54 protein-coding genes (2 of these 54 running past the window's edge) are annotated in these 55731 nt (G+C 70.3%); 30 read left to right on the top strand and 24 right to left on the bottom strand.

Going from position 1 to position 55731, the window contains the following annotated elements; all coding sequences use genetic code 11:
• On the bottom strand, positions 1-391 hold the beginning of the coding sequence (locus ACLQ23_RS17770) for an extracellular solute-binding protein (protein ID WP_355632652.1). The gene continues 905 nt to the left of window position 1, outside the view; only the first 391 of its 1296 coding nucleotides appear in the window; it begins with the start codon at positions 389-391; its stop codon lies off the left edge, out of view.
• Between the two features lie 251 nt (positions 392-642).
• Here ACLQ23_RS17770 and ACLQ23_RS17765 point away from each other — a divergent pair, with 251 nt between their 5' ends.
• The 4 genes from ACLQ23_RS17765 (at position 643) to trxA (ending at position 4522) form a co-directional block, all read left to right on the top strand.
• Complete coding sequence (locus ACLQ23_RS17765) at positions 643-2268, top strand: glycoside hydrolase family 43 protein (RefSeq protein WP_425734802.1); 1626 nt, start codon at positions 643-645, stop codon at positions 2266-2268.
• Between the two features lie 194 nt (positions 2269-2462).
• Positions 2463-3671, top strand: a complete 1209-nt coding sequence (locus tag ACLQ23_RS17760; protein WP_425880828.1) for a chitosanase — start codon at positions 2463-2465, stop codon at positions 3669-3671.
• Positions 3672-3812: 141 nt separating this feature from the next.
• Entirely contained in the window at positions 3813-4205 is a 393-nt protein-coding gene (locus tag ACLQ23_RS17755; RefSeq protein WP_355588641.1) for a MerR family transcriptional regulator, read from the top strand.
• The gene (gene trxA / locus ACLQ23_RS17750; RefSeq protein ID WP_425734804.1) at positions 4175-4522 is read left to right on the top strand and encodes a thioredoxin; all 348 of its coding nucleotides are present in this window, start codon (positions 4175-4177) and stop codon (positions 4520-4522) included. The genes ACLQ23_RS17755 and trxA overlap by 31 nt, the downstream gene beginning before the upstream one ends.
• 4 nt (positions 4523-4526) lie before the next feature.
• On the opposite strand, the gene ACLQ23_RS17745 is transcribed toward trxA, so the two are convergent.
• Complete coding sequence (locus tag ACLQ23_RS17745; RefSeq protein ID WP_355588637.1) at positions 4527-5141, bottom strand: DUF5872 domain-containing protein; 615 nt, start codon at positions 5139-5141, stop codon at positions 4527-4529.
• Between the two features lie 97 nt (positions 5142-5238).
• On the opposite strand from ACLQ23_RS17745, the gene ACLQ23_RS17740 reads away from it, so the two are divergent.
• Positions 5239-7134: an ABC transporter ATP-binding protein gene (locus ACLQ23_RS17740; RefSeq protein ID WP_425734806.1), complete on the top strand. Its 1896-nt coding sequence runs from the start codon at positions 5239-5241 to the stop codon at positions 7132-7134.
• A gap of 177 nt (positions 7135-7311) precedes the next feature.
• Here ACLQ23_RS17740 and ACLQ23_RS17735 read toward each other — a convergent pair whose 3' ends face one another.
• The 3 genes from ACLQ23_RS17735 to ACLQ23_RS17725 all read right to left on the bottom strand — a co-directional run bounded on the left by ACLQ23_RS17735 (position 7312) and on the right by ACLQ23_RS17725 (position 10073).
• Positions 7312-7830: a PepSY domain-containing protein gene (locus tag ACLQ23_RS17735; protein WP_425880827.1), complete on the bottom strand. Its 519-nt coding sequence runs from the start codon at positions 7828-7830 to the stop codon at positions 7312-7314.
• Between the two features lie 273 nt (positions 7831-8103).
• A complete protein-coding gene (locus tag ACLQ23_RS17730; RefSeq protein ID WP_425880826.1) occupies positions 8104-9381 on the bottom strand; it encodes a HAMP domain-containing sensor histidine kinase in 1278 nt (425 codons plus the stop codon).
• A complete protein-coding gene (locus ACLQ23_RS17725; RefSeq protein WP_355588629.1) occupies positions 9378-10073 on the bottom strand; it encodes a response regulator transcription factor in 696 nt (231 codons plus the stop codon). Before ACLQ23_RS17725 ends, ACLQ23_RS17730 begins: the two co-directional genes overlap by 4 nt.
• Before the next feature lie 102 nt (positions 10074-10175).
• On the opposite strand from ACLQ23_RS17725, the gene ACLQ23_RS17720 reads away from it, so the two are divergent.
• The 3 genes from ACLQ23_RS17720 (at position 10176) to ACLQ23_RS17710 (ending at position 12498) form a co-directional block, all read left to right on the top strand.
• Positions 10176-10625: a septum formation initiator gene (locus ACLQ23_RS17720; protein ID WP_425880825.1), complete on the top strand. Its 450-nt coding sequence runs from the start codon at positions 10176-10178 to the stop codon at positions 10623-10625.
• Positions 10626-10768: 143 nt separating this feature from the next.
• Complete coding sequence (locus tag ACLQ23_RS17715) at positions 10769-11908, top strand: zinc-dependent alcohol dehydrogenase (RefSeq protein ID WP_425880824.1); 1140 nt, start codon at positions 10769-10771, stop codon at positions 11906-11908.
• A gap of 17 nt (positions 11909-11925) precedes the next feature.
• Entirely contained in the window at positions 11926-12498 is a 573-nt protein-coding gene (locus ACLQ23_RS17710) for a hypothetical protein (RefSeq protein ID WP_425880823.1), read from the top strand.
• Positions 12499-12531: 33 nt separating this feature from the next.
• On the opposite strand, the gene ACLQ23_RS17705 is transcribed toward ACLQ23_RS17710, so the two are convergent.
• A complete protein-coding gene (locus tag ACLQ23_RS17705; RefSeq protein ID WP_425880822.1) occupies positions 12532-13119 on the bottom strand; it encodes a TetR/AcrR family transcriptional regulator in 588 nt (195 codons plus the stop codon).
• A 142-nt stretch (positions 13120-13261) separates the two neighbouring features.
• Here ACLQ23_RS17705 and ACLQ23_RS17700 point away from each other — a divergent pair, with 142 nt between their 5' ends.
• The 6 genes from ACLQ23_RS17700 (at position 13262) to ACLQ23_RS17675 (ending at position 21846) form a co-directional block, all read left to right on the top strand.
• The gene (locus ACLQ23_RS17700) at positions 13262-14281 is read left to right on the top strand and encodes an aldo/keto reductase (protein ID WP_425880821.1); all 1020 of its coding nucleotides are present in this window, start codon (positions 13262-13264) and stop codon (positions 14279-14281) included.
• A gap of 19 nt (positions 14282-14300) precedes the next feature.
• Positions 14301-15176, top strand: a complete 876-nt coding sequence (locus ACLQ23_RS17695; RefSeq protein WP_425880820.1) for an LLM class flavin-dependent oxidoreductase — start codon at positions 14301-14303, stop codon at positions 15174-15176.
• A gap of 150 nt (positions 15177-15326) precedes the next feature.
• Positions 15327-16400 carry an endonuclease domain-containing protein gene (locus ACLQ23_RS17690; protein WP_355588618.1) on the top strand — a complete coding sequence of 358 codons (1074 nt, stop codon included), beginning with the start codon at positions 15327-15329 and terminating at the stop codon, positions 16398-16400.
• On the top strand, positions 16397-17101 hold the full coding sequence (locus ACLQ23_RS17685) for a hypothetical protein (RefSeq protein ID WP_425880819.1): 705 nt from the start codon (positions 16397-16399) through the stop codon (positions 17099-17101). The genes ACLQ23_RS17690 and ACLQ23_RS17685 overlap by 4 nt, the downstream gene beginning before the upstream one ends.
• A complete protein-coding gene (locus ACLQ23_RS17680; protein ID WP_425880818.1) occupies positions 17098-20316 on the top strand; it encodes an ATP-binding protein in 3219 nt (1072 codons plus the stop codon). The genes ACLQ23_RS17685 and ACLQ23_RS17680 overlap by 4 nt, the downstream gene beginning before the upstream one ends.
• A gap of 471 nt (positions 20317-20787) precedes the next feature.
• A complete protein-coding gene (locus ACLQ23_RS17675; protein WP_053652912.1) occupies positions 20788-21846 on the top strand; it encodes a polysaccharide deacetylase family protein in 1059 nt (352 codons plus the stop codon).
• Positions 21847-21928: 82 nt separating this feature from the next.
• On the opposite strand, the gene ACLQ23_RS17670 is transcribed toward ACLQ23_RS17675, so the two are convergent.
• Both ACLQ23_RS17670 and ACLQ23_RS17665 read right to left on the bottom strand, forming a co-directional pair.
• On the bottom strand, positions 21929-23017 hold the full coding sequence (locus tag ACLQ23_RS17670; protein ID WP_053652913.1) for a winged helix DNA-binding domain-containing protein: 1089 nt from the start codon (positions 23015-23017) through the stop codon (positions 21929-21931).
• Positions 23018-23084: 67 nt separating this feature from the next.
• On the bottom strand, positions 23085-23702 hold the full coding sequence (locus ACLQ23_RS17665; RefSeq protein WP_231639923.1) for a DinB family protein: 618 nt from the start codon (positions 23700-23702) through the stop codon (positions 23085-23087).
• A gap of 63 nt (positions 23703-23765) precedes the next feature.
• On the opposite strand from ACLQ23_RS17665, the gene ACLQ23_RS17660 reads away from it, so the two are divergent.
• From ACLQ23_RS17660 to ACLQ23_RS17650, 3 genes are all read left to right on the top strand, one after another.
• Positions 23766-24767 carry a helix-turn-helix transcriptional regulator gene (locus ACLQ23_RS17660; RefSeq protein WP_053652914.1) on the top strand — a complete coding sequence of 334 codons (1002 nt, stop codon included), beginning with the start codon at positions 23766-23768 and terminating at the stop codon, positions 24765-24767.
• 101 nt (positions 24768-24868) lie between these two features.
• Positions 24869-25348, top strand: a complete 480-nt coding sequence (locus tag ACLQ23_RS17655; RefSeq protein WP_231639924.1) for a hypothetical protein — start codon at positions 24869-24871, stop codon at positions 25346-25348.
• A 102-nt stretch (positions 25349-25450) separates the two neighbouring features.
• A complete protein-coding gene (locus ACLQ23_RS17650) occupies positions 25451-25822 on the top strand; it encodes an ArsR/SmtB family transcription factor (protein WP_355588607.1) in 372 nt (123 codons plus the stop codon).
• A 105-nt stretch (positions 25823-25927) separates the two neighbouring features.
• On the opposite strand, the gene ACLQ23_RS17645 is transcribed toward ACLQ23_RS17650, so the two are convergent.
• On the bottom strand, positions 25928-26944 hold the full coding sequence (locus ACLQ23_RS17645) for a PaaX family transcriptional regulator (protein WP_053652916.1): 1017 nt from the start codon (positions 26942-26944) through the stop codon (positions 25928-25930).
• A gap of 288 nt (positions 26945-27232) precedes the next feature.
• Between ACLQ23_RS17645 and ACLQ23_RS17640 the strand changes: the two genes are divergently transcribed.
• Positions 27233-28612, top strand: coding sequence for an extracellular catalytic domain type 1 short-chain-length polyhydroxyalkanoate depolymerase (locus ACLQ23_RS17640; RefSeq protein WP_053652917.1), 1380 nt, complete (start codon positions 27233-27235; stop codon positions 28610-28612).
• A gap of 120 nt (positions 28613-28732) precedes the next feature.
• On the opposite strand, the gene ACLQ23_RS17635 is transcribed toward ACLQ23_RS17640, so the two are convergent.
• The 4 genes from ACLQ23_RS17635 to ACLQ23_RS17620 all read right to left on the bottom strand — a co-directional run bounded on the left by ACLQ23_RS17635 (position 28733) and on the right by ACLQ23_RS17620 (position 33123).
• Positions 28733-29347, bottom strand: coding sequence for a dihydrofolate reductase family protein (locus ACLQ23_RS17635; RefSeq protein WP_053652918.1), 615 nt, complete (start codon positions 29345-29347; stop codon positions 28733-28735).
• Between the two features lie 161 nt (positions 29348-29508).
• Positions 29509-31785, bottom strand: a complete 2277-nt coding sequence (gene katG / locus ACLQ23_RS17630) for a catalase/peroxidase HPI (RefSeq protein WP_053652965.1) — start codon at positions 31783-31785, stop codon at positions 29509-29511.
• Between the two features lie 41 nt (positions 31786-31826).
• Positions 31827-32252, bottom strand: coding sequence for a Fur family transcriptional regulator (locus tag ACLQ23_RS17625; protein ID WP_053652919.1), 426 nt, complete (start codon positions 32250-32252; stop codon positions 31827-31829).
• Between the two features lie 145 nt (positions 32253-32397).
• Positions 32398-33123: a DUF1275 family protein gene (locus tag ACLQ23_RS17620; protein WP_425880817.1), complete on the bottom strand. Its 726-nt coding sequence runs from the start codon at positions 33121-33123 to the stop codon at positions 32398-32400.
• A 276-nt stretch (positions 33124-33399) separates the two neighbouring features.
• Between ACLQ23_RS17620 and ACLQ23_RS17615 the strand changes: the two genes are divergently transcribed.
• Positions 33400-35397 (top strand): LuxR C-terminal-related transcriptional regulator, encoded by a 1998-nt coding sequence (locus ACLQ23_RS17615; RefSeq protein ID WP_425880816.1) that lies wholly within the window; start codon positions 33400-33402, stop codon positions 35395-35397.
• A 73-nt stretch (positions 35398-35470) separates the two neighbouring features.
• Here ACLQ23_RS17615 and ACLQ23_RS17610 read toward each other — a convergent pair whose 3' ends face one another.
• Entirely contained in the window at positions 35471-36619 is a 1149-nt protein-coding gene (locus tag ACLQ23_RS17610) for a cupin domain-containing protein (protein WP_425880815.1), read from the bottom strand.
• A complete protein-coding gene (locus tag ACLQ23_RS17605; RefSeq protein WP_425880814.1) occupies positions 36603-36848 on the bottom strand; it encodes a hypothetical protein in 246 nt (81 codons plus the stop codon). The genes ACLQ23_RS17610 and ACLQ23_RS17605 overlap by 17 nt, the downstream gene beginning before the upstream one ends.
• A gap of 195 nt (positions 36849-37043) precedes the next feature.
• Between ACLQ23_RS17605 and ACLQ23_RS17600 the strand changes: the two genes are divergently transcribed.
• A complete protein-coding gene (locus tag ACLQ23_RS17600) occupies positions 37044-37778 on the top strand; it encodes a YoaK family protein (protein ID WP_425880812.1) in 735 nt (244 codons plus the stop codon).
• Positions 37779-37799: 21 nt separating this feature from the next.
• Here ACLQ23_RS17600 and ACLQ23_RS17595 read toward each other — a convergent pair whose 3' ends face one another.
• Positions 37800-38528: a MerR family transcriptional regulator gene (locus ACLQ23_RS17595; protein ID WP_425880811.1), complete on the bottom strand. Its 729-nt coding sequence runs from the start codon at positions 38526-38528 to the stop codon at positions 37800-37802.
• A 55-nt stretch (positions 38529-38583) separates the two neighbouring features.
• Here ACLQ23_RS17595 and ACLQ23_RS17590 point away from each other — a divergent pair, with 55 nt between their 5' ends.
• Positions 38584-40161, top strand: coding sequence for a DUF6194 family protein (locus ACLQ23_RS17590; RefSeq protein ID WP_425880810.1), 1578 nt, complete (start codon positions 38584-38586; stop codon positions 40159-40161).
• A 9-nt stretch (positions 40162-40170) separates the two neighbouring features.
• Here the strand turns inward: ACLQ23_RS17590 and ACLQ23_RS17585 are convergent, their stop codons facing one another.
• Together ACLQ23_RS17585 and ACLQ23_RS17580 are read right to left on the bottom strand one after the other, a co-directional pair.
• On the bottom strand, positions 40171-40851 hold the full coding sequence (locus ACLQ23_RS17585) for a VOC family protein (protein WP_425880809.1): 681 nt from the start codon (positions 40849-40851) through the stop codon (positions 40171-40173).
• Positions 40852-40932: 81 nt separating this feature from the next.
• Positions 40933-41421, bottom strand: coding sequence for a MarR family winged helix-turn-helix transcriptional regulator (locus ACLQ23_RS17580; protein WP_355588589.1), 489 nt, complete (start codon positions 41419-41421; stop codon positions 40933-40935).
• A gap of 98 nt (positions 41422-41519) precedes the next feature.
• Between ACLQ23_RS17580 and ACLQ23_RS17575 the strand changes: the two genes are divergently transcribed.
• The gene (locus ACLQ23_RS17575; protein ID WP_425734811.1) at positions 41520-42551 is read left to right on the top strand and encodes an LLM class flavin-dependent oxidoreductase; all 1032 of its coding nucleotides are present in this window, start codon (positions 41520-41522) and stop codon (positions 42549-42551) included.
• 32 nt (positions 42552-42583) lie between these two features.
• The gene (locus ACLQ23_RS17570; RefSeq protein WP_355631424.1) at positions 42584-43270 is read left to right on the top strand and encodes an NADPH-dependent F420 reductase; all 687 of its coding nucleotides are present in this window, start codon (positions 42584-42586) and stop codon (positions 43268-43270) included.
• A 121-nt stretch (positions 43271-43391) separates the two neighbouring features.
• Here the strand turns inward: ACLQ23_RS17570 and ACLQ23_RS17565 are convergent, their stop codons facing one another.
• Positions 43392-44093: a TetR/AcrR family transcriptional regulator gene (locus tag ACLQ23_RS17565; protein ID WP_355631421.1), complete on the bottom strand. Its 702-nt coding sequence runs from the start codon at positions 44091-44093 to the stop codon at positions 43392-43394.
• A gap of 116 nt (positions 44094-44209) precedes the next feature.
• Between ACLQ23_RS17565 and ACLQ23_RS17560 the strand changes: the two genes are divergently transcribed.
• Positions 44210-45193, top strand: a complete 984-nt coding sequence (locus ACLQ23_RS17560; RefSeq protein ID WP_355588581.1) for an NAD(P)-dependent alcohol dehydrogenase — start codon at positions 44210-44212, stop codon at positions 45191-45193.
• A gap of 59 nt (positions 45194-45252) precedes the next feature.
• On the opposite strand, the gene ACLQ23_RS17555 is transcribed toward ACLQ23_RS17560, so the two are convergent.
• Entirely contained in the window at positions 45253-46269 is a 1017-nt protein-coding gene (locus ACLQ23_RS17555; RefSeq protein WP_355588579.1) for a LacI family DNA-binding transcriptional regulator, read from the bottom strand.
• Positions 46270-46530: 261 nt separating this feature from the next.
• On the opposite strand from ACLQ23_RS17555, the gene ACLQ23_RS17550 reads away from it, so the two are divergent.
• Together ACLQ23_RS17550 and ACLQ23_RS17545 are read left to right on the top strand one after the other, a co-directional pair.
• Positions 46531-48897, top strand: coding sequence for an AbfB domain-containing protein (locus ACLQ23_RS17550; protein ID WP_425880808.1), 2367 nt, complete (start codon positions 46531-46533; stop codon positions 48895-48897).
• Between the two features lie 86 nt (positions 48898-48983).
• On the top strand, positions 48984-50033 hold the full coding sequence (locus tag ACLQ23_RS17545) for a zinc-dependent alcohol dehydrogenase family protein (protein ID WP_425880807.1): 1050 nt from the start codon (positions 48984-48986) through the stop codon (positions 50031-50033).
• Between the two features lie 14 nt (positions 50034-50047).
• Here the strand turns inward: ACLQ23_RS17545 and ACLQ23_RS17540 are convergent, their stop codons facing one another.
• Both ACLQ23_RS17540 and ACLQ23_RS17535 read right to left on the bottom strand, forming a co-directional pair.
• Positions 50048-50581, bottom strand: coding sequence for a copper resistance CopC family protein (locus tag ACLQ23_RS17540; protein ID WP_425880806.1), 534 nt, complete (start codon positions 50579-50581; stop codon positions 50048-50050).
• Between the two features lie 58 nt (positions 50582-50639).
• Positions 50640-51230, bottom strand: coding sequence for a hypothetical protein (locus ACLQ23_RS17535; protein ID WP_355588571.1), 591 nt, complete (start codon positions 51228-51230; stop codon positions 50640-50642).
• Between the two features lie 263 nt (positions 51231-51493).
• On the opposite strand from ACLQ23_RS17535, the gene ACLQ23_RS17530 reads away from it, so the two are divergent.
• The gene (locus ACLQ23_RS17530; RefSeq protein ID WP_425880857.1) at positions 51494-52072 is read left to right on the top strand and encodes a carboxymuconolactone decarboxylase family protein; all 579 of its coding nucleotides are present in this window, start codon (positions 51494-51496) and stop codon (positions 52070-52072) included.
• Between the two features lie 27 nt (positions 52073-52099).
• Here ACLQ23_RS17530 and map read toward each other — a convergent pair whose 3' ends face one another.
• Positions 52100-52918, bottom strand: coding sequence for a type I methionyl aminopeptidase (map, locus tag ACLQ23_RS17525; RefSeq protein WP_425880805.1), 819 nt, complete (start codon positions 52916-52918; stop codon positions 52100-52102).
• A 78-nt stretch (positions 52919-52996) separates the two neighbouring features.
• Here map and ACLQ23_RS17520 point away from each other — a divergent pair, with 78 nt between their 5' ends.
• The 3 genes from ACLQ23_RS17520 (at position 52997) to ACLQ23_RS17510 (ending at position 55394) form a co-directional block, all read left to right on the top strand.
• Complete coding sequence (locus ACLQ23_RS17520) at positions 52997-53290, top strand: helix-turn-helix domain-containing protein (protein WP_355588566.1); 294 nt, start codon at positions 52997-52999, stop codon at positions 53288-53290.
• 39 nt (positions 53291-53329) lie between these two features.
• The gene (locus ACLQ23_RS17515; RefSeq protein ID WP_355588564.1) at positions 53330-53938 is read left to right on the top strand and encodes a class I SAM-dependent DNA methyltransferase; all 609 of its coding nucleotides are present in this window, start codon (positions 53330-53332) and stop codon (positions 53936-53938) included.
• 208 nt (positions 53939-54146) lie between these two features.
• Positions 54147-55394 carry a cellulose binding domain-containing protein gene (locus ACLQ23_RS17510; RefSeq protein ID WP_355588562.1) on the top strand — a complete coding sequence of 416 codons (1248 nt, stop codon included), beginning with the start codon at positions 54147-54149 and terminating at the stop codon, positions 55392-55394.
• A 102-nt stretch (positions 55395-55496) separates the two neighbouring features.
• Here ACLQ23_RS17510 and ACLQ23_RS17505 read toward each other — a convergent pair whose 3' ends face one another.
• Positions 55497-55731, bottom strand: partial view of an IlvD/Edd family dehydratase gene (locus ACLQ23_RS17505; protein WP_355588560.1) — the 3' end only. Its footprint extends 1493 nt past the window's final position; 235 of the gene's 1728 nt are visible here — the last part of the coding sequence; the start codon falls outside the window, past its right edge; its stop codon occupies positions 55497-55499.

Here is a 55731-nt window from a genome sequence, read left to right as displayed (position 1 = left end):
GGATGCCGCTGACCAGGTCCTTCACGTCGTCGGTGAGGTCCTTGACCAGACCTGCGTCCACCTGCTGCTTGAGCACGCCGCCACCCCAGGACTGGAACAGGTCCGGCGGGTCGCCGGCCTGGGTGGCGGTGGTGAGCTTGGCCTTGAACGCCTCGTTCTCCAGGGGCTGGATGGTGAACGTGACGTTGCTGTGTGCAGCCTTGTACTCCTCCGACAGCGCGGCCCACACGGGCAGCATCGGTTCGGTGTTCTGGATGTGCCACCAGTTGATGGTCTGCGGCGCGTTCGGGTCGCTCGACGCTTCGTCGCTGCTGCACGCGCTGAGCAGGTAGGCACCGGCGCCGGCACCGGCGAGGCCGAGCAGCGTTCGGCGGGTGAGGTGGGTGGTCATGATCCATCCCTTCGGGGACTCACTGAGGGTGCGGAAACGCCGGCCAAGCCGGCACGGTTCAGACCTGGATCTCCGGAACTTTCAATGCTTCGTCGGCGTTACCGATCGATGGCCGGCACGCTACGAGCTGTTTCGGCGGCGGTCAAGACCCCTGTCCAGCCGGGAAAAGACCGACTAACGTAGTGAAGACTTCCTATGGTTTGGTACCGCATAATTTCCGGAAGTTCATAAACCCGCACAGAGGAGCCCTCGTGTCGATCGACACCGCTGACGTGGCGACCGCTGCCTGGTCGATCCGCAACCCCGTCCTCGCCGGATTCCACCCGGATCCGTCGATCCTGCGCGTCGGCGACGACTTCTACCTGGCCACCTCGACCTTCGAGTGGTATCCGGGAGTCCGCGTGCACCACTCGCGCGACCTCGTCAACTGGCGCACCCTGGGCGGGATCATCACCGACCGCCGCCTGCTCGACCTGCGTGGCTGCGGCGACTCCAACGGTGTGTGGGCGCCCGACCTGACGTACCACGACGGCGAGTTTCACCTCGTTTACAGCGACGTGGCCAGCTTCGCCAGCGGCTACTGGGACCCCCAGAACTTCCTGGTGACCGCGCCCGACATCGCCGGGCCCTGGTCGGATCCGGTGAAACTGCACGGCCGTGGGTTCGACGCCGCGCTGTTCCACGACGACGACGGCACCACGTGGCTGCTGAGCATGAGCGCCGACTGGCGACCCGGTCGGGACCGCTTCGGCGGCATCGAGATCCAGCAGTACGACCGGGCCACGCGCCGTCTCGTCGGGCGGCCCCGGATGCTGTTCATGGGCACGTCGGTGGGGGTCACCGAGGGCCCGCACCTCTACCGTCATGACGGCTGGTACTGGCTGATCACTGCCGAGGGCGGCACCAGCTGGGAGCACCAGGTCACCGTCGCGCGGTCGCGGGAGCTGTTCGGGCCGTACGAGGTGGACCCGGACGGACCGTTGCTCACCTCGGTGAACCGCCCCGATCTGCCGTTGCAGAAGGCCGGTCACGGCAGCCTGGTCCGCACCCCGGACGGCGGGTGGTACCTGGCGCACCTGGTGGGTCGTCCCTACTCACCGCTGGGCAACTGCGTGCTGGGCCGCGAGACCGCGATCCAGCGGGTCGAGTGGCCGGAAGGTGGCTGGCCCCGGGTGGCCGGAGGCGTTCCGGCCGAGGAGGTCGTCGCCCCCGACCTGCCCCCGCACCCGTGGCCTGCGGAACCCGCCACCGACCACTTCGACGAGCCCGAGCTGGGTCACTGCTGGTCGACGCTGCGGCGTCCGGCCACCGCGGACTGGGTCGACCTGAGCTCGCGACCGTCGCACCTGCGGGTTCACGGCGGGCAGTCTCCGGTGGGGCGGCAGGCTCCGAGCCTTGTGGCACGCCGCGTCGGCGCGACGCACTGCTCGCTGGAGACGACTGTCGAGTTCGACCCGATCGACCACCGTCAGCTCGCCGGGATCACCGCGTACTACAACACACTGAACTGGCATCACCTCTACCTGACCCGTGCCGACGACGGGCGCGCGGTGCTGGAGTTGCTCAGCTCCGACAACGGTCGGCGCACCGCGTACCCGGAGCTGACAGTCGACGCCGACGGCGTCACCCGGGTCGGCCTGCGGGCGGTCTTCGACGGGCCGGTGGTCCGCTTCGACTACGACCTCGGCGACGGTTGGCAGCGGCTGCCCGTCGACCTGGACGCGACGATCCTGTCCGACGAGCACGCGGCTCTGATCATCGACGGGGAGCCTGCGGCGTGGGGCTTCACCGGCGCGTTCCTCGGCCTGTGGGTGCAGGATCTCGGCGGCGACGGCGTGTACGCCGACTTCGACCTGGCCACCTATCAGGAGCACTGACGACGGGGGGTGCCGACCGGGAAAGCGCTCCTTCTCCCGGTCGGCACCGCATCGTGGCCGCCGATTGAACCTTTGACGTCGCATCGACGTACTGGTAACTGTTAATACAGTTACCTGATTCTTGCGACGTCCACCGCGCCCACACGCCATCGGCCGGCCCGCGCGGTGCGCCGCTGCATCCCCCGAGGAGCACAATGGTGCGCACGAGGACAACCGCCTACGCCGTGGGCGCGCTGCTGATCGCCGTCGCGGCGGTCGGCTACGGCCTGCCGTCAGCCAGCGCCGCGACCGCCGGGCCGATCACCGGCCTCGGCGGCAAGTGCGTCGACGTCGCCGCCGCCAACCCGGCAAACGGCACGCCGATCCAGCTCTACGACTGCAACGGCACAGCGGCCCAGACGTGGACGGTAGGCAACGCCGACAACTCCATCCGCGCGCTCGGCAAGTGCCTGGACGTCACCGCCGCGTCGAGCGCCGACGGCGCGAAGGTGCAGTTGTACGACTGCAACAACACCGGCGCACAGAGGTGGACGGCGAGCAACGGCGCGCTCGTCAACACCGGCTCCGGCAAGTGCCTCGACGTCACCGACCGCAACACGGCAAACGGCACCCGGTTGCAGATCTGGACCTGCTCGGGCACCACGAACCAGCGCTGGACGCTACCCGGTGGCGGCACCCCCACCCCCACCCCCACCACACCGACAGGCGTCAACCTCGACGACCCGGCGAAGAAGGACGTCGCCATGCAACTCGTCTCGGCGGCGGAAAACTCATCCCTCGACTGGCGCGCGCAGTTCTCCTACATCGAGGACATCGGCGACGGGCGCGGCTACACGGCCGGCATCATCGGGTTCTGCTCCGGCACCGGCGACATGCTCGAACTGGTCGAGGCGTACACCCGCGCCAAGCCGGGCAACGTGCTTGCCGCGTACCTGCCGGCTCTGCGTGCCGTCAACGGCACGGACTCGCACGCGGGCCTGGACCCGAACTTCCCCCGCGACTGGCGGACCGCGGCCACCGACTCGGCGTTCCGGGCCGCCCAGGAGGCCGAGCGGGACCGGGTGTACTTCAACCCGTCGGTACGCGACGGCAAGAACGACCAGGTCCGGGCGCTCGGCCAGTTCGCCTACTACGACGCTGCGGTGATGCACGGGTACGAGGGCATGCGTCAGATCCGCAGCCGCGCCCTCACCCGCGCGAAGCCCCCGGCCCAGGGCGGCGACGAGCGGACCTGGCTCAACGCGTTCCTCGACGAACGGGTCATCGAGATGCGTAAGGAGGCCGCCCACTCGGACACGTCCCGCGTCGACACGGCCCAGCGGGTGTTCCTCAACAACGGCAACCTCGACCTGAACACCCCGCTGGTGTTCGCGGTCTACGGCGACCAGTTCCGGATCGGCTAGACCCCCACCGGCACGCGCACGACGCTCAGGGCGCCGCCTCGCGGCGCCCTGAGCTGTTCGCCGGTGACCGGGCACACGTCTTGCCTTGACGCTGACGACAAGGTTTAGCGTTGACCCCACGAGCTGGTCGAGGAGGTCGCGATGCTGATCGGCGAGCTGGCGGAACGGGCCGGCACGAGCACCCGCACGCTGCGCTACTACGAGGCGCACGGGTTGGTACGGCCGCAGCGCTCGGCAAACGGCTACCGCGTCTACGACGAGGCGGAGCTGCGGGTCGTCAGGGAGATCCGGGCGCTGCTGGACGTGGGCTTCGGCCTCGACGACGTCCGCCCGTTCGTTGCCTGCCTGCGGGCGGGCAACGCGTCCGGCGACGTCTGCCCGGACTCGGTGCTGGTGCTGCGACGCAAGCTCGCGGAGGTCGACGACTACCTCGGACGGCTCGGCGACGTACGCCGGCAGTTGCACGACCAACTCACCCACGCTATCGCCCACCGGGAGGACACATGCCCCAGGAAACGACAGTCGGCTCGCTGATCACCGTCACCGACGACACGTTCGCCGAACTGGTGCTGGCCAGCGAACGACCCGTGGTGGTCGACTTCTGGGCGGACTGGTGCCCGCCCTGCAAGATGATCGAGAAGAGCCTCGCCGAGCTGGCGGGAGAGTTCGGCGACCGGATGGCGGTGGCCAAGCTCAACAGCGACGACAACCCGCGGACCACGCGTGCCTACGCCGTCATGTCCCTGCCGACGCTTCTGGTGTTCCGTCGCGGCGAGGTCGTCGGCTCGATCGTCGGGTCCAGGCCGAAGACCTATCTGCGACAGACCCTGACCACGCACGCCGGCATCTGACGGGTCAGCGCCTGCCGAGTTCCGCCTCCAGCCGCTGGATGAGCGTCTTGCGGCCCTTGCCGCCGCGTTCGGTGCGCAGGGCCGCCCGGAGCTGACGCGTGTCCAGGCCACGAACGAGTTTGGCCGCCTCGGCGACAGGCATCTCCGACATCCGGCCGCCCGTCCCGGCGCCCTTTCGCGGCTGCTTGGCCGGGCCGGTGGCGTTTCGCTGCTGCTTGGCAGGGCTGGTGGCGTCCCTGCGCGCCCGCTTCGCCGGGCCGGTGTTGGCGACGTACTGCCGGCCGTTGCGGGACGCTTCACGTTTCTTCGTGTCGGTCGCGCGCTTCTGACTGTCCGACAGCTCGTCCCAGGCCCGCTTGGGCAGGTACCGACTTGTCGTACCGCCCCGGCGGGCGCGGGTGTCGCCCTCCTTCGTCTGCCACTTCTCGTTGCCCCAGCGCTGGAGGGACTTCTGCCGCTCGTCCTTTTCGCCGAGAAAACCGCCGCCGCGCCGCTTGTACTCCTGCGTGAGCAACTGCGACTTGCGAGCCGACCACTGGCCCTTCCTGCCGCCCTTGTCGGATGCCTTGATCTCTTCCTTGATCTGCTCCCGGAGTTCGGGTTTCGTGTACCGCGCCATGGTTCGCAGCTACCCGGGACCGCGCCGGCTATGCGTCCGGCACGTCGTGTTGACCTCAACCGGACGCGAGGTTCTAGCCTCCTTGCGGAGGTACGGAATGAGTATGGAAGTTACCGCGTGGACGTCCCTGCACCGCGCGATGAATGCCCAGGAAGAACGACCGTTGTCCCTTGCCACCCTGAAGCGCATCGGGCGGTTCGCACGACCACACCGCCGACTGATCGTCAGGTTCCTGCTGTTGAGCGTGGTGACAGCGGTGCTCACGGTGGCCGCTCCCGTGCTCGCCGGGCGGGTGGTGGACGCGATCGTCGTCGGTGCCGACAGCGGCGTCGTGATCCGGTTGGCCGCGCTGATCGCCGTGATCGCCCTGGCCGAGGCCGGCCTCGGTCTGGTGACGCGGTTCCTGTCCGCGAGCATCGGTGAAGGGCTGATCGTCGACCTGCGGACAGCCGTCTTCGACCACGTCCAGCGCATGCCCGTGGCGTTCTTCACCCGGACACGTACCGGCGCGCTTGTCAGCCGCCTGAACAACGACGTGATCGGCGCGCAACGGGCGTTCAGCGACACACTGTCGGGAGTCGTCGGCAACGCCGTCACCCTGGCCCTGACGCTTGCGGTGATGCTCACCTTCTCGTGGCAGATCACGCTGCTGGCGCTCGTACTCCTGCCGATCTTCGTGCTCCCGGCCCGGCGGATGGGTTCGCGGCTCGCCCGGTTGCAGCGCGAGGCGGCCGAGCACAACGCGGCAATGAGCACCCGGATGACCGAACGTTTCTCCGCACCCGGCGCGACGCTCGTCAAGCTGTACGGGCGGCCGGCCGAGGAGTCGGCCGAGTTCGCGGCGCGGGCGCGGCGGGTGCGCGACATCGGCATCCGCGCCGCAATGCTCCAGTGGGTCTTCATCACCGCGCTCACCGTCGTCGGCTCGCTGGCGCTGGCCCTCGTCTACGGGCTCGGCGGCGTGTACGCGCTGCGGGGCAGCCTGGACGCCGGCACGGTGGTCGCGCTCGCGCTGCTGCTGTCGCGCCTCTACGCGCCGCTGACCTCGCTGGCGAGCGCCCGGGTCGAGGTGATGAGCGCGCTGGTGAGCTTCGAGCGGGTGTTCGAGGTCCTCGACCTCAAGCCGCTGATCCTCGACAAGCCCGACGCCCGGCCGCTGCCGGACGGGCCGGTCGCCGTGGAGTTCGAGGGGGTACGGTTCGGCTACCCGTCGGCCGAGAAGGTGTCGCTGGCGTCCCTGGAGGATGTGGCGAAGCTCGATACGCGCGGCGGCGAGGAGGTGCTGCACGGCGTGTCGTTCCGCGCCGAGGCGGGCCAGATGGTCGCCCTCGTCGGCTCCTCCGGAGCTGGCAAGTCGACGATCGCGCAACTCGTTCCCCGCCTGTACGACGTCGAGGACGGCGCGGTACGCCTCGCCGACGTCGACGTACGCGATCTTTCGTCGGATTCGATCCGGGCGGCTCTCGGCGTGGTGACCCAGGACGGGCACCTGTTCCACGAGAGCATCCGCGCCAACCTGGCGTTCGCCGCGCCGGACGCGACGGAGGAGGAGATGTGGGATGCGCTGCGCCGGGCTCGGCTGGAGGCCCTGATCCGTTCGCTGCCTGACGGGCTCGACACTGTCGTCGGTGAACGGGGGTACCGCCTGTCGGGCGGGGAACGGCAACGGCTCACGATCGCGCGGCTGCTGCTGGCCCGCCCACGTGTGGTCATTCTCGACGAGGCGACGGCACATCTGGACTCCACGTCGGAGGCAGCCGTCCAGGAGGCCCTCGCCGAGGCGTTGGACGGCCGGACGAGTGTGGTCATCGCACACCGGCTGTCCACGATCCGCGCGGCGGACCAGATTCTCGTCGTCGAGGACGGCCACATCGTGGAACGTGGGCGGCACAGCGAACTGCTCGCCGCCGGGGGCCGCTACCAGGATCTGTACCGCACCCAGTTCGACCAGGACGAGCCGGAGGCGCCGCAGCAGCGCGTCGCGACCGTCTGAGGAGTGCTGTCATGCCGCCGCCCGCCACGGCGATCCCGTGACGGGCGGCGGTTGGTCGTGTCAGTCGCGGTTAGTGGTGTCAGTCGCGGCTGGTGGTGTCAGTCGCGGTTAGTGGCGTCAGTCGCGCGGCTGGTGCTGTCAGTCGCGCCGCTGGTGGTGTCAGTCGCGGTTAGTGTGTCAGTCGTCGTCGCCGGACTTGTCGTCGTCGTCATCATCGGCGTCGTCATCGTCATCGTCATCGGCGTCATCGTCGTCGTCGTCGACCGGCTCCTGCTCGGCCTTGACCACCGTGCCGTTGTCGCGGTCGACGTCCACCTCGTGCTCGACGTCGCCCGCGACGATCTCGACGCTCCAGACCGGTCGGCCGTTCTCCTCCTCGGCCTCGACCTCGACGATCTGGCCGCCACCGGCCTTGGCGAGGGCGATCTCACCAGCGCGCTGCTCGTCCACCACGCTGCCCGCTGGCGCGGTGCTGGCCGAGGGGGAGCCCGCCGACGGCGTACCTGATGGGGTGCCGCTGGTGCCCGGAACGGGCGTGGCGGTGTCGTCAGTGGCCGTCGGGGCGACGGTTGCCGCGGCGAGTGTCGTGCCTCCAGGCCGCGAGTTGTTCGCGGCGGTGACGCCGAGCGCGACCCCGACCACCGCCAGCACCGCCGACCCGCCGACTGTCGCCAGAAGCAGATTGGTGCGCTTCATCGTGGTGTCCACCTTTCCTCGGTTGTCGACTCTGAGGATCGGTCGGATCGGGATAGCAGCGCGCTGTCCAGACGATAAGGCCGGGTTAAGCCGCCGCGTCCCCGTAGATCTTGGACAGTTTCCGTTAGCGGCTAACGGAAACTGTCCAAGATCTACGAGAGCCGAGCTGCCCAAGGCCGCGGCGACAGCCGGGCGGCGCAAGGCCACGGGCAGCGCAAGGCCACGGCGACAGCCGAGCCTGCGAGAGCCGAGCCAGCGTGCCGCGGTGGCCGCTCAGGCCACTCGCGGTGGCCCGAGCCGGAGCAGCACCTGCGTTCCGCCTCCCTCACCGGTACGCAGCTCCAGCCGGCCGCCTCCGGCCTGCGCGGCGCGGCGGGCGATGTCCAGGCCCAGACCTGTCGACCCGGCCGAGCTGGCGCCCCGCTCGACCGCGCCGGCCGGCATCCCCGGCCCCTCGTCGGCGATGGTGAGCAGCACCTCCCCCGTCTCGACGGCCAGCCGGACGGCGAACGGTGTCCCGTCGGGCGTGTGCGCGAAGACGTTGCCGAGCAGGGCGTCCACGGCGGCCGTCAGGTCGTCGGCAGGCACACCGACGAGGATCGGGCCGGGGGCCAGGTCGAGGCTGACGGCCCGGCCGGTGTCCTCGGCCAGCACCGACCAGAACGCGACCCGGTCGGCGACGATCGCCGCGGCGTCCGAGGCTGCGGCGCCTGGCGTCGGTGTACGCCAGCGGGCCTGCCGGATCAGCCCGGTGACCGCCCGTTCGAGCCCGTCGGCGGCGGCCGTGATCCGGGCCCCGTCGTCCGGGTCGCGCAACGACTCGGCCTCCAACCGCAGCGCCGTCAACGGTGTGCGCAGCCGGTGCGACAGGTCGGCGACCTGCTCACGCTCCTGTACCAGGAGGACCTGGATCCGGGCGGCCAGATGGTTGAGCGCGCCGGCGACCTCGCGCAGCTCCGCCGGGCCTGCCGGCGTGACCCGGGCGTCCAGTTCGGCGTTCGCGAGGCGGTGCGACACGGCGGACAGTTCGCTGATCGGCCTGACCAGCGTGCGGGCGAGCCGGTCGGCGACCGCCAGCCCGATCAGCACCAGAAGCACTCCGAGCAGGGCCAGCACCAGCCAGGCCCGGGTCACCCCGGCGGTCAGCTCCTGTTTCGGCACGACGATGCGGATCACCCCGGTGCCGTCGGCCCGGCCCTGCACGGCGATGACCACCTCCCGCCCCGCCGCGGACTCACCGGTGAGGCTCTGCCCGCGTGCCGCCAGGGCCACCGCAGGGGTACGGGGTGCCGGGGCGCCGAGCACGGTGCCGTCGGGCAGGAAGACGCTCACCTCCCGACCGGACTCGGCGGCGAGCTGCTCGACGGTTACCCGGATGGTGGCCGCGTCGGCGGTGCCGACCACGGGCACAAGGCTCTGCGCGTCGGCGGTGGCCCGCACTGTCGCCCGGTCCTCGGCGACGGTGCGCACGAGCAGCGCCAGCGGCACCAGGAACGCGATGAGGGTGAGCACGCTGACCGCAGCGACAAGCAGCGCGAGGCGTGCCCTCACCGCTGTGCCACCGGCGCGTCCAGTCGTACCCCGACGCCCCGCACGGTGTGCAGGTAGCGCGGCTGCTGGGCGCTCTCGCCAAGCTTGCGGCGCAGCCACGACAGGTGCACGTCGACGGTCTTGTCGGCGCCGCCGTACGGAATCTGCCACACCTCGGTGAGCAGCTCACGTTTGGTGACCACCTGGCCGGGCCGTCCCGCGAGGTGATGCAGCAGGTCGAACTCGCGGGGCGTCAACTCCACTGCCGCACCGTCGAGGGTGACCTGCCGGGCCCGGGGGTCGATGCGCAGTCCGCCGACAACGAGCGCCGGGTCCTGCGTGTCGACGCCGGCAGGCCCGCGCCGCAGCACCGCCCGGACGCGGGCGTCGAGCTGCGCGGCGGTGAACGGCTTGACCACGTAGTCGTCCGCGCCCGCGTCGAGCACCCGCACGATCTCGGTCTCGTCGTCGCGGGCGGTGGCCACGATGACCGGCACCGAACTCACCGCGCGCAGCATCCGCAGCAGCTCCCGCCCGTCCAGGTCGGGCAGCCCCAGGTCGAGCACGACGAGGTCGGGGCGGTCCTCCAGGGCGTCGCGCAGCCCGGCCATCGCGGTCGAGGCCGCGGCCACCGCGTGCCCGCGTTCCCGCAGAGCCCGGATCAATGGGGTACGGATCGTCAGGTCGTCCTCGATGAGCAGCAGGCGGGCCACAGCAGGCAGGCTAGCCGCTACGGCCGGGCTCAGGGCGCGCGTTAGCACTGCCTTAGCGTTCAGATGTGCCTGCCACAACCGAGGATCGGGGATAGTCAGAGGATGGGCCGTCGTTCGATTCTCGTCGCCACCGGGTGGGTGGCGACCGCCGCCGTGGCCACCCTCATCGGGTTGGGCGCGATCCGGCTGGTGGGCGAGAGCATCACCGGCACGCCGGGCGGGGTGCGCAGCGAGGCCGAGATCGAACGGGCGCTCGCCTCCCCGGAGCCGACGCCCACCGGCACGACGGCCGCTGGCACGGCGAGTGCCGCGCCGACCGCCAGCCCCGGGTTCCGCAGGGGCTTCGCCATCGAGGGCGGCACGGCGGTGGCCGAGTGCGCCGCCGACGGGGTGCGCCTCGTCTCCTGGGCGCCCGCACAGGGCTTCCGGGTCCGCGACGTGGACCGGGGCCCGGACGACGACGTCGAGGTCACGTTCGAGGGGCCGGGCGGGGAGCACGAGCTGAAGGTGCGCTGCATCGGCTCGGAGCCGGTGGCCGTCGCCGACGACTGAGCCGCCGCTGCGCGACGGCGGGTCACCGGCGTGGCCGCCCGGACGCTCCGGTTTACCCCAGGAGACCCAGGGTAGGGAGCGCAGTGCGGCGGACGGCAGGTCGTCCTTGAGCACGCTGGTCCGGGAGGCAACGAATGCGAGCGATGGTGTACCGCGGACCGTACCGCGTGCGCGTCGAGGAGAAGGACCGGCCGGCCATCGAGCATCCCAACGACGCGATCGTCCGGGTGACCCGGGCCGCGATCTGTGGCTCGGATCTGCACCTCTACCACGGGATGATGCCGGACACCCGGGTCGGGATGACCTTCGGTCACGAGTTCGTCGGCGTGGTCGACGAGGTGGGGCCGTCGGTGCGCAACGTCAAGCGCGGTGACCGGGTGATGGTCCCGTTCAACGTGTACTGCGGGTCGTGCTTCTTCTGCGCCCGAGGGCTGTTCAGCAACTGCCACAACGTCAACCCGAACGCCACAGCCGTGGGCGGCATCTACGGCTACTCGCACACGTGCGGCGGCTATGACGGTGGCCAGTCCGAGTACGTCCGGGTGCCGTTCGCCGACGTCGGGCCCAGCCTGATTCCCGAGTGGATGGACGACGACGATGCCGTCCTGCTCACCGACGCGCTCGCCACCGGATATTTCGGCGCGCAGCTCGGCGACATCGTCGAGGGCGATGTGGTCGTGGTGTTCGGCGCCGGACCGGTGGGCCTGTACGCCGCCAAGTCGGCGTGGTTGATGGGAGCCGGCCGGGTCATCGTCATCGACCACCTCGACTACCGGCTGGAGAAGGCGGCGTCGTTCGCCCACGCCGAGACGTACAACTTCGCCGAGTACGACGACATCGTCGTACACATGAAGAAGATCACCGATCATCTGGGTGCCGACGTGGCCATCGACGCGGTCGGGGCGGAGGCGGACGGCAACCTCCTGCAGCACGTCACCGCAACGAAGCTGAAGTTGCAGGGCGGCTCCCCCATCGCGTTGAACTGGGCCATCGACTCGGTCCGCAAGGGCGGCACCATCTCGGTGATGGGCGCGTACGGGCCGATGTTCAGCGCCGTCAAGTTCGGCGACGCGATGAACAAGGGATTGACCCTGCGGATGAACCAGTGCCCGGTGAAGCGGCAGTGGCCGCGCCTGTTCGAGCACGTCCGCAACGGCTACCTCAAGCCCAGCGACATCGTCACCCACCGGATTCCGCTGGAGCACGTCGCCGAGGCGTACCACATCTTCTCCGCGAAGCTCGACGGCTGCATCAAGCCGCTTATCGTTCCGAGCGCCGCCTGACCCACCGGGAGCCCTTCATGCCGTACACAGCGGACAAGCCGAAACTGGCCGAATCCAGCGACGAGCTGCGTGCCCGTATCCCCGGGTGGGGCGTGGACCTCGACCCGAAGGACCGGCCCTCGGTGCCGAAGGAGCAGTTCGATCCGACCCTCAACGGCGCGCACTGGGAGTTCCCCGAGCGGCAGCCCGAGAAGTGGCCCCGGGAGAGGTCGATCGAGCACAAGTTCCTCACCCCGGTCTTCGGCACCTCGTGCCCTCCCAAGGGGCTCTCCGGGGTGATCCGCCGGCACTCCTACCGTCGGTACAGCGAAGGGCGGGCGGCGCACTGGCTGCTCCTGCTCGCAGCCGACCGGGTGGACGCGGTCGAGAGCACCGTCGCGTCGTTCCTGACCCGTCATCCCGACAACCCGCTCACCGAGACCGGCGTCCTGAGCGAGTTCACCCGGCACGGGCTCTCCTCACGTCTGCGCGGCAAGCGCGTGGACCGGGTGCACCACCCGCTCGACCCGATCATCGTCGCCACGCCGTGGGTGCTGGCCGGAGGGGCCGCCTACCTGGTCCTCAGGGGAATCGTCCGGCGCGGGCGTTGAGGAGGGCCGGCTGTCTTCCCCCGCCTTCTTTCCTCAGCTGCGGACGGTCAGGCCGGCGATGAGGACGCCGACCATGCGGCGGGCGTCGTAGCGGGGGTCGTCCGCGCCGATGCAGAGGTTTCCGACACCTCGCAGCAGTACGAGGGCACCCACGTCGGGGTCGATCTCGCCGGCCGCTGCGGCGGCGGCGAGCAGTTCGGCGCACACGGGCACCAGCCGGTCGAGGAAATAGGCGTGCAGCGTCTGGAAGGCGGCGTTGTCCGATTGCAACGCCGCGGCGAGGCCGTGCTTGGTGACGAGGAAATCGACGAAGAGGTCGATCCATTGCGCCAGCGCCGCGTACGGCGTGCTGCTGCTGGCCAGCAGGGTGGGCCCGGCCTCGGCGCACGCCTCGACCTGGTGTCGGTACACGGCCACGATGAGGTCGGCGCGCGTCGGGAAGTGCCGGTAGATCGTGCCCACGCCGACGCCGGCCCTGCTGGCGATCTCACGGACCGGCACGTCGACGCCGGAGGCGATGAAGGCCGAGGCGGCGGCGTCCAGCAGGGTCGCCTCGTTGCGCCGCGCGTCGGCCCGTTTCCGGGGTGCCGGACGCGCTGATCCGCTCTCGATGTCGGCCACTGCGCCACTCCTTCAGCCACTACGACTTGGCAAACGGAACCAGGTTCCGTATATTCGTTACCGGAACCTGGTTCCGCTTGCTCAGTCTGCCAGAGCAGGTGGGCCGCGGCCAAATACACCCCTGCCACACGGAGGAACAGTCATGCAGTACCGCACCTTGGGTCGCACCGGCGTCCAGGTCAGCACGCTCGCGCTCGGCGCGATGAACTTTGGCGCGTTGGGGCGTACCACCCTCCAGGACGCAACGGCGATCATCGACGCCGCCCTGGAGGCGGGCATCAACCTCATCGACACCGCCGACAGGTACAGCCAGGGCGAATCGGAGGAAATCGTCGGCAGGGCCATCGCCGGCCGCCGCGACGACATCGTGCTCGCCACGAAGGCGGGCATGCCCATGGGCGAGGAGCGCAACCATCAGGGTAGCTCACGCCGGTGGCTGGTCACCGAGCTGGACAACAGCCTGCGGCGCCTCGGCGTCGACCACGTCGACCTCTACCAGATCCACAGGTGGGACCCGACCACCAGCGACGAGGAGAACCTGTCGGCTCTGACCGACCTCCAGCGGGCCGGCAAGATCCGCTACTTCGGCTCCTCGACCTTCCCCGCGTACCGCATCGTGCAGGCCGAGTGGGCCGCCCGGGAGCACCACCTCAGCCGGTACGTCACCGAGCAGCCCAGCTACTCGATCCTGCAGCGGGGAATCGAGACCCACGTACTGCCGGTCACCGAGCAGTACGGCCTCGGCGTGCTGGCCTGGAGCCCACTGGCGTCGGGCTGGCTGTCCGGCGCGATCCGAGCCGGGCAGGAGATCACCACCAGCCGCTCGGCGATCCTGCCGGAACGCTTCGACCTCGGCGTAGCCGCCAACCAGGCCAGGATGAACGCCGTCGAGCAGCTGGCAAGCGTCGCCGACGACGCGGGCCTCACCATGATCCAGCTGGCGCTCGGCTTCGTCACCGCGCACCGGGCCGTGACCAGCGCGATCATCGGCCCCCGCACGATGGACCACCTGCGTTCCCAACTCGCCGCGGCGGACACCGTGCTTCCCGGCGACGTGCTCGACGCCATCGATGCGATCGTCGCTCCCGGCGTCGACCTTGCCGCCCACGAGAAGTTCGACACCCCGCCCGCCCTGCTCGACCCGGCACTGCGGCGTCGCTGACACCGAGAGGAGGCCACACATGCACCATGGACACCGGGCCCAGTTCGGGATCATGACCGCTCCGTCGCAGGTCGACTACGAGGACGTCCTGCGGGTCTGGCGCGAGGCGGACACGATCCCGAACATCGAGCACGCCTGGCTCTTCGATCACCTGATGCCGATCGCCGGCGACCCCAGCGGACCGACGTACGAGGGCTGGACACTGCTCTCGGCCCTCGCCGCGCAGACCCGACGCCTGCGCCTCGGTCTGCTGGTGACAAGCAACCGCTTCCGACCGCCCGCGATGCTCGCCAAAATCGCCACGACCGTCGACGTGGTCTCCGGCGGGCGGCTGGACTTCGGTATCGGCGGAGGTTCGCGGCCCGGTCATCCGCTGGCCCGGCGCGAGTACGCGGCGCACGGGCTGCCCTTCCACGACTTCGCCCACTCGGTGGGAAGCCTCGCGGAAGCCTGCACCGTCATCCGACGCCTGTGGACCGAGCCGGAACCTTTCGACTTCCACGGCACGTACGTCGATCTCACAGGCGCCTTCGGCAACCCCAAGCCGGTCCAGCGTCCCCACCCGCCGATCCTCATCGGCGGACGGTCCGCGCCGGTCCTGCGCGTGGTCGCCGAGCACGCAGACCTGTGGAACATCCCGGGCGGCGACATCGACGACGCCGTCCAGCGGAGTGCGCTGTTGGACCGCTACTGCGCCGAGATCGGTCGCGACCCCGCGTCGATCAGGCGATCCATGGTCCTCCAGGTCTCCTACGACGAGCCACACACGACCCTGGAGGCGATCCGTACGGCGATGGGCGCCGGGTTCTCGCACATCGTTCTGGGGCTGTCGACGCCATACCCCGCGCACGTTGCGCAGTGGGTCAGCGAGCGGCTCATCACCCCGGCCGGCTAGCACCCGGAGTTCACCGGAAGGTGTTGTCCCGGGACGGTGGCCGGGCCGATCACTGTCGTAAGGTGCCAGCATGGCGCACCCCGCTCGGCCCGATGTCGGGCCCTGCGGGGCGTACGGGGGCCACCGCCGGCAGTGCGGTACCGCAGCCCGATGACGTCGACCTGGTGGGCCGCTGCGCCGCCCCGACGCGTCAGCCATCTGCCGGCCGTCGACCCCGAACTGTTGCGGGTAGCGCTCGACCCGCTGCCCCTGGGCGCACCGGCTGTCGTGCACTACCGGCCCGTGGCAGTGGGTCAGCTCGGTGACCTGGCGAGCACCCTGCTCGACGAGTTGGACAGCGCGGCGCTCGCGATGTTTCCCAACTGGTTACCGGGTGCGGCCGGCTTCGACGGTCAGGGCGAGCTGAGCGTCGCGGCGGCCCGCTCGCTGGCGGCCCGCACCGCCGCCCGGTCGCGGCACTTCGGTCCGTTCCTGATCGACCTGGCCGAACGCGCGACACGCGGTGCCCGGCAGCCCGGCGATCGGCTCCGCTTTCCGGCGGAGGTACGCGCCGCCGGGCTCGCCCGGGTGATCGCCGAGGCGTACGACCGCAAGGAGTGCGTCCTTGTCGTCACCGTGCCCGAGTTGGGCCCGGACGCCGAACGGACGCTCGTGGCCGCCGCCGAGTGGCTGGTGCGCCACGGCGGCTTCACGGTGTGGCTGACCGGCGCCACGATGCGGCACGCGGACCGGGTCCGTTCCGTGCCGGTGACGGTGCCGGCGCGCTTCGCCGAGCTGGCCAACCCGAGCAGTCGGATTCCCGACGTGGTCGGCCCACCGGAGCCCACCTTGCTGGCCTGGCCGCCGATCGCTGGTGTGCCACGCGGCGACAGCCCAGCCGAGCAGGCACTCGAACGCGCCCTCGCGTCACACCGGTGGGCGCGTGGGCGGCGGTGGAATCAGATCTACGATCCGCATCCGCTCGGCGAGGCGTACCGTCTGGATCTCTTTTGGCCCGCCGAAGGTCTTGCGGTCGAGGTGGACGGCCCGGAGCATCGAGGGCGAATCGCTTTCGCCAACGACCGGCGGAGGGACGTTCGGCTGCACCTGCTCGGGCTGAGCGTGCTCCGCTTCACCAATGAACAGGTGCTGTCCGACGTAGCGGCGGTGGTCGACGGGATCCGCCGGCTGCTGGCCCACCGACGCGCGGACGGCACGCATCCCCTTGGAGATGAGACATCATGACGAGCCCGGCGGACGTACCGAGCCTGACGTCGAACCAGATCAACGCCCTCGTGGTGCTGATGGTCGAGGCGCGCCGACTCACCAACGTCGAGCTACGTGAGTTGGCCGGCTTCACCCTTACCGGCAAGGACAACAAACGGCTCATCGACCTGGGCCTGGTCGAAACCGACCGGGGGCACCGGCCGTTCGCCCACGAGCTGACCGACGAGGGCTGGAGGATCGCCCGACAGCTGCACACCGCCGTGCCGCCCAAGGGAGCGGGCTCGGCGACGCGGTCCCTGCTCACCGTCCTTACCAATCTGCACCGCTCGTTGGACCGGCTCCGGGTCAGCCACGGCGACTTCTTCAAGCAGACCGACGGCGCGGTTCCGGCCGCCAACACGCCGGAATCCTCCGCCAGCACGCGAGAACCCGCCGCCACGCCGGATCCGGCCGCCGCTGACGTACAGGCACTGGTGCGCGAGGCGTACCGGGAGTTGGCCACGGCACCGGGGGCCTGGGTCGGCCTCGCCGACATTCGGGACCGGCTCGCCGACACCGACCGGGCCGCCCTGGACGCGACGTTGCGGGCGATGGTCGGCCAGGAGAACGTCCGCATCATTCCGGTGGCCAACACCAAGTCGCTGACCCCGCGCGACCGCGCGGCGGCCGTTCGGATCGGCAACGAGGACAACCACGCCCTGGCGATCGGCCCGGCGTGATCTCCGACGAGCAGCGCGCCGCCCTGGAGGCGGTGAGTCTCAACCCGGCCGTCACCCCGGACGACGTCTGGCGGGCCAGCCCGCACAACGTCCCGGAGTTGCACGAGAAGGTGGTCGCGGAGATCCTGCGCGGGGTGGGACGGGCCCGCACGGACGACACGACGGTGCCGCTCGGGGTGGCCATGCAGGGCCGCGCAGGCGCCGGCAAGACGCACCTGCTCGGCGCGGTTCGTGAACGCGTCCAGCGCGACGGCGGCTACTTCTTCCTGGTGGACATGGTCAGTGGCAAGACGTTCTGGGAGAGCGTCGCCCTGGCCCTGGTGGAGGGCATGGGTCGCGACGCGATCGGCTGGGGCACCCAGCTGCGTACCTTCCTACGCCGGCTCACCGCCCAACTCGGCTTGCCGGTCGAGGTCCGGGACGCGATCGCCGGCACCCGGCCGGTGACCCGGGAACACCTTGACACCTTCATCCGAGGGCTGCGCACCCGTGATCGGGAGGTCGGACGGGACTGCCAGGACACCGCGCGTGCGCTGGTCCTGCACGGCGCGATCGACTTCGAGGCGCAGGACGTGGGTTACGCCCACCTGATTTCCGAGCCGGGCGACCCGCAGGCGCGGGCGGCGTGGGGGCTGAGCACCGCGCTGCGGACCCCACAGCAGATCGTGCAGGACATCTCCCGGCTGATGGCCCTGACGCTGGACCCGACGGTCATCGCCGTGGACCAGCTCGACACGCTCTTCGCCCAGAGCAGCACCTCCCTGTGGGAGCAGCACGCCGGGCTGGAGGACGCCCAGGCGAGGGTGGTCGGGCCGATCGCCGACGGCCTGCTCAAGCTCCGTGACGTCACCCGTCGGACGCTTGTCGTCGTCTCCTGCCTGCCCGACACCTGGGAGTTGCTGACGCGCAGCGCGCCCACACCGGTCAGTGACCGGTTCCGGCAGGCGACTCTGCCGGACCGGATACCCACTGCCGAGATCGGCCTGGCCATCGTGGCCAAGCGGCTCACCGCCGCGTTCGCGGGACCGCGCTTCGTCCCGCCGCACCCGACCTGGCCGATCGACCCCGCCGCCTTCGCCGACGCGCCCACCCTGACACCACGCGCTCTGCTGCGGCGAGTGGACCGCCATGTCGCCTGGTGCCGCGACCGCGACGAGGTCACCGAACTCGACCGGCTCATCGACGGTGCCGACACAGCGGCGACTCCGACCGTCGTGCCCGGCCGGGTCAGTGACCAGGCCGCCGACGAGCAGAAGCTGCGCGAACTGGACGCCCGCTTCGCCGAACTGGTAGACGCGGCGGACGTTTCGGCCGCGCTCGCCGCAGCCACCGAGGACGAGCGGATGCCACCGCTGCTCGCGGCCGGGCTGGCTGCCTGGATCGCCGAGCAGGCACCGACGGGAGCCGCCTACAAGTACGACCCGCCGCCCAGTCGCAAGCCCGCCCTGCACGGGCGGTTGATCGAGGTGCTCGACGAGGCAACCGAGAACGAGGCGCACTGGTGCTTCCGGGCCATCGCACACTCCAACGCGATCGCGGTCACCGCGCGGGTCAAGGCCGCGTGCACAATGGCCGGACTGGACCGGGACCTACCGCAACGGCGACTGGTGCTGCTGCGTAACGGCCCCTGGCCGACGGGCAAGCGTACGACGGAGGTGTTGACCGCCTTCGACGCGGCCGGCGGCGTTCGGTGCGCGGTGACGGAGGCGGACCTGCGGGTCTTCGCGGCGCTGCGGGTGTTGGCGGGCGAGCCGTCCGCGGTCCTGCAGGAGTGGCTGCTCACCCGCCGCCCGGCCAGCGGCACGGGTCTGTTCCGGAGGTTCTTGCCGGGGGCTGACCACGCGGCCTCCAGCACGGAAGGTTCGCCGCAGGGGCACCTCGACGACGGCACCGACGAGACGACGGCCGACGCGACCGCGCCGGTCACCACCGATTCGCCCGACCCGGCGGTCGTCGCCGACGGGCGGTCGATCGGCTTGGGGCGGACCGTCCAGGGTGGCAAGCCGTTCGCGGTGGATCTGGAGTCGCTGCGCCGGCACGCCGTCGTGTTCGCCGGCTCGGGTTCCGGTAAGACCGTGCTGATCCGCCGGCTCGTCGAGGAGTGCGCCCGGCAGGGTGTCTCCTCGATCGTGCTCGACCCCAACAACGACCTCGCCCGGCTCGGCGACGCGTGGCCCGAGGCACCGAGCGGCTGGAGCCCCGGTGACGCCGAGCGAGCCGACGACTATCTCGCCCACACCGAGGTGGTGGTGTGGACGCCCCGGGTCACCGCCGGCCGGCCGCTGAGTTTCCAACCGCTGCCCGACTTCACATCGCTGCGTGAGTGGCCCGACGAGTTCGACCAGGCGATCCGGTCCGCCGTGGAGGCCCTCGCGCCGCGGGCCGGCGTCGACCGGCCCACCAAGCTGGCGCAGCAGGGCAAGGCCGTGCTCACCGAGGCCCTCCAGGCGTACGCGCGCAGCGGCATGGTCGGCCTGCACGGCTTCACCGAGTTCCTCGCGGAGCTGCCCGAGGGGGTCAGCCGTCTGACGCGGGCCGACAAGCTCGCCCAGGAGTTGGCCGAGACGCTCAAGGCGGCGATGGTCACCGACCCGCTCTTCGGCGGGATCGGCGCGCCGGCCGACCCGGGGTTGCTGTTGACGCCGTCGCCGGGCCGGCGGGCACGGGTCTCGGTCATCAGCTTCGTCGGCCTCACCTCCGACCAGGAACGTCAGAGCTTCGTCAACCAGTTGCAGATGGCGCTCTTCGCCTGGGTCAAGCGGCACCCGGCGGGTGACCGTCCGTTGGGCGGCCTCTTCGTGATGGACGAGGCACAGACGCTCGCCCCGTCGACCGGCAACACGGCCTGCACGGCCAGCTCCATCGCGCTCGCCTCGCAGGCCCGCAAGTACGGGCTCGGGTTGGTCTTCGCCACCCAGGCGCCCAAGGGTCTGCACAACCAGATCTCCGGCAACGCGACGACGCAGTTCTTCGGGCTGCTCAACGCGCCCGCGCAGATCGACGCCGCTCGCCAGTTGGCCGAGGCCAAGGGCGGACGGCTGCCCGACATCGGCCTGTTGAGCAGCGGCGAGTTCTACGTGGCCGGGGAGGGGTTCTCGTTCCTCAAGGTCCGCACCCCGCTGTGCCTCACGCATCATCCGAAGGCGCCGATGACTCCCGAGGAGGTCGTCGCCCGCGCCCGCCCGGCGGGTGATCCGCACTCTGGCAGGCCGTGACGGCAGCGTGGCGCGGCGGCCGGAAGCCGCCGCGCCACAGAGCCGATCCGAGGGTACGAGGGTCAGCTCGCTGCAGGAGACCGACTGCCAGGTCCAGTTGCCGCCGCCCCCGTCGGTGCCACCCACTGATGCCTCGCAGCGCACATGGTCAGGCGATCGAATCGACGCCGATAGTTCCGATGAATTTCCGGATCTCGGCATCCGGAGGTCGCGTCCGGCCTCATGATCGACCTTTGCCTGCGGAGACCATGTGCACGTATGACGTCGAGCCCTGCGTGGACGGACGACTGCCAGCGTTCCGGAGAGCTTCCGGAAGTTGTTGACGCGTTGGAATTCCCGCTGTAATACTCCGATCCATTACGGTCGATGCGATCCCGCTTCGTCGGGTTTCGATCGGTCTCCCCACCACCACCCGGACGGCCGGAGTACGCGCCCCCACCGCACAACCCGGCCCGGTAGAAGGGGCACCAGATGAGCACTGTCCCTGTCCAGACGCCCGTACGGTCGAAACGACTCCGAGCCCTGCTGTCCGTCGTCGCCACCGCCGTCGCGGCGTGCGGCGTCGTCATCGCGGCCACCGCCACCCCGTCCAGCGCCGCCACCTGCAACGGCTACGTCGGGCTCACCTTCGACGACGGGCCGACCGGCAGCACCAGCGCGCTGCTGAACGTACTGCGCGCCAACGGCGCACGGGCCACGATGTTCAACGTCGGCCAGAACGTCCAGAACAACAGGTCCGCGGCGCAGGCCCAGGTGGCCGCCGGCATGTGGATCGGCAACCACAGCTGGAACCACGCCCACATGACCTCGATGAGCCAGTCGCAGATGCAGTCCGACCTGTCCCAGACCAACTCTGCGATCCAGTCCGCCACCGGCGTCCAGCCGAATCTGTTCCGGCCCCCGTACGGCGAGACCAACTCGACCCTCCAGTCCGTCGCCTCGTCGCTCGGCATGCGACAGGTGATCTGGGACGTGGATTCGCAGGACTGGAACGGCGCAAGCGTCAGCCAGATCGTGGCCAACGCCAGTCGCCTCCAGGCCGGCCAGGTCATCCTCATGCACGACGGAATCCAGAACACCCGGGACGCCATCGGTCAGATCATTGCCAACCTCACGAGCCGCAACCTCTGCCCCGGCATGATCTCGCCGTCCACCGGACGCGCGGTAGCGCCCGACGGCACCACTCCCCCACCCGGCACCACCCCGCCGCCGGGCACGACACCACCGCCCAGCACGACACCACCGCCGGCCGGCGGCACCTGCACGGCGGCGGCGACCACCACGAACGTCTGGGGTGACAGGTACAACACGTCGGTGACCGTCAGCGGTGCCAGCACCTGGACCGTCGTCGTCGCTCTCACCGCGCCGCAGAAGGTTTCCAGCGTCTGGAACGGCAGCGCCAGCTGGGACAGCAGCGGCAACGTCATGACGGTGCGCTCCAACGGCAGCGGCGCCACCTTCGGCTTCACCACGATGTTCAACGGCAACAGCAGCGCCCGACCGCAGATCCGCTCCTGCACCGCGGGCTGACCGTCTTTGCCCTGGTCCTGCGGGGCGGGCGGCGGACGCCCCGCAGGACCCCCCATCGAGCGACCGTTGCCGGCCGCGATCCTCAGTTGTCGATCCGGACCCGGTCGCTGTCGCCGTCGGAGAGGAACGACGCCAACGCCCCTGCCTGCTCAGTCACTGCCGTGGCCTCGGCGCGGGAGAGGCGGCCCAGCGGTGTGACGCGCACGGTTGCCGCGTCGACGGTCCACGTCGCTGCCACCCGTCCGTCCACCAGCACCACCCGCTCACCGGCGACCGAGAGGCCACGGTGGGCGTGGTCGATGATCCGGCTGCGGTCGTGGTAGCCGAGGATCGCGTTGTCGAACGCGGGCAGGAAACGTACCGGTGCTGGTGTGCCGGGGTCGGGACGCGGCGCGTCGGGGAGGTCGAGCAGTTCGCGGCCACGCTCGTCGCGGAACGACACAAGCGTCTCCCGCAGCGCGGCCACGGCTGCCGGCAGGCCGGCGAGCCCACACCAGGCCCGCAGGTCGGCCGTGGCCGCCGGGCCGAACGCCGCCAGATACCGCCGGACGAACGCCTGGCCGACCGGGTCGGAAGCGTCCGACGCCGGCGGGTCGACCTCCCGACCCAACCAGGACGAGATCGGTACGTTGCGCACCCCCGCCCTGGTGCGCCACACCCCGCGCGGCGGCAGCTGGGCCATCGGTACGAGCGCTGTCACCATTTCACCGAGCGCCCGTGGCCCCGGCGCCGGCCACCGCTCGGCGAGCGCCCGCCCGATCTCGGCCATCGTGCGGGGCTCGCCGTCGGCAAACAACGCCCGGCCCACCGCTGCCAACTCGTCGAGGTCCATCCCGTCGAGGTCGCCTCGGTAAACCCCGAGCACCCGTTGACGCAGCATCGCGTCGTGCCGGGCGCGCCAGGTCAGGACGTCGGCGGCGGTTACGAGGTGGACGGTCCGACGCATCAGGTGCGTGCGTACCACCTGCCGCCGCAGCAGCAGGTCCGACAGCACCTCCGGGTCGAAGGCGCGCAGCCGTGACCAGAGCCCGACGTACGGCTCCTGCGGCTCCTGCGCCTGGAGACCGCCGAGCCATGCGACGGCGTCGAGGACCGGCAGGTCGGCGCGATCGAGCAGCAGTTGCCGGGCGAGCGTCGCACGGTTGAGCGCCCGGTTGTCGAGAACCGTCATCCGGCGCGCCGGATCGCGCGGCTGGCCGGCCGCGTGGTGACAACGCTCGTGTGCTCTGCCGCTGGCGTCACGAGGACGTACGGCCGTCGAGCGCCTCGCGCAGGATGTCCGCGTGTCCGGCGTGCTGGGCGGTCTCGGCGATGAGGTGCGCCAGCACCCGCCGCACGCTGTACGCCGTACCCGGCTCGTGCCAGGGCGCCGCCGGCAGCGGCTGCCGGGCCGACAGGTCGGGCACGGCAGCGATGATTTCCACACTCCGCTCGGCCACCTGCCGGTAACGGTCGATGACCTCAGCGAGCGTGTCGCCGGGCAGCATCCGCAGGTCGTTCTGGTGGTCGATCGCCCACTGCGGAAACTCCCGGGCGGTGCCGGCCGCCATGTCGGCCCAGGTGACGCCCTCGGGCAGGTCGTAGCTCATCGCCGAAGGGCCCTCGACGACGAAACGCATCCAGGTGTCCTCCATGGACGCGACGTGTTTGATCAGACCGCCCAGGCACAGGGCACTGACCGTGGGACGTTCGCCGGCCTGCTCGTCGCTGAGGTCACGCGTCGTGTTGATCAGGGCGAGACGGGCGCTCGCGAGCTGGTCGAGCAGCTCGACGCGTTCCTGGTCGAGGGCTGTGGTCGGGCTGGTCGTGGCGGTCATGGTGATGAGTTCCTTCCGGTCGTTCGCGGTGTCGGGCACGAGACGACGATCGCAGGCGAAGCGGTCAGGTTGTGTCCTCTTCTCCTGGCATCATCGGAAGCCGTGCCGAAGACCTCAGCTCGACTGCTGTCGCTGCTCTCACTCCTTCAGGCGCGTCGGGACTGGCCCGGCGCGCTGCTGGCAGAGCGGTTGGCCGTCAGCCCGCGCACCATCCGCCGGGACGTCGACCGCCTGCGCGAACTCGGCTATCCCATCGTGGCCAGCAAGGGCCCTGAGGGCGGGTACCGGCTCGGCGCCGGCACCCGACTGCCGCCTCTGCTGTTCGACGACGAGCAGGCCATCGCCGTCACCGTCGCACTCCAGATCGCCACGACGGCCGGTGCGGGCATCGAGGAGTCGGCAGCGCGTGCGCTTACCACCGTCCGGCAGGTAATGCCCGCGCGGCTGCGCCACCGCATCGAGGCCCTACGGGTCACCGCCGTCGAGCGGTCGGGCCGACCGAAGCCGCAGGCCGACAGCGGCGTACTCCTGGCTCTCAGCACTGCCGTGCACGCTCGCGAGGTGCTGCGCTTCGACTACGCCCCGGCCCACCCGCAGGCGCCCGGCGCCGACATCAGGCCGCGTCGGGTGCAGCCCCACCACGTCGTCACCTGGGGTGGGCGCTGGTACCTCGTGGCCTGGGACCTCGACCGCGACGACTGGCGGACGTTCCGGGTCGACCGGATCACCCCTCGGACGCCCACCGGGCCTCGCTTCACGCCCCGCGAGCTGCCCGGCGGGGACGTGAGCACCTTCGTCGTCAGCCGGTTCCAGGGCTACGACGGTTGGCCGTGCCGGGGGGAGGTGATCCTCGACCTTCCCGCCGAGGCCGTCACCCCCTACCTCAGCGACGGCGTGGTCGAGCACCTCGGCCCCGGCCGCTGCCGCCTCGTGGCCAGCTCCTGGTCGTGGACGGGGTTGGCCGCAACCATCGGCAGGTTCGACGCCGACGTCGAGGTGGTCGGCCCGCCCGAGCTCAGCGACGCCTTCGCCCGGCTCGCCCTCCGCTACGCCGATGCGGGCCGGCGGCGGTGGCCTTGTGTAGGACCGTCGGCGACGGGGTAGGGTCAGTTTCGGGTCAAGACATGCGCCCTCCACAGGTCAACTCTGCCGCGACACGGCCGCGGCGGGCGGGCCATCCCCTGATTCGAGGGTGGAGGTGTCATGTGACAGACCAGGTCCCCCTGCCGCGCCCGGAGGCGAACGGCCGGCACTCCGCTCACCTGATCGACCCGATCATGATCCTGACGCTGAGTCGTGACGGGTCGACAAGCCTGATCCACGTCGTCGGCGAGATCGACATGAGCAACGCCCACCTGATCACCGAACTGGTGGAGCTGCTCTGTGTCGCGCCGACATCACTGGTCACGCTGGAGAGCGCGGAGAAGCGCGGCGTTTCGACCGGCCGGGCGACGGAGATCGCCGCCCGTACGGTGAACAAGGAGCGGGCACGCTCGGGCGAAGCCCGCACGGCGAGCCGGTCGTCGGTGGCCGACGTGTCGTCCGGGCATCGCGGTGGGAAGCGCTCACACACCGGCGCCAAGGGTCGCACCAAGGAGCAGTTGTACAACGAGGCCAGGCAGCGCGGCATCAAGGGCCGCTGGTCGATGTCGAAGGCGGAGCTGGAGCGAGCGCTGTCGAAATAGCGGCGTACGGTCGTGACATCGGTTCACGATGGCCGAATACCGACAACACTGGATCGGGGAAGTGTCCGGTTCCGCCCGTCTAGCGACACTCTTGGTGGAACGATGCATGACGTGGGAACTGCAGAGACTTCTATGCCTGTCATCTCGCCGCTCGCCGGCGAACCGATCAAGCGCGCCGATGCCGAGCGACTCGCGGGCGTGCTGAAAGCGTTCGCCGACCCGGCTCGCCTGCGGCTGCTCAGCCTGATCCAGTCCGCGCCAGAGGGCGAAGCGTCGGTCACCGACCTGACCGCGCCGCTCAATCTCTCCCAGCCGACCGTGAGCCATCACCTGCGGATCCTCACCGAGGCCGGCCTGATCGAGCGGGAAAAGCGCGGCGTCTGGGCGTACTACCGCATCGTGCCGTCCGCGATCGCGACGATCGCCGACCTGCTGACGCCGCCTCGCAAGCGGCCGACGAAGAAGGCCCGCTGACGCCGACGCGCGTCGACAGCGGCCGGCGGGACACGCCGACGCCGCTGGCGGGCCCGGGTGCCGGACCTCGGCCGGCCTCCTGATCGTCGCGTCGCTTCGCGCGAGCTACACAGCCGTCCGCCGGTGCGTGGGCGGTTCCCGTCGGGCCGGGGGCACCCAGCCCGCGTCGCCGTGCACCCCGGCGAGCAGGTCGGCTGTGGTGTGCGCCGAGATGCCGGGATCCACGCTGTCGGTGAACCGCCCGACGACCGCCCGTACGTGCCGCTGGGCCGGGTCGGCGAGACCGTCGTAGACGGCAGCGAACAACTCCCGGGCCGGCTGCCGGAGCCAACCGGCCGGCAGGAGGTCCCGGGGCAGCTGCGGGTCGAGGATGGGAAAGCGCCGGTAGGTGTCCATGATTTCGGTACGCGCCCGCACCGCCGCCGCGCCGTCGACCTCCCCGGATCGCACCTGCGGCACCAGTGGCGCCCACCGCTGAAGGAACTCCTCGTAGTGCCCGCTGATCGCGTCAATGTCCCACGCGTCGATGAGAGCGCGTCGGCTGTCCGCGTCGAGCGCGATCTGCCGCCCACGGAACACCGTGACGGCGCCCCTGGTGAGCTGTACGAGTCTCGCCTGGGCGCGCGGCGTCAACTCGTACGGGGAGATCCACAGCCCGTCGTACAGCGGCGCGTACCCCAGCCACCGGAGCTGGCCCCGCAGGGCCCTCCGTTGCGTGCCGCGGTCCTGGGGCAGCGAGAAGGCAACTGTCGTCCAGCATCCGTCCCAGGGTTCGGCGGCGGTGGTGGAGGTGAGGATCCAGTGGCCGCCGACGGAGAGGTTGACGGCGGCGGCCTGGGTGAGCCGGTAGGAGCTGTGTCGTCCCTGCCGGCTGCCCTCCAAGACCCCCCGTCGGGCCAGCCGGCTGATCGCGGCACGGGCGCCGGCCGTCGTCACGCCCGATTCGGCGAGCAGCGCGACGATGGCGGCGGACGGGAGCGCGGCGCGGGCCCGCAGCGTGTAGTCCGCCAACAGGGTCACCGCTACGCCCTGCGGTGAGCTGCCTGCCTGACGCCGGGGCATCCGGAGCGAGTGCTCCCCATCGTCCGGATAGATCTCCTCGATGTTGAACGGACTCGTCACAGGCACTCCGGGCTCTGCTCAGGATCGGTCCACCGACTGTAGACGGACCGGCGGCGGGCCGGGGATTCCGAGGCCCGCGAAACCTGCCGCCCATGATCGAGGTGCGTCGATTGACACTTCTCGGTCCGGAGACGACACTATCTGCATTGCGACGCCGCACAGAGCCGGGCACAGGGCGAGCACACGTTGTAGGCGATGCGCGATCACCGCGGGCAGCCGGGCACACCCGCCATCCGAGCGCGCATGGCCGATCTTCAGCCGCACAGCTGAGCGAAGGAGTCGTCCCCCGTGAGAATCAGAAGGAAACTGTTGCTCGCCCTCACCGCGTCAGTGGCCGCGATCGGTCTGGTGATCCCCGCGTTCCAGCCCGCGTACGCCGCGTCGCTGACCGAGGTGACAAGCTTCGGCGACAACCCCGGCCGGATGCGCATGCACGTCTACGTGCCGGACAACCGCCCCGCCAACCCGGCGATCGTGGTGGCCATGCACGGCTGCGGCGGGTCCGGCCCCGGCTTCTACTCCGGCAGCGAGTTCGCGAGCCTGGCCGACCGGTACGGATACGTCGTGATCTACCCGAGCGCCACCCAGCAGGCCGGGTTCGGCAACTGCTTCGACACCTGGTCCGACGCCGCCAAGCGCCGTGGCGGCGGCAGCGACCCGGTGTCGATCATCTCCATGATCCGTTACGTGCAGCAGCAGTACGGCGGAGACCCCAACCGGGTGTACGCCACTGGCAGTTCGTCCGGCGGCATGATGACCAACCACATGCTCGCGCTCTACCCCGACGTGTTCAAGGCCGGCGCCGCCTTCATGGGCGTGCCCTTCAACTGCTTCGCCAACGCGGCGGACTACCCGCCCGGGGCCAGCCAGTGCACCGGCGGCAACATGAACCGCACTCCGCAGCAGTGGGGCGACGCGGTCCGCCAGGCGTACCCCGGCTACTCCGGCCCTCGCCCCCGGGTGCAGTTGTGGCACGGCACCGCCGACACGCTCGTTCCGTACTCGCTGCTCCAGGAGACGATCGAGCAGTGGACGAACGTGTTCGGGCTCAGCCAGACACCCACCTCCACCGACACGCCGCAAGCCAACTGGAACCGCCGCCGGTACGCCGACAGCGGCGGCACCGTCCAGGTCGAGGCGTACAGCATCCAGGGCGCGGGGCACAGCCTGCCCAGCGCCGGCATGGCCGCAGCCGCCCTCGCGTTCTTCGGCCTGACCAACCCGCCGACCACGCCGCCGCCGACCACGCCGCCTCCGACCACGCCGCCGCCGACGACCCCGCCGCCGACGACTCCGCCTCCGACCACCCCGCCCCCGACGACTCCGCCTCCGACGACCCCGCCGCCGGCCAGCGGCTGCGGTGTGGCAGTGGCAGTCAACGCCTGGAACAACGGGCTGACGGAGAACATCACCATCACCAACAGCGGCAGCAGCGCCATCAACGGCTGGTCCCTGGCCTTCGCTCTGCCGAGCGGGCAGGCCATCACCTCAGGCTGGAACGCCTCCTACTCCCCCACCTCGGGGCAGGTGACGGCCAGGAACCTCAACTACAACGCCACAATCCCCGCCAACGGATCGATCACCATCGGCTTCCAGGCCACGCACACAGGTAACACCGCACGGCCCAGCTCGTTCACCCTCAACGGCGCGTCCTGCACACTCGCCTGAGGGCGGCGGTACTCCGGGGGTGGCGTCGGCCGGCGTACATCCCCGGAGTACCGGCCGTCGCGGTCCGACCGGCACGACGCGCCGGTCCCGCGCGGAGCGAAACCATTCGCCCCGGCCGGGCTATTCGCCGCTGGGGACCTGGTCGGTGACCTCGTCGTAGCCGACAGGGGCGGGAGCCCCGGTCGGCGCGTAGATCACGCGGAGCACGCCGGTCGGGAAGACCTCGGTCGCCGTGACCTTCAAGTGGTACGGCGTCTCGCCCTCGTCGAACAGCCGGCGACCCTTGCGCGCCGCCACCGGGTGCACAAGCAGGCGCAGCTCGTCGACGAGGCCGGCGGCGAGCAGCTGCTGCACCACGGAGATCGAACCGGGGATGAGGATGCCCCTGATGCCGGCATCGGCCTTCAGCTCGGTGACCGCGTCGACCAGGTCGCCCTGGACGAGTTCCGAGTTGCGCCAGGTGAACTCCAGCGGCTGACGCGAGACGACCACCTTGCGGACGTCGCCGAGCTGCTTGGCGAAACCGGCGTCCTCCCCGCCCGCGGCCTCACGGTCGGGCCAGGCACCGGCGAAACTGTCGTACGTCTCGCGGCCGATGAGCAACACGTCGGAGGTGTCGTAGTCCTCGCCGACGGCACGGCCCATGTTCTCGTCGAAGTAGGGGAAATGCCAGTCGGGGTCGATCTCGGCCACCCCGTCGGCCGAGATGAACAATGTGGAGATGACCTTCGCCATCGCGGTGCTCCTTCGAGTCGGGTGATGTCGGCACGTAGACCGGCACAGCATCCCAAACTCGCCTGTCCACCACGGCCCCGTCACGGCGGCGCGCCGCAACAACGAACGAGCCCCGGTCGATCCCCTGAGGATCGACCGAGGCTCGTCGGTTGAGGCAGTGGTCAGGCCACGTCGAACCTGTCGAGCTCCATGACCTTCGTCCAGGCCGCGACGAAGTCGTTCACGAACTTGTCACGCGCGTCCTGGCTGGCGTAGACCTCGGCGAGGGCACGCAGCTGGGAGTTGGAGCCGAAGATGAGGTCGACAGCGGTAGCGGTCCACTTCACCTTGTCGGTCGCGAGGTCCCGGATCTCGTACACGTGCTCCTCGGACTCCGACGCCTTCCACCGGGTGCCCGGGGAGAGCAGGTTGGCGAAGAAGTCGTTGGTGAGCACGCCCGGCCGGTCGGTGAGGACACCGTGCTGCGCACCGCCCACGTTGTTACCGAGAGCGCGCAGGCCGCCGACCAGGACGGTCATCTCGGGCGCGGTCAGGTTGAGCATGTAGGCGCGGTCGATGAGCAGCACCTCCGGCTGGGTCTTCTCGCCGGGGCGCAGGTAGTTGCGGAACCCGTCCGCGCGCGGCTCGAGAACCCGGAAGGACTCGACGTCGGTCTGCTCCTGGGTGGCGTCGGTGCGACCCGGCCGGAACGGCACTGTCACCTCGACACCGGCGTCACGCGCCGCCTTCTCGACAGCGGCCGAGCCGGCGAGCACGATCAGGTCCGCGAGCGAGATCTTCGCGCCACCGGCGGAGTTGAAGTCCCGCTGGATGCCTTCCAGGGTCTCCAGGACCGTCGCGAGCTGCTCCGGCTGGTTGACCTCCCAGTTGCGCTGCGGCTCAAGGCGGATCCGGGCACCGTTGGCGCCACCGCGCTTGTCGGTGTAGCGGAAGGTGGCGGCCGAGGCCCACGCGGTCGAGATCAGCTGAGCGGTCGTGAGGCCCGACTCCAGCACCTTCGCCTTGAGCGCCGCGATGTCGGCGTCACCCACGAGCTCGTGGTCGACGGCCGGCACCGGGTCCTGCCACAGCTGGGCCTCCGGAACCCACGGCCCGAGGAAGCGGTCCACCGGACCCATGTCACGGTGCAGCAGCTTGTACCACGCCTTGGCGAACGCCAGCGCGAACTCGTCGGGGTTCTCCAGGAAGCGGCGCGAGATCTTCTCGTAGGCCGGGTCGACGCGCAGCGACAGGTCGGTCGTGAGCATCGTCGGCTTGTGCTTCTTCGACGGGTCGTGGGCGTCCGGGATGATCGCCTCGGCGTCCTTGGCGACCCACTGCTTCGCACCGCCGGGGCTCGTGGTGAGCTCCCACTCGTAGCCGAAGAGGATCTCGAAGAAGCGGTTGCTCCACTCGGTCGGACGGTCGGTCCAGGTCACCTCGAGGCCGCTGGTGATCGTGTCCCCGCCCTTGCCGCTGCCGTACGTGCTCAGCCAGCCCAGGCCCTGCGCCTCCAGGGGGGCGCCCTCGGGCTCGGGGCCGACGTGGTTGTCGGCGACACCGGCGCCGTGGGTCTTGCCGAAGGTGTGGCCACCGGCGATGAGGGCGACAGTCTCCTCGTCGTTCATCGCCATCCGGCGGAACGTCTCGCGGATGAAGTGCGCCGCCGCCAGCGGGTCGGCGTTGCCGCGCGGGCCCTCCGGGTTGACGTAGATCAGACCCATCTCGGTCGCGCCGACGCCGGCCACCATCTCCTTCTCGGAGGCGTAGCGCTCGTCGCCGAGCCAGGCGTCCTCGGGACCCCAGAAGATCTCCTCCGGCTCCCAGACGTCCTCACGGCCGAAGCCGAAGCCGAAGGTCTTGAAGCCCATCGACTCCAGGGACACGTTGCCGGCAAGCACAAGCAGGTCGGCCCAGGAGATCTTCTGGCCGTACTTCTGCTTGACCGGCCAGAGCAGCCGGCGGGCCTTGTCCAGGTTGGCGTTGTCCGGCCAGCTGTTGAGCGGGGCGAACCGCTGGCCACCGTCGCCGGCGCCACCGCGGCCGTCCTCGATGCGGTAGGTGCCCGCGGCGTGCCAGCTCATCCGGATCATCAGGCCGCCGTAGTGGCCGAAGTCGGCCGGCCACCAGTCCTGCGACGTGGTGAGGACCTCGGTGATGTCCCGCTTGAGGGCCTCGACGTCGAGCTTGGCGAACTCCTTGGCGTAGCTGAAGTCCTCTCCCAGCGGGTTGCCCTTTGACGAGTGGGCGTGCAGCACCGAAAGGTCGAGCTGGTTGGGCCACCAGTCCCGGTTGGAACGCGGACGACCACCGGTCTTGGGGGTCGGCGAGTCGATCGCCGGGTTCTCGCTCTCACTGCCGTGGGCGGTCACGGAGTCGTGCGCCACGGGGCAGCCGGCGGCCGCCTTCTCGTCCACGCCCTGCGGGCTGACAGGGCGGTTGTCCTGGGTGTCGCTCATGTACTTCCTTCCGAACTGACGGATTCCGAACTGGCGGATCACTAGGAGGTGCGTTCGGTCGCGCAGCTGGGGCAGACGCCCCAGTAGACGACCTCCGCCTCCTCGACCACGAAACCGTGATCGTTGGAGGCGGTGAGACAGGGAGCGTGGCCGACAGCGCACTCGACGTCGGCGATCGCACCGCAGGAGCGGCACACGACATGGTGGTGGTTGTCCCCCACCCGCGACTCGTAGCGGGCGGTCGCTCGGGCCGGTTGGATGCGGCGCACCAGACCGGTGTCGGTAAGCGCGCGCAACACGTCGTACACCGCCTGATGCGAGATCGTGGGGTGGTCCGCCCGGACCAGCGCGATCACCGTGTCGGTGTCGACGTGCGGGTGATCCCGCAGCGCCGCGAGCACGGCCACCCGGGGCCGGGTCACGCGCAGCGAGACCGCTCGCAGCTGGGCCTCGATGTCGGACGTCACGTGCAGACCTTAGCCCGCTAGTTTGGAATAAATCAAGTTTATGGCCGGCTGCGGCGGCCCGACTTGCCCCACATCACCGGCCACCCAGGTTACGGCAGGGGCACCTCGGCATTGCCGTATCGAGGGAAACTCCAGCCGCCCGTGCTCAGCGACGGCGCAGCGCCAGCGCGACAGCCGCCAGGGCCAGCGTCGCCCAGACCGGCACCCAGAGGGGCCACTGCTGCGCCAGCGTGCCGAGCGCGCCGCCGACGGCGTAGGCGGCGAGCGTCAGCAGGCCGAGCAGCGAGCCTTTCCGGGCCTGCGACCGGCTGTTTCCGGGGCCGGCGATCCAGCCGACGATCCGCTCTCCGGTCTTGGCGACGGTTCCCGACTGGTACGTGATGGTGGTGGCGACCCCGGCCGTGCGCACGAACAGGGTCGCCAGGGAACCCATGGCCAGGCCACCGAGGGCAGCGAGCGCCGCCCGGGACTGCGGGCCGGAGCGGCCGTACTCGAGCAGGACGTTGACGGCCGACCACGCCGCGGTGGCGACCACGACGGCGGCGATGCCGCGGGCCGCCGACGTGCGGACAGTGCCTGTCGCCCGCAGTCGCGCCACCAGCCCGGCCCCGATGCCGAACGCCACAAGCGAGGCCAACGCGGCCGGCCAGGCCGGCTGGCGGCCGGCCGCGCCGACGCCGATGAAGAGGACGTTGCCGGACTGGTTGGCGACGAAGGAGCCGTAGCGGAGGAACGCGAAGGAGTCGAGGAAACCGGCGGTGGAGGTGGTCACCGCCAGGACCAGAATCGGATAGCGGAACTCGCCGTAGGCATCCTGCGGGTCGAGCTGGCCCGGTGGGCGCGCTGGCTGACCGGATACGGTGCTGGCCATCGGTTCTCCACTGTTCCGGGGCGTATCGGCCTCGCTCTACTCACTGCAGCATAAAGAGCGGAGAGTGTGTTTCTGCCCGGTTCGCGTACCAGCCACAAGCGGGAAGCACGAGGCTTCCTCGCTTTATCTCCTGATCCGTGACTGAGGACCCCGGCGTCTCGCTAACGTCGCAATGACGGGTCCGACCCCAACACCTCGCTGCGAGCTGCAATCGGGAAGGTGCTTGCCGAAGGGGAAACTCTGTTGCCCGAAACGCCGCTGACCAACCGTCCCAAGATGCACACCGGCGTTCCATCGTCACTGACCACCATCGAGCGGTGGACCCTGCGGGGGGCAGCCATCGCCGACGCGCCCTGCGGCCTGTGGTTCCTTGCCGAGATGGCCACCCGGTCGACCGCCAGACGACAGTCGGTCGACGCCACGGTGGAGGAGTTCATCGCCCGGGGAGTCCTCGTCGACACCGCCGCCGGTCTGCGGCTGGCCTCCATCCGGCTCCGCGACGGCGTACTGCGGGACATGCCCCCGTCGCTGCAACGGGCGCTGCGGGAGACGGCCGCCGAGGTGCTCTTCGACGCGGGCCGCCCCGCCCAGGCGGCCCGGCAGCTCCTTCAGGCGATGCCCGGCGTGAGCTGCTCGGCACAGGCGCTGGTCGCCCGCCTGGTGGCCCATCCGGCGGTCAGCCCCAGCCTCGCTGCGGACCTGCTGCTCGCCGGGCCGGCACCCGACGCGACGGACGCACGTCTGGCCTGGCTGATCGACGTCGTGGACAACCTCTTCCTGGCCAGCCGGGTGGAAGAGACGCTGGCGCTGCTGCACCGGGAGGTGGCCGCCGACCGGTACGGGCCACGACAGCGGGCCGTCCTGCTCGGCCGGCTCGGCGCCTGCTACGCGACCCAGCGCCCCTCGCTCGCCCTGGAGTACCTGAACCGTGCGCTGACCCAGAACCTGGATGCCGGCAGTCGAGCGTGGACGCTCAGCATGCTGGCGTCGCTTGCCGCCCGGATCGGCCATCCCGACGCCGCCCGGCTGGTGTCCGAGGCGGAGCGGGCGCAGGACGCGAGCCCCGCCCCGGGAAGCGCCATCCGTCTTGCGCTGGCCCACGCATCCCGGGCCTCCGGGATCGGCGACCTGCACGGCGCCGCACGCATCCTGCGGGAAGCCGACGCGGGCGAACCCGCCGCCCGCACCCAGGCCGTGTTCCTGCGCGTCGACCGGATCGCGAACCAGATCTCACTGGGCCGGTACGTCGACGCCGCGACAGCGCTCGACACTGTCACCACGGAGATCGACACCCTCGGCACTGTGGCACAACCGATGCTCAGCGTCCTGGACTGTGTCGCCCGGCTCGCCACGGGCGAACTGGCCGAGGCGGAGGCACGCGCCCGCCTGGCACTCAGCGGCCCCAGCGGCGCGCTCCCCGCTGACGTACGGGTCGATCTGCTCGCCACCGTGGTGGAGGTCCTGCTGCGCCGGGGGGAGGTGGACGCCGCCCGGACGCTGTTGACCCCGGAACGCCCCGTGCTGGACTGGCCGGACGCCATGCAGTGGTTCCGGCTGGGCTGCGCCGCCGCCGGTGACCCCGAGCCCGGCCGACACGACGCGCTGCTGCGCGCCGCCCTACGGATGCCCGACCGGTCGATGGCCGCCCTGCTCCTGGTGCCGCACCACGGCCCGCGCCTGGTGCGAGCGGCACTGCTGCTCGGCGACCGGCCGCAGGCCGAGATCCTCGCCGGTCACCTGAAGCGGACGGCCGGCAGGACGAACAACCAGCTCTGGAAGGGCATCGCCCACCACGTGGACGGCCTGATCACCGGTGACCCGGCGGCACTTCGAGCGGCGGTGGCGCGGCTGCGCACCACGTCCGCCCGCCCGGCGCTTGCCGACGCGTTGTTCGACCTGGCTCAGTCGCCGCACCTCGCGGCCAGCGAGGCTCTCACCATCCTCGCCGAGTGCGCCGCGACGTACGTGCGCATCGGCGCGACCGGCGACCAGGACCGCGCGCAGTCGCACAGCGACGATCGACGGCGAAGCGTCCAGGGCCAGGGCCTGCGACCCGCCCGTACGGGCGTCGAGGCGCTCACCCCCGCCGAGGTCCGGGTGGCTGAACTGCTCGCCGCCGGCCGGACCAAGCAGGAGGCGGCGCGCGAGTTGTTCGTCTCGTTCCACACTGTGGACACGCAGCTGCGCTCGGTCTACGCCAAACTCGGCGCCCGCAACCGTGTGGAGTTGGCGCTGATCTGGGACGCCCGCGAGCAGGATCACGGTCGACAGTAGGTGGACGGGCCGACGCGGACGCCCCGAACGGTCACCCGTCGTGGCGTCCGCGTCGAGCGCGGCCGGTCGAGGCTCAGTGCCGCTGCACCGCGTGCTTCTCCTTCGGCAGCCGCTCGATCAGCTCGCGCGGCATGTCGAGCGTGTCCGCCACCACCTTCGGAGGGATGTTCGCCAGCCACTGCATGAGCGACATGTCCTCGAACTTCGCCGTCCGGAACAACTCCAGGAAGACGAACGGCTTGTCGCCGAGGTTCTCGATGTAGTGGCCCATCGAGATCGGGATGTAGGCGACGTCGCCGGTCTCCAGGTTGAACGTACGGGCCGTCGCATGGTTGGCGAAGACCCCCAGGCGACCGTAGCCCGAGAGGACGTACTGCATCTCCGCGCCGTTGGGGTGCCAGTGCAGTTCCCGCATCGCGCCCGGTTCCAGCTCCACCATTGCGACAGTGGTGGTGGTCGCGGCGGCGAAGTTCGTGGAGTCGGCGATCCGGACGGTGCCACCCTCGAACCGCTCCGGGGTCTGCGCGAGCAGGTTGTGCTTGAACGTCCGAGGTACGTCACCGGTCGGGCTGAAGACGCGGTCCTCGGCGAGTGGCGGAGGGATATCCCCCGGGAACATGTACTTCTCCTGCTCCGGCATGTTGCGCATCTGCTCCATCGTCCAGCCGAAGTTCTTGGCGATGACCTCCTTCGGCACGTGCGAGAAGAAGTCGGTCAGCTGGAAGGTTGCGTCCTCGGAGTAGCAGCCGTCGTCGAAGACCAGGAGGAACTCCATGCCCTCCTCGAAGGCCTGGATGTGGTGCGGGATGCCGGCCGGGAAGTACCAGAGATCGCCCTCGCTGACGTCCTCCAGGAAGTTGCGTCCCTCCTGGTCCACGGCGGCGATCCGACCGTGGCCCTTGAGCACGATCGCCCACTCGGACTGGACGTGCCAGTGCAGCTCCCGGTAGGCGCCCGGGTCGAGCTTCATGTCGATGATCGCCAGGTCGTGGGCGATCGGCAGGAGCCGGTTGGTGATCTCCCGGGTCCAGCCACCGCTCTCCTGCCGGGTGTGCGACAGCGAGAACGGAAAGACCAGGTTGGGCATCAGACCGTGGTCGGTCGACGGCGGGTTCACCAGGTCGGGGTGCGTCTTGTCGATCGCCGGGTTGCGAGGGAGAGTGCCGATCATCGAGCCGTCGCCTCTCGCCATCGTGCTGATCTTCTCAACGGCTTTCCGCATGCTCAACAACCTTCCTGGTAGGAGCCGCCGCATCGGCGGCCCGGTCGGGGAGAAACAGCGCCCGGGCGCGGCCAGGGCACTGGATCGCCATTGCCAGCGGGACAGCGGCACAGAGGAACGCCGACGCCGCGATGCTCCACGCCGGAGCGTTCAGGACCACTCCGACGGTCGCCAGCGCAGCGAACGCGTAGAACTTGAGCCGCAATCTGGTGACCGGAACCGGATTCATGGCAGACCTTCTTCGTAGCGCCATGCCGACGTGTTGGCCATAACTGCGATCCTGGCCGCCAACCGACTTTGCGGGAATCACGCGATCGCGCCATTCCGACGAAGCAGGGCAGTCGAGCGGCGTAATGCTCCGACCAGCGTTTGTTGACCGTCCTTCAGGGAAGAGTTCCCTATGTCCAGTTCAAGGAGCAAACCGTTGCAGGCCACTGCGGCAACGCCGGATCGATGGCGCGTGGGACAGCTCGACTTTCGCGCCCCATTGTTCGCAATGATGCTCGGCACCGGCCTGGCCGGTGTTGTCGACGCCTTTTCGTTCCTGAAATACAAGGTGTTCGTGGGCATCCAGACAGGCAACGTCGCGTTCGTCGGAATGGGTGCCGCTGGTCACCTCCCGGCGTGGCCATCCGCGCTGCTGTCGCTTGTCGCATTCGGCCTCGGTGGCCTGCTCGGCGCCGGGATCCGCAGGCTCCGGCCGATTGGTCCGCTCACCCCGCCGGGAATGGAGTTGACCGCCATGCTGGTCCTGCTGGTCATCTGGGGCCTCGTGAACCGGTCACTCGACTCGGGACGGGACTCGCTTACCGAACGCACCATTCTCACCGGCCTGTGCGCCTTCCCCGTCGGCATTCTCGGCGGGCTCATCGTCCGCACCTTCGGCGTGCAGACCGCAACGTCGTTCCAGACCGGAACCGTGCTCCGCACCACCCAGGGCCTTGCGGACTGGGTCTTCGAAAAGGACAACGGCAGCGCCCGCAAACTCGCCACGATCGGCCTGCTGTGCCTTGTCAGCTACGCAATCGGCGGATTCGTCGGCGCGGCCACCGAGAGCCACGGGTTCTGGCCCTTCCTGATCACCTGGGCGCTGATCGTGGTGCTGATCGCCCTGACTCTGGGGAAGCGACAGGCAGCGTCGGCGAGCGTCCGGCGCTGACCACCTGATCCGACCAACCGGTCAGGTGCCGGTGCCGCTGTCGAGGTATTCGGCAAGCCGGGCCGCGCCGGTGAGCATCGCCCTGCCGCGTTCGGTGAGCCGGTGCCGCCACTGGCGCAGTGACGCGGCGAGCGGTTCGGTGCCGCCTGCCTCGCGAACCTGACGCAGGACGCCGGCGATGTGGTCGAGGCGGTAGCCACCGCGGCGCAGCAGGTGGGCGAGTTCGGCGTCGCGGACGTCGTCCGGCGAGTAGCGGCGGTGGCCGGTGACCGGGTCGCGCACCGGCTGGAGAAGCCCGGCGCGCTCCCACTTGCGCACTGTCGCCGGTCGTACGCCGAGGCGGTGCGCCAGCACGCTGATCGGCACTGCTGTGCGGGCCTGCGGTCCGCGCTCGACTCCGACGAGGAGCGGGACGGCCTCCTCGACCGCGTCCAAGGTCTCCCGGTCACGTTGCAACAGTGCGTGGCCCCGGTCGATGACCCGCAGCGCCGTGTCGATCTCGCCCCGGTTGACCGCGCGCATGATCTCGCCACCGGCCGCGTAACCGTGGCCGGGGATGAGCGCGAGGTAGGCGCCCAGCGCCTTGGCGTGCGCCTCGGTGAACCGGCGGTAGCCGCTCGGGCTGCGCCGCGCAGGCGGCAGGACACCGTCCCGCTCGTAGTTGCGTACGGCCTGCGCGGAAAGGCCGTACGCCCGCGCGAGGTCGACCGGTCGACGTACCCCCGGGTTTGAAGGTTTTGCCTGTGTCATACGTGCTCGATCGCTGTGAAGTTTCAAAGGGTGGTTCAACGATACGGTTGATGAAATGACGTTCTCACTGGACCTGCCCGCCGTACCGTCGGCCCTGCTCGCGCTCGGCGAGCCCACGCACGGCGAATCCGCCTTCCTCCAGATCCGCAACGAGGTCTTCGCGTCGCTCGTCGAGCGCGGCTACCTGTCGATCGCACTGGAGAGCGACCGCGCGGCGGGGCTGACCGCCGACGAGTTCGTCCGGGGCGACACCGGCGTGACGCTCGACCGCGCGCTCGCCGAGGGGTTCAGCCACGGGTTCGGCTCGGCGCCGGCCAACCGTGACCTGCTGCTGTGGATGCGGGAGTGGAACAACGGTCGGCCTGCCTCCGAGCGCCTGACGTTTCACGGCTTCGACGCCCCGCTGGAGATGGATCACGCCCCGAGCCCGAGACGGCACCTCGCCCGGGTCTGTGACTACCTCGGCTCGGACCGGTTCGCCGAGATCGACGATCTGATCGGTGCCGACGCCCGGTGGAGCGACCCGGCCGCGATCTGGGAGCAGGGCAGGTCGATCGGGCGCTCCGCCGACGCCCAGCGGCTGCGGGTGATCGCCGACGACCTGTTGACCGACCTGCACGTGTGGGCAGCCCGGCGGCCCGAAGGTTGGCAGGCGGCGCGGGTGTGGGCGACAAGCGCGCTCGCTCTGCTGCGCTATCACGCCGAGGCCGCCGCGCCGCTCCCGCAGGACGCCCGCTTCGCCCGCCTGGCCCAGGTCCGGGACGCGCTGATGGCCGAGAACCTGCTCGCGATCCGGGAGACCGAGGCGCACCGAGGGCCGACGCTTGTCTTCGCGCACAACAGGCACCTCCAGCGCGACCCGAGCACGATGACAGTGGCCGGAACCGGCAAGCGGTGGTTCGGTGCCGGCGCGATGCTCGGATCGCTGCTCGGCGACCGGTACGCGGTGATCGTCGGCAGCCTCGGCGCGAGCCCCGCCCTGGGCATCGACGCGCCCCCCGCCTCGACGTACGAGGGCAAACTCCAGGACGGAACAGACCTTCCCCGGTACGTCAGCGCCGCCGACGTGGAGCCCGCCGATAAGAGGTCCCACGACTACCGGTACTTCCCGCTCGACGCGGCCACGATCGCCCATGCGGACGGTGTGCTGCACATCCCGACAGGCGTCGACCCTGTCACGCTCGCCGATCGGATTCTCGCGTTGCCCGACGTCGAGCAGCTCGTCGCAACAGTCGAGAACGGCTCACCGGAGGGCGCGTGGGGCGACCGCTTCTTCTACGTCGGCCCGGATCGCCGCCAGCCGTTCGCCACAATCGTCGAGCACGACGTACCCGGCTTCGACGAAGCCTCGCAGCTCGACCGGCCCGGCGTCTTCCGGCTCAATCTGGAGCTGGGCCGGGCCGAGTTCGAGAGGCTGTTCGGCTTCGCGCCCGGGGACTTCGAGGCGCACCGCGACAGCTTCGACTTCGCGAGGCTGGACACCGTCGTGCCGCACCCCGGCTATGCGCTGCACGGTTTCGCAAGCATCGTCATGCCCGGCCCGCAGATGCTGCCCGAGATCGACCGACTGCTCACGCTGGCCCACGCCCGAGCCGTCGACAGGCACGAGCGCGCATCGCGCCGGGCGCGGTGACGGTGCGACTTACTCCGGCGGCTTGGCTCCCGACTGCTCGCTCACCATGTACGCCGCGTACCAGTCGGGCCAGTCGTCGTCCCGCTGGCCGGTGCGCTTCTCGTGCTCCTCGTGCGCGGCCGCCGCGCGCCGGAGCGCGCCTGCCAGGTCGCTCGCCGAGCCGTACGACGTCAGGCCGCCCTCGACACGCCCCGGCAGCCTTGTCGTGATCTCCTGCATCAGCCAGGTGTTGCCGTCCGGGTCGCGGAACGAGGCCCGCGAGAAGTAGCTGCGCCGCTCGGGATCGAGCCCGTCGACCGGGCCGTCCGGCCCGACGTGGAAGATGCCGCCCACCTCGACGCCCGCGGCGACCACCGCGTCGCGGGCCGCGGCGATGTCGGACACGACCAGGTACGCCACTGACGAGCCGGGCGCCGCCGCCGTGAGATCCGGGCCGAACTGCACCGAGCAGTCGCTGCCGTGCGGGGTGAACTGGACGATGCCCGGCGGTGTGCGGTCGAGCCGCCACCCCAGGCGTCCGTAGAACGCCTTCGCGCGGTCGACATCCGACACCGGTACGACGATCACCTCAAGCTTCGTGGCGATGCTCTCGACGCTTGCCATCACGCTCATGTCTGCCTGGGCGGTCTTCGGGCACATCGCGGCCTCCCGTGGGTCGAGCAGCGGCGTACCCGGTAGGCGGTGTCGCATGCGCATCCCACGGCGTCGGGGAATCCTCGGAGCTGGCCCTCGACGGCGGCTGCCCTGCCTATCGTTGCGTGAGGCGTGCGGTCACTCCTCGTGCATCGCGTCGAGGTGCGTGCGAAGCGCCGTCGCTATCTCGCCCGCCGCGCGGAGCTGGTCCGGCGTGAGAGCGTCGACGAAGAGGTCACGCACGGCGCGCAGGTGCGGGACGGTTGCCCGGTGGAAGGCTTCCGCGCCGCTCGGCGTGAGGCGCACCTCCGACCCGCGGGGAACGGTGGGGCACTCGCGGCGGCTGACGAGCCCACGCCGTTCCATCCGGCCCAGGTGGTGGGAGAGCCGGCTCCGCTCCCACCCGACGTGGGACGCGAGCGCGGAGGAGCGCATCTGCTGGTCCTGCGCCTCGCTCAGCGCGAGCAGTACGACGTAGTCGCCCGGTGACAGCGCGGACTCGACCTGGAGGCGTGACGTGAGCTGGGAGTTGAGCGCGGCGGTGGTCTCAACGAAATTCCGCCAGATCCGTAGTTCGTCAGTGGTCGGTAGCTGGCGCCGCCGCCGCTCGGGTGTGGCCTCCGTCATCTGCTCCTCCGGAATTGACGTGTCAATGACAAAGTTAGCACCTATTGACACGTCAACCACCGAGTCGACAACGGCTCCGGCGAAGGGAGAGTTCACAGATGTCTGACCTCGAGTTCGGGCTCGACACCTTCGGCGACGTACCGGAGGACGACTCCGGCAAGCCGCTCTCGCACGCCGCCGCCATCCGGCAGGTAGTCGACGAGGCGGTCCTTGCCGACGAGTTGGGCGTCGACGTCATCGCGCTCGGCGAGCACCACCGGCCGGAATACTCGGTGTCGACACCGGAGACCGTGCTTGCCGGCATCGCCACCCGCACCTCGCGTATCCGGCTCGCCTCCGGCGTGACGGTGCTGAGTTCGGACGACCCCGTCCGGGTGTTCCAGCGGTTCGCCACCGTCGACGCGCTGTCGAACGGCCGGGCCGAGGTCATCCTGGGCCGCGGCTCGTTCACCGAGTCCTTTCCCCTCTTCGGCTACGACCTGCGCGACTACGACACGTTGTTCGAGGAGAAGATCGAGCTGTTCGTGAAGCTCCTGGACGAGAAGCCGGTCACCTGGAGCGGCACCCTGCGTGCCTCGCTGGACAACGCCGACGTCTACCCGAAGACCGAATCGGGCCGCCTGAACACCTGGGTCGGCGTGGGCGGGTCGCCGCAGTCGGTGGTGCGTACCGCCCGCTACGGTCTGCCGCTGATGCTCGCCATCATCGGTGGCTCGCCCGAACGCTTCGCGCCCTACACCGATCTCTACCGCCGGGCGGCGGAGCAACTCGGCACTACCGCGCACCCGGTCGGGATGCACTCGCCGGGCTTCATCGCCGACACCGACGAAGAGGCCAAGGAGCTGTACTGGCCGCACTACCGCGTCATGCGCAACCGGATCGGCGCGCTGCGCGGCTGGCCGCCGATCCGCCGCGCCGAGTTCGACGCCGAGGTGGAACACGGCTCGCTCTACATCGGCTCGCCGGAGACAGTGGCGCGCCGGGTGGCCGCTGCGATCCGCAGCCTCGGCGTCGGCCGGTTCGACCTGATCTACACGGCGGGAGCGCAGCCGGTGAGCGCACGGATGCGGGCCGTCGAACTGTACGGCTCGACGGTGATCCCCATGGTCCGCGACATCCTGGCCAGCTGATCCGCCCGCTCGACGGCACAACGGAGGACGACATGCACGACAACGGCCAGACCCTCGCTGTCCTCGGCGCCGGCAAGGTGGGCACGGTGATCGCCCGGCTCGCCCTCACCGCCGGCTACCGGGTGCTCATCGCCGGCTCCGGCGACCCGGAGAAGATCGCCCTCACCGTCGAGGTGCTCACGCCCGGAGCGGTCGCCACCACAGCCGTCGACGCGGCGGCCGCTGCCGACCTGGTCGTCCTCGCCCTCCCGCTCGGCAAGTACCGCGCCCTTCCCGTCGAGGCGCTGCGCGGCAAGCTCGTTGTCGACGCCATGAACTACTGGTGGGAGGTCGACGGCATCCGCGACGACCTCACCGACCCGGGCACCTCGTCAAGCGAGACCGTCCAGGCGTTCCTGTCCGGCTCACGCGTCGTCAAGGCGTTCAACCACATGGGCTACCACGATCTGGAGGAGGGGGCGCGGCCTGCGGGAGCGGCCGACCGCAAGGCCATCGCCATCGCCGGCGACGACCCCGCCGACCGCGCCGCGGCGGCCTCCCTCGTGGACGCGCTGGGCTTCGACCCGGTCGTCGCCGGCGACCTCGCCGACGGTGTACGCCTCGAACCGGGTAGCGAGTTGTTCGGCGCCAACGTGAGCGCCGACGAGGTGCGCGCCATGCTCGACCGCTTCCCCGAGTCCGAACGGGGACGGATCATCGCGCAGGCGCGGGCGCGCTGACCGCCGCCCTCCATCGCATGATCGCTCGATCCAGGAAGTAGTGGCCTGCCCCGCGCCGGGAGGCCACTACTTCCATGTTCGAGCGCGCTCGGCCAGCGTCTGCGGCTCCGCGCGGGCGGCGTTACGACGTCCAGCCTTGTCGGTGCAGCCGTTCGATGCCGTCCAGCAGCAGGTCCAGCGCGAACTCGAACTCGAACTGGTCGTCGCAGCCCTGCCCCACGACCGACCCGTCGTCGTGCGACGCCGCCGTGGCGATCTCCGCGAGGTGTGGGAAGCGGGCCGCGACCTCCGGCGGCAGGGCTGCTGACGGTGCCGGCTCGGTCGCGCCGGACCGGCCGGCCCGCCGGGAGTCGTCGAACAGCTCCTGACTGAAGCCCAGGATGCGGCTGCCCATCGCGTGCATGACGTGGTGGGTGAGGTCGGCGGAGAGCCCGCCGGCCCGGAACGTGCCGACCATCGAGTCGAGGTACGCGAGGACGGCCGGCGTCGCCATGTTGCGCGTGTCGATGGCGAGCGGGGCCCAGGGGTGGCGGCGCAGCGCCTGCCGCGCGGAGAGGATGCGCTGGCGGACCGCCTGCTTCCAGTCGGCGCCAACCGTCGGCGGGTCGATCTCGGCGACGACCACGTCGATCATGCCGTCGAGCAGCTCGTCCTTGTTGGCCACGTGCTTGTAGAGGGCCATCGGCACCACCTGAAGGTCCTTGGCGAGGTTGCGCATGCTCAGCGACTCGATGCCGGCCTCGTCGGCGAGCGCGACGGCGGCGCGCAGGATGCGATCCCTGCTCAGCGGCGTCCGGCGCAGCGTCTCCACAGGCTCAACCATCTCGATCCTCGTCTTCGGGCAGCGGTTGAAACCATAACCGCATTGACTGGTGTACGGCGTACACCTACAGTGATTGCCATGAGGTGTACGCCGTACACCCTCAGGGAGGGGGAAGCATGAAGGCGATCGTCCAGGACCGGTACGGGCCGCCCGAGGCGCTCCGGCTCGCCGACGTCGACACACCGGTGCCCACCGCCGACGAGGTGCTCGTGCGGGTCGAGGCCGCCGCGCTCAACGCGTACGACTGGCACGCCATGCGGGGCGAACCACGGATGGCGCGGCTGGCCATGGGCCGGTCACGGCCCCGAGCACGCATCCGGGGGCGCGACTTCGCAGGCCGCGTCGAGGCGGTCGGCGCCCACGTCCGGCAGGTGAGCCCCGGCGACGCCGTCTTCGGCGACCTCGGCGACGCCAACGGCGCCTTCGCCGAGTACGTGTGCGTGCCCGCGAGCCTTGTCGCACCGATCCCGGCGAACCTCACACCGCAACAGGCCGCCGCGCTGCCGTTGGCCGGCGTCACAGCGCTCATGGGGCTGTCCGATGTGGGAAAGGTCGAGCCCGGCCACCGCGTCCTCGTCAACGGGGCCTCGGGGGGCGTCGGCACCCTGGCCGTCCAACTGGCCAGGGCGCTCGGCGCGACAGTGACAGGGGTGTGCAGCACCCGCAACGTCGACCTGGTCCGCAGCCTCGGCGCCGACCACGTCGTCGACTACACCCGCGACGACTTCACCCGGGACGGTCGCCGGTACGACGTCGTGCTCGACCTGGTCGGCAACCGCTCACTCACCGCTCTGCGGCGGGCGCTGACAGCGACCGGGACGCTTGTGCTCTCCGGCGGGGGCGTGTACCGCGGCAGCAGCCTCCTCGGGCCGGTCTGGCTCCTCGCCCGTGGGCGACTGCTGACGCCGTTCGTGCGGCAGCGCATCGTCACCCTCGCCACGACGCCCAGCCGGCAGCACCTCGACACGCTCCGCGCCCACATCGAGGCCGGCAGCCTCACACCGGTCGTCGACCGGACCTATCAACTCCACGAGGTGCCCGACGCCATCCGGTACCTCGAAGGTGAACACGCCCGCGCCAAGGTGGTCATCACCGTCTGACACTCAAGTGCCGAATCTGGTGGTTACGGCGGGCGCGGCGGGCGCGGGCGCCGGCCGGTTCAGGTGGCCGGTCCGCCGGTGCTCTCGCGGCGGATCAGCCGGAACGGTGTCTGCACCGTGAGCGGACCCGTCACCGGCGTTCCCTCGATCCGGGCGACGAGGCGCCGCACCGCGAGCCGGCCGATCGCCTCCTTGTCCGGCGCGATGGTGGTGAGCGTCGGGTTGCCGAACCGCCCGTCCTCGATGTCGTCGATGCCGATCACCGCGACGTCCTCCGGCACCCGACGGCCGACCTCGGTCAGGGCGCGTAGCGCGCCGATCGCCACCAGGTCGTTGTAGCCGAACACCGCGTCAGGCGGCTCGTCGAGGGCAAGGAGGTCGTGCATGGCGCGCTTGCCCTCTGCCCTGTCGAACCCGTCGGTGCGGGCGACCAACTGCTGGTGAAACGGCAGACCGGCGGCGTCCAGTGCCTCCCGATAGCCACGGAGGCGCAACTGCGCGGACTGCCTGTCGTCGCCGGGTGGCGCTCCGAGGAACGCAATCCGGCGGCGACCGATCCCCACCAGGTGCCGGATCGCCGCGTGGCTCGCGGCCACGTTGTCGATGGCGATGTGGTCGTACGGCGTGTCGTAGACGCCCTCACCGATGAGCACCAGCGGGTTGCCGGCCCTGCGGTCGAGCACCTCGGCGCGGCCGACCCGCACCGGGCTGAGGATCAGGCCGTCGATGGTCTGCCGCCGTGAACCGTCCAGGAGCAGTTGTTCCGCATCGCGGTCCGCGGCGGTGTTCTCCATGACAAGTGTGTAGCCGTGGCCGGCCGCCTCCCGGATGGCGATCTCGGCGAGTTCGGCGAAGTAGGGGTTTGTCAGTTCCGGGATGGCCAGGGCGATCAGGCCGGTACGCCCCCGGCGCAGGTGCCGGGCACTCAGGTTGGGGCTGTAGCCGAGTTCGTCGACCGCCTGCTGCACCCGTTGCCGGGTCCGCTCCCCCACCGGCCGGTATCCGTTGACCACGTTGGAGACCGTGGCCAGCGAGACGCCGGCGCGTTCGGCGATGTCCTTGAGGCTGACGCCCATCGACTCACCCTTTCCGGATGCCGCCTGGGATGACGGTCGGCGAGGACACCTGAGTATGCATCGACGAACAAGGATTGACCGGGCCGCCGCCCTCCTCTATAACGTTATATAGATAACGACGGGTGTCAATAATGTTGCCGATGGTCGCCGCTGGAACTCCCGCCGACATCCTCCACCCCGCTCAGCGACCACCGGATGCCCACCGCCCGCGCGCTTCGGGCCCGCTGCACCGCCCGTGGCGACTCGTCCCCCGGAGACGGCATGACACGTCGAGTCCACATCCGCCCCGCCCTGCCCCTGCTCCTGCTCCTGCTCCTGCTCCTCACCTTGATCGCCGGCGTGCTCGCCGCGCCCACCCGACCGGCACAGGCCGCCCCGGCCAAGACGCCCCCGCTGACCACCCCGTGGACCAGTCAGGCACTGGTCGGCACACCGCTACCGGAATATCCGCGACCGCAGATGACCCGACCGGACTGGCTCAACCTCAACGGCGAGTGGCAGCTTCGGCAGTCCGCCACCGACGACGCCCCGCAGTTCGGCACCACCCTGCCCGAGCGGGTCAACGTCCCGTTCCCGGTGGAGAGCGCCCTGTCCGGGATCCAGCGGGCCGCCAACGACAACCGCAACTACCTGTTCTACAGGCGTACGGTCACCGTCCCGCCGAACTGGGCGGGACGGCGGACACTACTGCACTTCGGGGCTGTCGACTGGCAGAGCACCGTCTGGGTCAACGGCGTACGCGTCGGGGCGCACACAGGCGGCTACGACGCTTTCAGCTTCGACGTGACACCGCAGCTGCGTGCCGGCTCGAACGAGATCGTCGTCAAGGTGTGGGACCCCACCGACACCCGGCAGAACGGCAGCCTCCCGGCGATCGGCAAGCAGACCAAGACACCAAGCGGAATCTTCTACACGCCCAGCTCCGGCATCTGGCAGACGGTGTGGATGGAACCGGTGCCGGCCGCGTCGATCAGCAGCGTCGACGTCTACCCGAACCTCACGAACAACACCTTGCGCGTACGGGTGTTCACCCGAGGCGATGTCAGCGGTCACAGCGTGTTCGCCGAGGCGCTGAACGGCACCACGGTGGTCGGCTCGGCCACCGGCGGCTTCACCGAGTTCAGCGTGCCGGTGCCCAACGCGCGCCGCTGGTCTCCCGACGACCCGTTCCTCTACAACCTGCGGGTCACGCTGCGCAACGCCGGCGGCGCGACGGTCGACCGCACCATGCACTACTTCGGTATGCGCGAGATCACCACGGGCCTTGTGAACGGGGTGCTGCGCCCCAAGCTCAACGGTCAGTTCGTGTTCCAGGTCGGCACACTTGACCAGGGCTTCTGGCCGGACGGGCTGTATACCGCGCCCACCGACGCCGCGCTCGCCTTCGACCTGCAGAAGCACAAGGACCTCGGCTTCAACATGGTTCGCAAGCACATCAAGGTCGAGCCGCAGCGCTGGTTCTACCACGCAGACCGCCTCGGCCTGCTCGTCTGGCAGGACATCCCGTCGATGACCGCACAGAACGTCGACGCCACCGACGCCCAACAGGCGCAGTTCGAGACCGAGGCACGGGAGATCGTCGACGAGCACCGCAGCTCTCCGGCGGTCGTCGCCTACACCGCGTACAACGAGGGTTGGGGTGAGCGGAACCTGGCCGACACCCGCCGGGTCGGGCAGAACATCAAGAACCAGGACCCGACCCGACTCGTCAACACCCACAGCGGCTACAACTGCTGCCAGTCGCTGGGCAACCCCGGCAACGGCGACATCGACGACTGGCACGTCTACCTGGGGCCGGACTCCCCCTCGCCGTCGGGTAGCCGCATCGCCGTCCTCGGCGAGTTCGGCGGTCTGGGCCTGCACACGCCGGGCCACGAGTACAGCCCCAACGGCCAGTTCTTCGCCTACGAGTGGCAACCCACATCGGCGGCGCTCACCGACCGCTATGTGGGTCTGGTGCAGGGCACCCAGAACCTGATGATCGGCAAAGGGCTCAGCGCGACCGTCTACACCGAGATCACCGACCAGGAGGGCGAGCTGAACGGCTTCCTCACCTACGACCGGCAGGTCGTCAAGATGGATCAGGCCCGGGTCCGCGCCGCCAACACCGCCCTCATCAACGCCTCCAAGTCGATCGGCAGCTCGGCGCCCGTCGCGCTTCCTGTCGCCGCCCGACGGTCGTTGCAGGTGACCACCCCCGGCTACACCAACCGCTACCTGCGCCACCAGAACAGCCTGGCGTTCACAGAGGTCGTCGAGGCGGGCAGCTCGACGCTGCTCAAGAGCGACGCCACGTACACCATCCGGGCCGGCCTGGCCGACGCCACCTGCTACTCGTTCGAGTCGGTCAACTTCCCCGGTCAGTTCCTGCGACACCAGGAATCCCGGGTCCGCAACTCCCCGAACGACGGGAGCGTCCTGCTGCGCGAGGACGCCACCTGGTGCGCCCGGGTGGGCCTGACCGGCAGCGGTGTCTCGCTGGAGTCGTACAACTTCCGCGGCAGGTACCTGCGGCACTACAACTCGGAGGTCTGGCTCAGCAACGGCGCCGGCGGCGACGCGTACAACACGCCGACGCTGTGGGCGGCGGACAGCACCTGGAACATCGCCGCACCCTGGGCGCCCTGACCGGCGTGTCCGCCGGGGCCGACCACAGCGGCCGGCCCCGGCGGGCACCTGCGGTCCTGACCAGCGGACATGTGAGGATACGGGCCATGCGTGCCGTGATCTTCGACGAGTTCGGTGCCCGCCCCGAGGTCCGCGACGTCCCGGACCCGGTGCCGCCGCCCGGAGGCGCTGTCATCCGGGTCGAGGCGACCGGCCTGTGCCGCAGCGACTGGCACGGTTGGCAGGGACACGATCCCGACATTCGCCCGCCGCACGTGCCCGGTCACGAGTTCGCCGGTGTCGTCACGGCGGTCGGCGAGGGCGTACGCGGCTGGCGGTCCGGCGACCGGGTCACCGCGCCCTTCGTGTGCGCGTGTGGGCGGTGCCCGGCCTGCCTGGCCGGCGACCAGCAGGTCTGCGAACGGCAGACGCAGCCCGGCTTCACCCACTGGGGGTCGTTCGCCGAGTACGTGTCGGTGCACGACGCCGACGTCAACCTGATCCGGCTTCCCGACGGGCTGGACCACCCGGCCGCCGCGGCGCTCGGCTGTCGGTTCGCCACGGCGTTCCGCGCTGTGGTGCACCAGGGGCGGGTGACGGCGGGCGAGTGGGTGGCGGTGCACGGGTGCGGTGGCGTGGGGCTGTCCGCGGTGATGATCGCCGTGGCCTGCGGCGCTCAGGTGGTGGCGGTCGACGTCGCCCCGGGCGCACTCGACCTGGCCAGCCGCTTCGGTGCCACAGTGTGCCTGGACGGCAGGGCCCTCGACGGACCCTCGGCGGTGGCCGCCGCCGTTCGGGACGTGACCGGCGGTGGAGCACACCTGTCCCTCGACGCCCTTGGCAGCCACGTCACGTGCACCGGGTCGGTCGAGAGCCTGCGGCGCCGAGGGCGTCACGTCCAGGTCGGGCTTCTGCCTCCCGCCCAGGGCCGCCCCACGCTGCCCATGGAACTCGTGATCGCGTACGAGTTGGAGGTGCTCGGCAGCCACGGCATGGCCGCGCACGCCTACCCGGAGCTCCTGCGGCTCGTCACTGCCGGTGTGCTGCGCCCGGCCGACCTGATCACCCGCACCATCGGCCTCGACGACGTGCCTGACGCGCTGACCACAATGGACAGGCCCACCACGGGCGGGATGTGTCTCATCCGCCCGTGGTGAGCAAGGCCCGCTGCCTAACCGTGGTCGATCGACTCGGACGGGACGGCGGGACGGCGACGTGCGGGCCGCATCAGCAGGGCGAGCACGACCAGGAGCACGATGCCGTCGACGACAAGCAGGGTGGCACCGAACGGGTCGATGCCGTGGGCGTGGCCCCCGCTGTCCGCAACGGCATCGGGGATCTCGCCGGTGTCGCGGGGTGCCGTGCCGGTGCCCACGCTGAACCGCAGCACACCGCTGTCGTCTTGCCCGTTGGTGAAGGTGATGTGGTAGGCGACGCTGTAGTCGCCGGCCAGTGTGACGCGTACCGGTTGACGTAGCCCGGTCTCCCCGGTCTTCCTGACCTGTCCGTCGTTGACGGTGCTCCCGGTGCTGTCGCGGACCGTGATGTGCGACAGCACCGGGTCGGCACTTGTCGAGAGCCGCAGTGTGACCGCGTCCGGTGTGGTCGCCAGCGCCGAGCCGTCGGCAGGCGTCACCGCCTGCACGCGGGCCGGTTCGGCGTCCGCCTGGCGGAGGGAGAACCAGACGACGGCTGCGATTCCCACGGAGGCCAGGGCTGTGGCGACCGCCAGGGTACGGCGCGCGGCGGACAAGGCGGCCCGCTCAGCCGAGGGACGACGCGAGCGTCAGCCGGCGCTGGCCCTTGGGTACGCAGGTGCACTGCATCTGCCGCAACTCTCGATCGTTGGGCCGCAGGTGCAGGTACATGGCGACGAGCATCGGGATGAAGACGATCGAGTTGTAGAACAGGTGCAGCTCGACCCGGGGCACGACGAGCTGGACCAGGCTGCTCGGGCCGGTCGCGCCCGGCAGCACGAAGCCCATCTGGACCTGCAACAGCAGCAGCAGGTGCTCGATGTGATGCCAGAACTGGATCGCCAGTGCGACGGTCCACCAGGTCTTCGCCCGGCCCACGAACCCGGGGCGCAGGAGGAACAAGCCGATCAGCATGACGATCGCGTAGCCGTAGTGCAGCCACTCGGAGCTGACCAGCCACGGGAACGGCATGCCCAGGACGCCGCGCGCCTGCGGACGGGCCCATCCGAGCGCCCAGATCTGGTACGCCTGCACCAGATGCTCGGCCCAGTGCGCGAGCACGACGGCCATGTACAACCAGAGGACCGTGCGATGGTGCGCTGTGTTGATCGCACCGATCAGCCCGGGACGTGCGGTGCTTTCCTTGGCCACGCTCATGTGCACTCCATCTAGGTGGCTGGATATCTCAAGGGGCACATTAGACAGTGGCGGACCGTGATTGTTCTTCGTGATTGCGCACTTACCGCGACCGGGGCGTCACATCCCGCCCGCGTGTGCTGACAGCCCGCTGCGGTGACGTCACAGAGAGCACGATGAAAGAAACCCCTACGACGGCCGGATGGGAGCATTGTCGCGCGGCGGTCACGCCGCCCCGCCCGGGTGGTCGGGTCTGTCGCGACGGCGGAAAGGGCATGACGACCATGGCGCACATCGATCTCGGCCTCGACGAGAAGCAGTTTCCCGGCATCACCGGCCCGATGATGTATCGGCCGGAGACGGCGAAGCCGCTCAACGAGCTTGCCGAGGTGCTGCTGCGCGCTCCGCACTCGCTCCCCGCTGGCGAGCGGGAGCTGATCGCCGCGTACGTCTCCGGGCGCAACGAGTGCACGTTCTGCTGCTCGTCACACTCGGCGTTCGCCGCGGCGCAGCTCGACGAGGGCATGGACCTCGTCGATCAGGTACGCGCCGACATCGACACCGCCCCGATCTCGGCGAAACTGCGGGCACTGCTGCGCATCGCCGGCGCGGTTCAGATCAGCGGCCGTAACGTCACCTCTGAGCTGGTCGCCGACGCCCGCGCCGAGGGCGCCACCGACCTGGAGATCCACGACACTGTGCTGATCGCGGCGGCGTTCTGCATGTTCAACCGCTATGTCGACGGGCTCGGCACCTTCGCACCCATCGGCCAGGATGCCTACGCCGAGACCACCCGCCGGATCATCGAGGTCGGCTACGGATCGGCGCTTCCGGTGCCGTCGCCGGCCACCTCGGTCAGCTGAGCGCCGGTCCCGGGGCCGGCGCGCGGGTCAGGACGCGCTGGCGGACCGTTCGGTGGGGCCACCCGAGGCGATGTCGGGCGTGGGGCGGCGGGTCAGCACCTGAGGGCCGGTGGTCGTGATGGCCACCGTATGCTCCGAGTGGGCGGTACGGGAGCCGTCGGCGGAGCGGATCGTCCAGCCGTCCTCATCAAATTTGATCTTGTCGGTGGAACGGCAGAACCAGGGCTCGATGGCGATGGTGAGGCCGGGGGCGAGCTTCAGGCCACGGCGGGCGCGGCCGTCGTTGGACACGTGCGGAGCCTCGTGCATGGTCCGGCCGATGCCGTGGCCGCCGAACTCGGCGTTGACGCCGTAGCCGTAGGAGCGGGCGACCTCGCCGATCGCGGCGGAGATGTCGCCGAGTCGACCGCCGGGCTGGGCGGCGGCGATGCCGGCCTCCAGCGCGACCTCGGTGGCCTCGATCAGCTTCTCGTCGGCCGGGTCGGGGGTGCCCACGATTACCGACAGCGCGGAGTCGGCGACCCAGCCGTCGATACCGACCGCCATGTCGATGCTGAGCAGGTCGCCGTCGCGAAGGACGTAGTCGTGCGGCAGGCCGTGCAGCACCGCGTCGTTCACCGACAGGCACAAGACGTTGCGGAACGGGCCGCGACCGAAGGAGGGCGCGTAGTCCCAGTAGCAGGATTCGGCGCCGCGCTCGGCGATCCGGCGGCGGGCGTGGTGTTCGAGGTCCAACAGGTTGACGCCGACGGCGGCGACACCACTCAGCTCGGCGAGCAGCTCGCCGACGAACTGGCCGGCTACCGCCATCTGGCGGATTTCCTCGGCGGACTTGAGCTCGATCACGCCATATCTCCCTCTCCCGGTTGCGGTATTTTTATACCACGCCGGACGGCCTGCTCCCCCGAGGGCTATCCTTCTGGCATGGTTCGCCAACCCCTCACCGCCGAGCAGATCGCAGCGGGCCAGCGCCTCGGAGCTGCCCTCCGCGCCGCGCGTGGCAGCCGCAGTCTCGTCGAGGTGGCCCTGGCAGCCGGCATCTCCCCCGAAACCCTGCGCAAGATCGAGGCGGGCCGGCTTCCCGCACCGGCGTTCGGCACCGTCGTGTGCCTCAGCCGGGCCCTCGACGTCCCGCTCGCCGACCTGGCCGACACCTGGCTTGCCGACATGCCCGTCGGTCGGTCGCCCTGGATGCCGACCGCCGAGGTGCTCCACTAGGAGCCTGTAGACGTCGGGCCGGTCTCCTATAGTCGGCCAGTGAACCTGGAACGGGTCCGGCAGGCGTACGCGTCCGTCGCCGAGGCGTACATCGGGCTGTTCGGCACACGCGAGCAGGTCCATCCCGACGACCTCGCCTTCATCGGGCGGCATCTGGGCGGCCACCCCGGCCCGGTGCTCGACCTGGGCTGCGGTCCTGGCCACCTCACCGACCATCTCCGCTCGCTGGGCGTCGACGCGACGGGTGTCGACCTGGTCGGAGAGTTCGTCGCCCACGCGCGGGCCACCCATCCGGACGGTCGTTACCACGTGGGGTCGCTGCACCACCTCGACGCTGCCGACGGCAGCCTGGCCGGCATCCTGGCCTGGTACTCGTTGATCCACCTGCCGCCGCAGGATCTCGACGGCGTGCTCGTCGAGTTCCGGCGAGCGATCTCACCGTCCGGAATGCTTGTGCTCGGCCTCTTCGACGGCGGCGTCGAGGAGGTCGCCGCCTTCGACCACAAGGTCGTCACGGCGTACCGCTGGCCTTTCGACGAGGTCTCCGCGCGACTGGCGCGAGCCGGCTTCACGGAGGTCGAGCGTCTGCGGCGGCCCGGCGACGACCGCCACCGGCCGCACGGTGCCATCGCGGCCGTCGCCGCCTGACGAGGCAAGCCGGCAACACATAGACAGTTTTCGTTACAATGGGGTTAACAACTGCCCACAGCTCCCGTCGGATCGCCGCGGAAACCCCAGCCGGATGGTGGACGCCGCCCACATCCACCCGGCCCGCGCCCGCGCCGACCGCCCTGGTCGGGGCGTGATCGCACGATCGCCGCCGCCTGCGGAGGGAGCACGTCCCTGGAGGAGTTCCATGAGAAGAAGATCGAAGATCGGCGTGGGGCTGGCGGCACTCATCGTCCCGGTCGCCTCGATGTTCATGGCGTTCGGCGCGACACCTGCCAATGCCGCCGTCGGTGGTTCCGGGCCCTACCCCGCTGACTACGAGACGTCGACCACCCTTGCCAACCACACCATCTTCCGCCCGCAGACACTCCCGTCCGAACGCCTCCCCATCTTCGTCTGGGGCAACGGCGCCTGCTCAGCCAACGGCCTCTCCCAGGGCAACTTCCTCCGGGAGATCGCCTCCCACGGCTTCCTCGCCATCGCCAACGGCGCTCCGAACGGATCCGGCTCGACCAACTCCCAGATGCTCACCCAGTCCATCGACTGGGCCGTCGCGGAGAACTCCCGGCAGGGCAGCAAGTACTTCAACAGGTTGGACACGTCCAAGGTCGCCGTCGCCGGCTTCTCCTGCGGAGGTCTGGAGGCGTACGCCGTCTCAGGCGATCCCCGGGTCACCACGACGGGCATCTTCAGCAGCGGCCTGTTGAACGACGGCGACGACTACCAACTCCGGAGGCTGACCAAGCCGATCGCCTACTTCGTCGGCGGCCCCAGCGACATCGCCTACCCCAACGCCATGGACGACTGGGGCAAGCTCCCGGCCGGGTTGCCCGCCTTCATGGGCAACCTGAACGTCGGGCACGGCGGCACCTACGACCAGACCAACGGCGGCGAGTTCGGCCGCGTGGCGGTGCTCTACCTCAAGTGGCGCCTCAAGGGCGACACCACCGCCGGCAGCAACTTCGTCGGTGCCAACTGCGGACTGTGCCGCACCCAGTGGACCGTCCAGCAGAAGAACCTGACGCTCGGCGACAACCCGCCGCCCACCACGCCGCCACCGACCACACCCCCGCCCACCACACCGCCGCCGAGCACGCCGCCGCCCAGCGACCCCCCGACCACGCCACCTCCGACCGGCGGCCCCGCCTGCACCGCTGTCTACGCCGTCGCAGACCAGTGGAACGGCGGATTCGTCGCCAACGTCACCGTCACCGCCGGAAGCGCCGCGCTCAGCGGTTGGCGCGTCACCCTCAACCTGCCGAGCGGAGCGTCGGTGAGTTCGCTGTGGAACGGCGTCGCCAGCGGAGCCAGCGGCACCGTCACCGTCACGAACCAGAGCTACAACGGGCGACTGGCCGCCGGCCAGACTGCCACCTTCGGGTTCCAGGGCACCGGGAACGGCAGCGGCGCAACCGCCACCTGCACCGGAAGCTGAATCCGCCGCTGCGTGAGCCCCTCGGCGGGCCGGTGCCCGATCACCGGCCCGCCGAGGGTGTTTCGCCGCCGGGCCACACGCCCAGCGGGTCCACGGGCTGGCTCAGTGCGAGTGCCGGGGCACGGCGCTGCCACTGCCACCGACGAGGAAGTCCAGGTCAGCTCCCCTGTCGGCTTGCAGGACGTGCTCGCTGTAGAGCCGCGTCCAGCCCCGGTCAGCCGTCAGCGGCGGTGGCTGCCAGGCGGCCCGGCGTCGGGCGAGTTCCGCGTCGTCGACAAGCAGATCCAGACGCCGCGTGGAGGCGTCGACGTGGACCAGGTCCCCGGTACGCACCAGC

This window comes from Micromonospora sp. DT41, from assembly GCF_049841715.1.
In the GTDB taxonomy this organism is placed as follows: domain Bacteria; phylum Actinomycetota; class Actinomycetes; order Mycobacteriales; family Micromonosporaceae; genus Micromonospora; species Micromonospora profundi.
Note: the sequence above shows the minus strand (reverse complement) of the source record. Positions and strands in the feature narration are given on the sequence as shown.

Excerpts from the sequence above, each read along its gene's own strand:
- ACLQ23_RS17760 (WP_425880828.1), top strand. The coding sequence starts at position 2,463 with ATGGTGCGCACGAGGACAACCGCCTACGCCGTGGGCGCGCTGCTGATC.
- ACLQ23_RS17755 (WP_355588641.1), top strand. The coding sequence starts at position 3,813 with ATGCTGATCGGCGAGCTGGCGGAACGGGCCGGCACGAGCACCCGCACG.
- trxA (WP_425734804.1), top strand. The coding sequence starts at position 4,175 with ATGCCCCAGGAAACGACAGTCGGCTCGCTGATCACCGTCACCGACGAC.
- ACLQ23_RS17745 (WP_355588637.1), bottom strand. The coding sequence starts at position 5,141 with ATGGCGCGGTACACGAAACCCGAACTCCGGGAGCAGATCAAGGAAGAG.
- ACLQ23_RS17740 (WP_425734806.1), top strand. The coding sequence starts at position 5,239 with ATGAGTATGGAAGTTACCGCGTGGACGTCCCTGCACCGCGCGATGAAT.
- ACLQ23_RS17735 (WP_425880827.1), bottom strand. The coding sequence starts at position 7,830 with ATGAAGCGCACCAATCTGCTTCTGGCGACAGTCGGCGGGTCGGCGGTG.
- ACLQ23_RS17720 (WP_425880825.1), top strand. The coding sequence starts at position 10,176 with ATGGGCCGTCGTTCGATTCTCGTCGCCACCGGGTGGGTGGCGACCGCC.
- ACLQ23_RS17715 (WP_425880824.1), top strand. The coding sequence starts at position 10,769 with ATGGTGTACCGCGGACCGTACCGCGTGCGCGTCGAGGAGAAGGACCGG.
- ACLQ23_RS17710 (WP_425880823.1), top strand. The coding sequence starts at position 11,926 with ATGCCGTACACAGCGGACAAGCCGAAACTGGCCGAATCCAGCGACGAG.
- ACLQ23_RS17700 (WP_425880821.1), top strand. The coding sequence starts at position 13,262 with ATGCAGTACCGCACCTTGGGTCGCACCGGCGTCCAGGTCAGCACGCTC.
- ACLQ23_RS17695 (WP_425880820.1), top strand. The coding sequence starts at position 14,301 with ATGCACCATGGACACCGGGCCCAGTTCGGGATCATGACCGCTCCGTCG.
- ACLQ23_RS17690 (WP_355588618.1), top strand. The coding sequence starts at position 15,327 with ATGACGTCGACCTGGTGGGCCGCTGCGCCGCCCCGACGCGTCAGCCAT.
- ACLQ23_RS17685 (WP_425880819.1), top strand. The coding sequence starts at position 16,397 with ATGACGAGCCCGGCGGACGTACCGAGCCTGACGTCGAACCAGATCAAC.
- ACLQ23_RS17675 (WP_053652912.1), top strand. The coding sequence starts at position 20,788 with ATGAGCACTGTCCCTGTCCAGACGCCCGTACGGTCGAAACGACTCCGA.
- ACLQ23_RS17670 (WP_053652913.1), bottom strand. The coding sequence starts at position 23,017 with ATGACGGTTCTCGACAACCGGGCGCTCAACCGTGCGACGCTCGCCCGG.
- ACLQ23_RS17650 (WP_355588607.1), top strand. The coding sequence starts at position 25,451 with ATGCATGACGTGGGAACTGCAGAGACTTCTATGCCTGTCATCTCGCCG.
- ACLQ23_RS17635 (WP_053652918.1), bottom strand. The coding sequence starts at position 29,347 with ATGGCGAAGGTCATCTCCACATTGTTCATCTCGGCCGACGGGGTGGCC.
- katG (WP_053652965.1), bottom strand. The coding sequence starts at position 31,785 with ATGAGCGACACCCAGGACAACCGCCCTGTCAGCCCGCAGGGCGTGGAC.
- ACLQ23_RS17620 (WP_425880817.1), bottom strand. The coding sequence starts at position 33,123 with ATGGCCAGCACCGTATCCGGTCAGCCAGCGCGCCCACCGGGCCAGCTC.
- ACLQ23_RS17615 (WP_425880816.1), top strand. The coding sequence starts at position 33,400 with ATGCACACCGGCGTTCCATCGTCACTGACCACCATCGAGCGGTGGACC.
- ACLQ23_RS17610 (WP_425880815.1), bottom strand. The coding sequence starts at position 36,619 with ATGCGGAAAGCCGTTGAGAAGATCAGCACGATGGCGAGAGGCGACGGC.
- ACLQ23_RS17605 (WP_425880814.1), bottom strand. The coding sequence starts at position 36,848 with ATGAATCCGGTTCCGGTCACCAGATTGCGGCTCAAGTTCTACGCGTTC.
- ACLQ23_RS17595 (WP_425880811.1), bottom strand. The coding sequence starts at position 38,528 with ATGACACAGGCAAAACCTTCAAACCCGGGGGTACGTCGACCGGTCGAC.
- ACLQ23_RS17590 (WP_425880810.1), top strand. The coding sequence starts at position 38,584 with ATGACGTTCTCACTGGACCTGCCCGCCGTACCGTCGGCCCTGCTCGCG.
- ACLQ23_RS17585 (WP_425880809.1), bottom strand. The coding sequence starts at position 40,851 with ATGCGACACCGCCTACCGGGTACGCCGCTGCTCGACCCACGGGAGGCC.
- ACLQ23_RS17580 (WP_355588589.1), bottom strand. The coding sequence starts at position 41,421 with ATGACGGAGGCCACACCCGAGCGGCGGCGGCGCCAGCTACCGACCACT.
- ACLQ23_RS17575 (WP_425734811.1), top strand. The coding sequence starts at position 41,520 with ATGTCTGACCTCGAGTTCGGGCTCGACACCTTCGGCGACGTACCGGAG.
- ACLQ23_RS17570 (WP_355631424.1), top strand. The coding sequence starts at position 42,584 with ATGCACGACAACGGCCAGACCCTCGCTGTCCTCGGCGCCGGCAAGGTG.
- ACLQ23_RS17565 (WP_355631421.1), bottom strand. The coding sequence starts at position 44,093 with ATGGTTGAGCCTGTGGAGACGCTGCGCCGGACGCCGCTGAGCAGGGAT.
- ACLQ23_RS17560 (WP_355588581.1), top strand. The coding sequence starts at position 44,210 with ATGAAGGCGATCGTCCAGGACCGGTACGGGCCGCCCGAGGCGCTCCGG.
- ACLQ23_RS17555 (WP_355588579.1), bottom strand. The coding sequence starts at position 46,269 with ATGGGCGTCAGCCTCAAGGACATCGCCGAACGCGCCGGCGTCTCGCTG.
- ACLQ23_RS17550 (WP_425880808.1), top strand. The coding sequence starts at position 46,531 with ATGACACGTCGAGTCCACATCCGCCCCGCCCTGCCCCTGCTCCTGCTC.
- ACLQ23_RS17545 (WP_425880807.1), top strand. The coding sequence starts at position 48,984 with ATGCGTGCCGTGATCTTCGACGAGTTCGGTGCCCGCCCCGAGGTCCGC.
- ACLQ23_RS17535 (WP_355588571.1), bottom strand. The coding sequence starts at position 51,230 with ATGAGCGTGGCCAAGGAAAGCACCGCACGTCCCGGGCTGATCGGTGCG.
- ACLQ23_RS17530 (WP_425880857.1), top strand. The coding sequence starts at position 51,494 with ATGGCGCACATCGATCTCGGCCTCGACGAGAAGCAGTTTCCCGGCATC.
- ACLQ23_RS17520 (WP_355588566.1), top strand. The coding sequence starts at position 52,997 with ATGGTTCGCCAACCCCTCACCGCCGAGCAGATCGCAGCGGGCCAGCGC.
- ACLQ23_RS17510 (WP_355588562.1), top strand. The coding sequence starts at position 54,147 with ATGAGAAGAAGATCGAAGATCGGCGTGGGGCTGGCGGCACTCATCGTC.